Here is a 53,864-nt window from a genome sequence, read left to right on the forward strand (position 1 = left end):
TGTCGTAACGACCGCTGATCACCTGGTCCATTCCCGCGGTGTAGAGTTTACCGTCATAGTGACAGACCGTCACGCTACCGATCATCATGACCGATTCGGTATCCAGCTCGGCCTCTATCTGGTATATCCCGACTTCTCTAACCTTAAACTCGATGGGACAATCCAGGTAACATTGCCATTTCTCTTTTTCCACTCTCTCCGCATTCCAATCATCGGGCCATTCGGGAAGAGTGTTGAAATCCGAATTTGGTGGGCCATAAAGATAAGCCACTTGTCTCCCGTCTCGTAGAAGGTTATACTTTACGCCCGGTTCCGTGCCTGACAAGCGAATAACAACAGGGGTCGTGCCGACCACGACACCACCTCCCGACAGTTGAAACCGTTTCAAGTTACCGTATCGCCCTTTCTGACGGATATGTAAAGAAGTTTTACCCAATTCAAGGCAACATTCTTTAAAAAAATCATTCGTTGATTCGCGGATAGTCAGAGTTATTCTACCCTTGTATTCCCAGTCCGTGTTCTCTTCCACCACGTGTACGTTGGCCGAGGAGAATGGAGTTCCCCTTAACTTTTGCAGTAAGGCTATTTTAATATCATAGCTATCGATTCTCGTGTTCGAGTAATATTCCACGTCCACGGAAGCTCCTCTATCGGGAATGATGATCCGATTCGGCTCTAGTATTTCTATTTTATTCAGAACATTTTGTCCTGAAACGATAAAATGGATACATAACAGACAAAATAATAGATATATTGTTTTCATGATCTTGTTTTTTACGATTAATTACTTGGTTGTACATGGTAATGATACTCTTGAAGAATATTCCCGCTTTTATCTTTTGCCCGGAGCAAACGCCCTTGAGGATCGTATTCCCGGCTCTCGATAATCCCGTCCCTACCGGTACGACAAACGACATTTCCTTTACCGTCAAGACTGGTCAGCCCGAATTCAATACCGTCCGGGCAGAGCGCAGCGGACAACACATCCGATGGAACGGTCATGATAAGGTTGGTCGATAATTGCGACGCGGAGATCGCTATTTCACCTTCCAGACAGTAGAGTCCGGTTCCCCGAGGGACCGTGAACGTGTTGCTCCCCGTGCCGACGACCGTTCCCGAATTGGAAAATGTCCACGACATCGGAATAGAGAGTACTTTTGTCGCAGAACGTTCTACCAGCAACTTGTAACGGTATTTATTGCCCACGACTTTCATCACGATTAATTTACCCGGTATATCCACTCCTAACTTGTTGCGCCCGAGCAAGTAAATCATCATATTGGGTTTTCGCGTATCGGACTGGAAAGCGGGAATTATGCCTGCCATGATATTCAGGTATTCATCCAAGGTAACTCCTATATCCTCTCTATTGCGAAGCCACATCATCTCGTGTTCCATTTCCATTTCACGAATTTTATTTTCTTCCTCGAGGATTTTTTGCTGATGTTCCCTGTCTTGCAGAAGGCAAAGAATAATATTCATAATTTCTCCATGAAGAGGCATTTTGTTAAAAAAAGAGTCTCGTAACACTCGTCTTGGGAGATTTCGATGAAAATCATAATAAATTTTTAATTTTTCTGTCCAATCTTTCTGCGGTAATTCATTTAAATCGATATGCTTTAACTCGCTCTTCCGGTAGCGATCAATTGCGGCCACGGAAGAACGATCGGTCTGCGCGGCCACGAGTATACGATTACCGGTCTCCTCGTCATAGATGTAAGTCTCTTTACCCGCCGCGGATTTTACTTCGGCAACTTTCACTTTTGCACCCACGCCGGAATAATGTAATTGGTTATCCACGGTATAAGCCGACTGCGCCCGCGTGAAGTAATTATTCAAACTACCGCTTGCCACGCTAACAGGATTCACCTGGTTCGACCGGAATAATTTAGAAGGCAGGTAATAATGCTTTCCACCTATCAGGGTATCCATGTAGGTCGTCACCTCTTCACCCGCGAGTAGAAAACTCGTACTTCCCGCCGCCTTCACATACGTACTCGTCCGAACGGGTAAATAGAGCATATTAGCGACACGCATGTCGGTCAACAACGCACTCGTGTTATCGGGAAAGGCATCCATCACCACCTTTGAATCCTGTTTATATTCTGTCCCGTCGGCCGTGGTCGTGACAACACTCGTGGGGGTAGTTCGCCGGGTATTCCCGTAAGTGTAACTTCGGGTGGTCTTGTTATATTTTCCGGTAAACGAGGTTTTTGTAAAATCACTCTCGGAAGGTGTTCCAGCAGATGCCGATTCCTGATCGAAGAAATCGTACTCCACTTCCCCGGTCAAAACGGTAGCCCCACCGTAATATATTTTATAAAACTGATCCGGTATTACCATGTTTTCCCGGGGTTGTATATTGGGGACATAAAAATCTCTATACGGGTTAAAATATACTGTTGCCTCCCCGTTCCAATAAAGTATTTCATTCCTATCGGGTGTGGATTCCCTGAGATGAACCGTGTCCATTGCATATCGATAGGGTTTTAGTTGTTCTAATTGGGAGGAAAAGGCATAAAGGGAAGCCCCCGAGAAAAATTCATTTTTAACGAGAGTGGGAATAGAATATGAATTTCCCATATTATCGATCAAAGCCCGAGAATATCGATTTTTCTTGAGTTTTACCAGCCGTCCCTGCTTGTCATACATGACGGTGCCGAGAGGCAATCCGTGTAACCAGTAAGGATAAGAGGGGCGTTGATTCTGTACTGCCGTTTGGAAAGAACTTGGCACGCAAAAATAGTGGGCTATATAACCGTTACCGACTCGTTCTTCCAATATATACCGGTAGAACAACCCGTTGTTTCCCGTGTTCACTATAGCCATTTCGTCGTCCTGGATAGAAGATAGATAGAGTTTATCCTGAAATGTTCCATAATTTAACGTTTTTAACAAGGTTTGGTATCCCCCGATTAATACTCCGGAGCCCGCATTACCGTTGATAGACAAATCCCGGTAATGATAACGGGTGGTATCCCGGTTACCTTCCCCGTCGTCTAACACGACCTCCTTCAACCGGAGCCCCCCGTACTTGCTCCCGTTGTACTCGTTCAACTCGTAATCCACGTTTAACTTCCAACCTCCGGTTCCCGTGATTTGCCGTAAAGAGTAGGCTTTCGCGTAATCGGGATGACATCTGCGATCGGATACGTCATCCATATTGTCCGGAAATGTAATTCTTCCGTCCATGTGTATATACGGATAGTTTATTTGGATGGAAGCTTCATGAGGAAGCAAATATTTCCTTCGGATTGTGTCCCCGTTATGAAATCCCCATAAATCACTACTTTTTGTTTTTAAAGAATCGTGATAATAAAGAAAATCGTAATATCCCGTTATACCCGAATCTCTGTTTCCGAAAGAGAGGCTACTTAAACATCGATTTTGGTAAGAAAGATTAATCTTTTTAACAATATCTTTTTTATAGTTTTGCCACTCTATTCTTGTAATTCTTCCTTTTTCATTATGTAACACGATGTTATCAGTACCCCAACTAACCCGTACTAATTGTCTTGTATTTACCGAGAAACAAGAAAAGTCTCTGGTGTAACCTGAATCTTTTGTAGTTATTCTTTCAATTGCAAGCCTCATGTATCGCAAAATCTCGTTTAAACATCCTCGAAGGGCACTACTTCCTTGTAATCCGGCGTTAACACATTCGTCTAAAATAGTTATCACGTGGCAAATATCAGTCATCGCCCTCGAACAGTTGGCCGCAGAATAACTCCAATCGGATAAACAACCAATGATTCGATTGATGGCTAATGATTGTTGAATTTGTTGATAATTGGGGTACTCTAATCCCGTTATAGGAAATTGTTGAAGTTGTAATTCCGATACCTTAATCCCGTCTACAGCACCAAGGTATATTTCATTTAAAACCTCGACGTAAACCGGAAGCCTTTTCAATTCGTCAGCTAATTTTTGAAATCGGGCATGACGTATTTCTAACGCAAAAGCTTTGGCGTAATTGAGGTTTTCATTTATTTGTCTTCTGTAATAACTTATATCGTGTTTCCGTTCCCGGAGAATGCGTCCATAGTTGTAAATAATGTCGGTCCAAGAAAGATGATTGACATAGGTTCCGTCCGTGTAGTAAAAATAGATCGTGTCGTCTCCCGGAATATGTATTTCGCTTAAATGCCACGAGGAGATAAAACTACTGTTCCAAATATTATTCCCGGAGTTATTTGCATCTATGTAACGAACTCCACCTGAACTTTCCGAGACTGAAAAAATGTACCTGATGCCTTGTTCATCGGTAATTTGATATCCTTTATCTATTTTTTCAATCAGGAGATTGGATTTTTCCAGTGTTTTGATTGTAATACTACCTCCTTCTTGGCGCATGATAAAAGAGATCTTTCTCCCGTTAAAAATAGCCGTGAAAATATCGGTTTCCCCGTCTTGCCGATGAGCGTTAACCTCGTTACGGGTTGTCATGTTGTGATCCAGGGTGTTATGAAGAAATCCTTTTAGATTCTCGTCATTGATTCCTCCTCGAACAATCCTCGTGATAACTCCTCCGCAAATTAAGTTCCAACCATAACCGAATTCTCCCGAAGACTCTCTTACTTTTACTCCCCTGGCAGAATAGACCAGATTGACGGGTAGCGTGAAACGATCGGAAGATACTTGAAACAAAGGGATGGTATAATTAAAAGTACCGGTACTGTAGTCCACGGATGAACTATTTAGGTTCATGAGCTTTTTCGCCTGTTCTCCCGGTTCGAAATTTTGTGCCGGGGATATTCCCGGTATACCCAGGAGTATTGTTAGGATAAAAAATAGTTTATTCTTCATGATTTTATTATTTTTTAATTTAACACTTGTCCCGGTTGGCTTATTTTATTCCCGATGCGTCGGGTTAAGATTCAGCTGTTTTTTTCCATAGCACGTTTGTTTTTAGGGTTTGACTTTTCGTGTTTTAATATTACATAATGAAAAGAGCACTAAAAAGGCACTAAACATTCTTTTACAATTTTATTGCACCAAAGATAAATTACTTGTATACAGGCTTTTATTCCAACATACAGGATTCAAAGATTCCTATAGTGTAATATATGAGCCAAATTTGGTGTTCGACACGAACACTTCATTATTGAATGAATACCGGAGAATGGATTGTTTTTAACTATAACGACACACGGGAAAGGTTCTATATTTTTTTCTACAACGCTTTTTATAACAAGTCCCCAAAAGTCGTGTCTTGCTTTTGGGGACTTCATCCTGTCTGATTGTTTTTAATCGATTAAAAATAGGAATTAACCAGCTTCTTTTTCTTGTCGTTTTTAAATTTCTCGATGCCGTTTATATAATATAATCGGTACTGTCTTTTACCGGGTAATTGAAAAGCATAATTCCTTCCTCGGGTTCGTCTTTCACGAAGACGACCAAGTACCTGTCTCTTGTCCCAACACCCCTGGGTGGAATAAGGTAAATACCTGCAGAATATTTATTTTTATACTCTTTTCCTTTTCTGTTGTAAGTAAATTCAACTTTCGAAGGTCCTCCCCTGGAGGGTTTGTAGTTTATAACCTCCCCAATGGCGAATTCCGGATTGCGAAAAATTCTTTTTTCTCTCTCTTTATATGGACGGTCTATAATAGATATCATGGCCAAGCATACCATGATAATTAAAAATGCTTTTTTGATCTCTTTGTTTATCTTCATGTTCGATCAAATATGCTTTTATCGTTGATGATCTTAAAAGTTTTTCCACAAAAGTTACCCGGAATCTTTTTCATACACGACAATCTTGTATAAACCTTGTAAACACACACATTCAATATTAAATTTGTTTTACAAGTACTCAAACTCACAATATTGTATGAATAATTCAAATTATTTCGACTGTCATTTAGCACGTTCCCGTTTCGATCACGGGTAATACCCACTTTCTCGTAACTACTCTTAGTTAGTTCTCCATCCAAGAAAGATAACCCACTATACCCACCGTACTACCCGAGAAATACACCTTCATCATCCGAGTAGCCAACGACTCCATCGTGAATGACTTCTGTCTTTACAATCATCATAAAATGACAAATGGAGGACTATCTAAAAAATTAGACAGTCCCCCATTCTTAATTTGGTAACATAATAATAGTCAATAAATATCACAATTTTGTTGCTTAGTTCTATTTATGTCTAAATAATAGTAAATTTTATTACCCTCTATTCTATCCAAATAAATTAAATCTTCCATTTTAGACAAAAATCCTATTTCTCGTGTTAATAAGTTTATTCGACATAAACAAAAACCACGTTTAAAAATCTCTTTTGTAAATAGTGGAACATATATGTAAGTATCCCAATTTAAACATGGTCCTCCAAACAAATATTTTAAAATAGGTTTATCATTTATAGACAATCTACCTATTATCGGACCACCTTGAACTATTTCTTTCAAATCAGAATATCTTATCATGAAGTCATCAATATTTTTTTCTATTAAAAAATCCCATGGAGTTTCAGATATCATCGTTTAATTAATTTTGATGTTTGATTTATTACATTTTTTGAGTCTAATATAAACTGTAATGACCCTCCTGGATATTTTAAACCTTGAGGACCAATTATTCCAAACCGTACGGGAGTGCCTTTAGGGATAGTGCCTATAGTATATTGATTTAAAGGGTTCCAATTTGGTTTTATTGCAGCAAAAGTTCTATTAATAAAAGAATTACTCCCAATTCTTACACCCCAAAAATCAGGCATATTAATATTCATCTGGCCAAATCTCTGAACAGGAATATTAAAAGGAGCCCTAATATTTATCCCACCTATCAAAAAACCGTCACTTGTTGTAATGTTTTTTAATCCATTAGTTATTAAATTCTTTCCTATACCAGACAAAGCCATCATTCCTTCTATCCCTCCAGTTCCCACAAAGAGTAATGAATTAATTGCAGCCTGAGTCATAGGGTGATTCAAAAAATTAGATTGAGCCCTATGCATACTATTTACAAGTATCTCATTTTTGTAAGTATCAGACAAGGGACTATTTACACTCAGCAATTTCGATGACAATGCAGGATCTCGCAAAATTGAAGATAAAGCATTTACAGGTAATGAAGAAGTAGACACAGGTATATTTTGATAATAATTTAAATACATGTCTCCCATATTAATAGACACGTTACTACCTATATTATGATAAGCCTCTCCATTTATCTCTAATTCGCTTGCTTTGCTGTCTCTCCACAAAAGAGCCTTTCCGTCACCATTCTGATACCAATCCGAGGCTTGTCCATCAGGATCAATAAACAAAACCGGACTATTCGCACAATAATTATAAGAACTCAACGAGTAATAACTCTCGGCCATCGGGTCGACACTAAACCAACGTCCCAGCTCGGCGTCGTACATCCGGGCACCGTAGTCGAGGTAACCGAGGTTACCCGTGGTCTGATCTTCCTTGCCGTTGTATTTTAGACGATTGGTGGGATCCACGTTACCGCCCGACTGGCTGTATCTCGTGCCGAAGGGGTAGTAGTCGTTTCGCTCCTTCACAGTTCCCGTTTGGTCAACGATGCTCCTGACGCTACCGAGGTGATCCGTCAGGAAGTAACGAATATCGTTACCCGTGCGGCTTCCCGTTCCGACCAACACCCGGCCACTCGACGTGATTGCGCCTTCCAACTGTATCCCGGCACTGTTTTTAACGTATGTCAAAGAACCCAAGTAATAGAATCCGTTACCGCTCGCATCCACTACCCTTAACTTCGTTTTGGACGGTTCTTAAGTGTCAAAATCAACTAAAGAACCGTCCTTTTAGGCTAATACAAATCTTTTCGTGGTTTTATGAAGTAATCACTTCTTTTTTTTAAACACGACATTTGGATTCTTTTCATACATTTGGGGTATGAATAGTATTCTTACCCCGTCAAAACCACTAATTACCCCGTGGAGTTTTTCTATGGAGTATTTTTCTTGCACAGACAGGGAATCCAATATAAATATACCATTTTCACGAATATCTCCAGTTGCATCAAAATAGCAGCGAACGTAGAATTGATTCGGAATAGTTGTCGTGTCCATGTCTATCCAAGTCCCACCATCTATTCCACCATGCCATATGGCAGATTCCGGGATACCCGGTTCTCTTGGAGGCGCCTCTACTTTTTTGCTATTCCAACAACAAACACATAGTAAGGATATTAAAATAAACAGAATTGCACTACTTTTCTTTACCGTACCACAACCGTTGCCACCAGTTTTGTTCCGAGCTTGTTTTTTTCTCTTTTTCATCATACCGAGTCGTTTGATCGTTATAATTTATTGTAATACCGATACCGTAATTATAAAGGAAGTTGTAATCACTTATTCCCCGGTACTGTTTTGTTAAACTGTACGGGTCAGGCACTTGAAACCACGGAGCCCTTTTTGATATTCGATCGTCCTGCTTTAGCACATCTGTCGCAAAATCTCCGCAATTATTGGTTAATAACGAGTATTTTTTTCTCTCTTTATTCTCGTTTTCTTTTAACCTGCTTTGCGCAAAAGAATTCATCTCGTCAAACTTGTCGCTTTCAAAATAAAATCCGGATGCGTCATATACTTTTCCTTTTTTCTTTCCACTTTGTTCTGAAATAAATTTTATCACTTTATTCAAGGATTCGGCTGTAGGCCTGTTATTTTTGTCCATTATTACATTAGGAACAGAATAATGATTCACGAAACCTAATTGTGCGATATCGTATCTACCGTATTCATAATATTTTGTAACACCTGTCTTGTTATTTATCAATAACACCCCCGCGTGTCCCGTGTACGGTATCCCTCCCGCTGGATAATCTTTCCACACGAGTAAAACTCCATCCATCCCGTTTGGATCAAAAGCATTTATCGGGTTATTATAACAATAAACATAGGGAGTTAATGAAAAATACTTTTCCGTCAGTATATCTACACAGAACCACCGCCCGAGTTCGGCGTCGTACATCCGGGCACCGTAATCGAGGAAACCGAGGTTACCCGTGGTCTGATCTTCCTTGCCGTTGTATTTGTAACGGTTTCCGCCTTGCTGGGCGTAATCAGCCCGGACGTGTCTCGCACCGAAAGGGTAGTAGTCGTTTCGCTCCTTCACGGTTCCCGACTGATCCACGATGCTCCTGACGCTACCGAGGTGATCCGTCAAGAAGTAACGAATCTCGGTACCGACACGGCTACCCGCCGCAACAAGAATACGGCCGCTCGCCGTGGTTGCCCCTTCCAACTGTATCCCGGCGCTGTTTTTAACGTATGTCAAAGAACCCAAGTAATAGAATCCGTTACCGCTCGCGTCAGCTACCCTTAACTTCGTCCCGTCGGCCAAATAAGTGTAAGAAGCTTTTAGCGTGGTTCCGGTCTTTACTGATGATAACAAATTTAAAACATTATATTCATAATTCAAATTTTTTGACTATCCTTATAAATTTTGGTAAAGACCGTCCAAGTTGTTCCCTTTTAGTAGCCTACTGCACCCGTCCCTCTGGATTACCCCACGGCAACAGTCCCCGTGGGGTATTACACGATAAATCCAAATAAAAAATTAGTCCTGCATAACTTTACAATTATTACAGGACTAATCACTTTTTACAACTTGTTTTACGGTAACAAAAAATTAATTCTCGTTTGTAGCATCATTTTTTACCACTCGTACGCGGTAGTATCACTTCCAAGGAATTCAATTTTAACGTCAACATCGTGTTTCACAAGGCAAGTGTCCGATTTTCCCACGTAATATATCACGATATTAGATGTCAAATCACGCAAAAAAGATTGTATATCTGGAAACTTTTCTTGATCTCGATCATCGTAAAGTTTTTGTACATCATCGAGATTAAATTTTCCATAAAAAATATCTTTACTTTTGGGTTTTACTTGAACCGGATACCCAAAAAACACCAGAGTATCTTTATTGTAAATACCGTAAAAAAAAGATTCTGGCCGTTTGTCGGTAGGAAAAAGAGTCTCTTCATTATCAATTAAAATACTCGTGTCCTTGTTGTTCTTCACCTCGAAACGATAAGAGACAAATATTGGTATTTGGTCTAACTCCTCATCCGGGTATTGATTCGTGCCAATATCGATAACAGATATCTCGATATCTTTCGTTTTCTGCTCTTTCTTAAAGTGACATCCCGTGTACGAAATAACGAGAAAAAGTAAAAATACAATTGTTAATGTTTTCATTTTCGTTTATTTTCCATTTGATTATATATCTGCCTATAAAAAGTCCAGTCTAGATTTGACTTTTGTAGGTATCCTGAATAGTTTGTCATCATACCACTTTTAAACTCGTACGTGGTTTTTTTCCAAGATGGATGAAGCATTTGTAATTCATAGGCCTTATGATGAGTTTTAGTCTTGTCCGAGTAATGTTTAATCCCGTGTCCCGTGTATTCGTGAACTCCCAACGTGTTCACTATATTCTCCACGTAAGTAAAATGTCGTTTTACAAATTTATTCATTTGATCTACGGAAATTTTAAACGTTTTTCGATTTTTGTACCTACTCGTCAAAGCTAAACGAACCCCGTCTGACGGGTTATTATAACTATCTTTACCAAGCTTAACCGAAACCGCTTTGTTTTCCAGACGTGACATATCATAGCCCGCCTCGGATAAAACATGCGAATAGATCTTGGAATATGCCTTAGCCGAAAGATTCACGTCTTGCATTCGCTTCATTTTCGAATCCCATTGATCATTTAAAATCACGTTCAAATAAGATTTCAACGTGGTTATATAAATTTGCCCGGAAAATCCTCCCTTGTCAACTCCCAAGAAATTACCTTGTGAATCATAATAAGGACTGTAAAACGCTCCATCGGGATCAATGTTTTTAATACAATTGTTCGCGCAATAATTATAAGAACTTAAAGAATAATACTTTTCGGCCATCGGGTCAACACTGAACCAACGTCCCAGCTCGGCGTCGTACATCCGGGCACCGTAGTCGAGGAAACCGAGATTACCCGTGGTCTGATCTTCCTTGCCGTTGTATTTTAGACGGTTGGTGGGATCCACGTTACCGCCCGACTGGCTGTATCTCGTGCCGAAGGGGTAGTAGTCGTTTCGCTCCTTCACAGTTCCCGTTTGGTCAACGATGCTCCTGACGCTACCGAGGTGATCCGTCAGGAAGTAACGAATATCGTTACCCGTGCGGCTTCCCGTTCCGACCAACACCCGGCCACTCGACGTGATTGCGCCTTCCAACTGTATCCCGGCACTGTTTTTAACGTATGTCAAAGAACCCAAGTAATAGAATCCGTTACCGCTCGCATCCACTACCCTTAACTTCGTTTTGGACGGTTCTTAAGTGTCAAAATCAACTAAAGAACCGTCCTTTTAGGCTAATACAAATCTTTTCGTGGTTTTATGAAGTAATCACTTCTTTTTTTTAAACACGACATTTGGATTCTTTTCATACATTTGGGGTATGAATAGTATTCTTACCCCGTCAAAACCACTAATTACCCCGTGGAGTTTTTCTATGGAGTATTTTTCTTGCACAGACAGGGAATCCAATATAAATATACCATTTTCACGAATATCTCCAGTTGCATCAAAATAGCAGCGAACGTAGAATTGATTCGGAATAGTTGTCGTGTCCATGTCTATCCAAGTCCCACCATCTATTCCACCATGCCATATGGCAGATTCCGGGATACCCGGTTCTCTTGGAGGCGCCTCTACTTTTTTGCTATTCCAACAACAAACACATAGTAAGGATATTAAAATAAACAGAATTGCACTACTTTTCTTTACCGTACCACAACCGTTGCCACCAGTTTTGTTCCGAGCTTGTTTTTTTCTCTTTTTCATCATACCGAGTCGTTTGATCGTTATAATTTATTGTAATACCGATACCGTAATTATAAAGGAAGTTGTAATCACTTATTCCCCGGTACTGTTTTGTTAAACTGTACGGGTCAGGCACTTGAAACCACGGAGCCCTTTTTGATATTCGATCGTCCTGCTTTAGCACATCTGTCGCAAAATCTCCGCAATTATTGGTTAATAACGAGTATTTTTTTCTCTCTTTATTCTCGTTTTCTTTTAACCTGCTTTGCGCAAAAGAATTCATCTCGTCAAACTTGTCGCTTTCAAAATAAAATCCGGATGCGTCATATACTTTTCCTTTTTTCTTTCCACTTTGTTCTGAAATAAATTTTATCACTTTATTCAAGGATTCGGCTGTAGGCCTGTTATTTTTGTCCATTATTACATTAGGAACAGAATAATGATTCACGAAACCTAATTGTGCGATATCGTATCTACCGTATTCATAATATTTTGTAACACCTGTCTTGTTATTTATCAATAACACCCCCGCGTGTCCCGTGTACGGTATCCCTCCCGCTGGATAATCTTTCCACACGAGTAAAACTCCATCCATCCCGTTTGGATCAAAAGCATTTATCGGGTTATTATAACAATAAACATAGGGAGTTAATGAAAAATACTTTTCCGTCAGTATATCTACACAGAACCACCGCCCGAGTTCGGCGTCGTACATCCGGGCACCGTAATCGAGGAAACCGAGGTTACCCGTGGTCTGATCTTCCTTGCCGTTGTATTTGTAACGGTTTCCGCCTTGCTGGGCGTAATCAGCCCGGACGTGTCTCGCACCGAAAGGGTAGTAGTCGTTTCGCTCCTTCACGGTTCCCGACTGATCCACGATGCTCCTGACGCTACCGAGGTGATCCGTCAAGAAGTAACGAATCTCGGTACCGACACGGCTACCCGCCGCAACAAGAATACGGCCGCTCGCCGTGGTTGCCCCTTCCAACTGTATCCCGGCGCTGTTTTTAACGTATGTCAAAGAACCCAAGTAATAGAATCCGTTACCGCTCGCGTCAGCTACCCTTAACTTCGTCCCGTCGGCCAAATAAGTGTAGGAAGCTTTTAGCGTGGTTCCGGCCTTTACTGCTGATAACAAATTTAAAACATTATATTCAAAATTCAAACTTTTTCGACTGTCATTTATCATGTTCCCGTTGGGGTCGTGAGAGTAGGTCCCGGTAACCCCGTTTTTGGTCAGGCCGGTCAATCGATTTCCCGTGTAAGTGTAGGCCAGCGTCGAGGCGGATACTCCCGTCCGGGTTAGGGTCAGGATGTTGCCGTTACGATCGTAGGTCAATCCCTTCTCGTCATAAGCGTTGTTCCCGGAGAGGGCTGTCCATGCCGTTCCGCCCTGGTAATGAACGCTGCCTGACAGACGGTTTAAACTGTCGTAAGAGAGAGCGTACATCACGGGAGCCGTGGTCCCGTTTTTCCATTCCCACTCGCTGATGTCACCGTTGTAGTACTTTTTCCCGGAAGCACCGAGGGCGGTCGTCTCGTAACGCAAGGTCATGGTAAAAGGGGTACTGGTCTTGGAGGTCAGCCATCCCCGAACGTTGTAGGTCATCGTCTCGGAGAGGAAGGTGGCTCCCGTCTTGTACTTGTTCGTCTTTAACCGTCCAACGGCGTCATACTCGTGTTGCACCACGGCGGGAGTTCCACCGTTCAGGGTGCTGCTCGAGGAAAGAAGACGGCCCCGGCGATCGTACGTGTTCACCGTCTCCAGCACGTCGCTTCCCGTGGCGCTATAACCGTGGGCTTCACGGGTTTTCAGGACGTTCCCGGCGAAATTGTAGGTCATGTCGACCCGGCTCTTGTAACCGAGGAGGTTGTCGCTCGCTGTCTGGATAACCCGGCCGAGGTCGTCGTAATAGGTGGTGGAAGTGAGCCAGGTGCCCGTGCCGAGGACACGTGTCTTCACGCTCGTGACCTTGCCCCCGGTTCTCGTGCCCGGGGCGGTGGCGTACCCGGCGGTAGCGACAAAGGGAATCGCTATCACGTTACCGCTGGCAGGATACGTGTCATACACCGTGTATTTCAGGGCCGTTCTCGTCCCCGCCGGGATGTAGCCCGAGCTGGCGGAGGCCGCTGTTTGAAGAGCGGCATGAGTGGTAGCCGCCGACAAGATCACCTCGCCGGATTCCACCTCCCGGTTGAGAGCATCGTAAAGGGAGTAACTCCACCTTTTCGTGTCCTCGGCCCGTTGCTTACCGTCCTGGCTCATCACGAGTCGATCACGCTTGTCATACACCAGGTAGACGGGATCACATCCCGGTAATTTCTTCTCCGTCACGCGGCCCTTACCGTCATAAGCGTAGTAATAACCGTAAAGACCCGTTATGCCTGCTGTCAAAGGACCTCGAGCATTCGCCTCGGGCGATAGCACGTGTCGTAAGCGTCCCAGGTCGTCGTACACGTTGCTGGTGGCCAGGCGTTGCCCGGAGAGATACGCCACGCTCTCGATCACTTCCCCTTTCGCGTTGGTGAAAGTCTCCGTGATGTTGCCGTCCTCGTCGGTGGTTCTCTCCCGCGAGAGGGAGTTAACCGGGTAATATCCCCCGTCGACCAGTGCCCCCGTGGCGTCGACCTTCCAGCGGCGTACCTCGTTGGCCGTGTTGGTACCGTAATAGCGTGTCAGGTATTTCGCGGCCTGGTGCCAGCTTTTTCCCGGTCCAGTCTCGGTCAACACTCGCCCGAGAGGACTTGTCTCGAAGGTCGAGAAGCTAAACGCGAAATTACTCTCGTCCGTCCCGTAAGCGTTTCCCCAGCGGGAGGCGAAAAGGTTCTTATCGAGGTAAGTTCCGGTACCGACCGTGCTCTCGAGCGGCAGAAACTTTTTTTCCTCCCGACCCAGTTTACCGAAACCGAAGGGAGTGACGATGTCCTTCCCGGCAGGAGAGGCAGCCACGGAGACTAATTGTTTGGAGCGTCCGCCGGGTCCGGTGTAAAGCACGTCGTCCACCCGCTTGATCCGGTTGGAGGTGACAGTTTCCGTGTCGTAACGACCGCTGATCACCTGGTCCATTCCCGCGGTGTAGAGTTTACCGTCGTAGTGACAAACCGTCACGCTACCGACCATCGCGATGGTTTCTATATCCAATGTAGCCTTTATCTCGTACACGCCGGCTTCTCTCACCTTAAACTCGATGGGATGATCCAGATAACACTCCCATTTTTCCTTTTCTATCTCTTCGGCCTGAGCGTCATCGGGCCATTCCGGAAATAGACTCAGATCCGGATTGGCAGGCCCGTAAAGATACGCCACTTGTACCCCGTCACGGTAAAGACCGTACTTTACACCCGGTTCGGTGCCCGACAATCGAATAACGACCGAGACCGTGTCGACCACGACACCACCTCCCGATACCCGGAACCGTTGCAGGTTACCGTATCTCCCTTTTTGTCGGAGATACAATGAAGTTTGAGCCAACTTCAATCGATATTCTTTATAATATTCTCCTGTCAATCTCGGTATCGTCAAAGTTATTTCTCCCGAATATCCTGCCTCTTCTCCTTCTACCACCGAGATCGTGGCCGAAGAAAAGGGTGTACCTTGATACTTTTGTCGCAAAGCGGTCTGAATATTAGCGGCACTTGCATAATCCGATGTAAAATAATTGATCTTTACCGTTCCCCCACTCTGAGGAAGAACAATACGTTCCGGGGTGAATTGAACGATTTTATCCAAATGAACCAGAACTCCCTGACCTGCCACGATACAGTGGACGAGCAGCAAGCAAAATAATATGTATATCGTTTTCATGATCTTGTTTTTTACGATTAATTATTACCAGGCTGTACATGATAGTGATACTCCTGGAGAATGTTTCCATCTTTATCCCTCGCCCGAAGCAATCGTCCCTGGTGATCATATTCCCGGCTTTCGAGAATCCCGTTTCTGCCAATGCGATAAACGACATTTCCTTTACTGTCAAGACTGGTCAATTCAAATTCGACTCCATCGGGACAGAGTGCGGCAGACAACACATTTTCAAGAGAGCTTAACGTCAAGCTTGCAGATAATTGTGCTCCCGTAACAGGGATTTCACCTTCCAAGCAATAGAATCCCGTTCCCTGGGGAACCGTTAGCGTGTGTTCTCCGTTCCCGACAACGGTCCCCGATTTAGTGAATGTCCATGGCATGCGCCAGGTAAGAGTTTGAGTAGAAGAACGCTCTACCAGTAATTTATACCGGTACTTAGTACCGACTACTTTATTTACAAGTAAGGTATTAGGTGTGTTTATACCCATTTTATCCACGCTCGGCAAGTAACACATCATATCAGGCTTCCGGGTATCAAACCGGATCGGATCGACAATATCCTGTATCATATTTAAATAATCCGCCCGAGATATTCCAATATTATTTTGTCTGCGATACCAAACCATTTCGTATTCTCCCTGCACCTGCTCCTTTTTACCGGCCTCCTCAAAGATTTTTTGACGATGTTCTTTACCTTGTAAAATATCCTCCACGATCTTCATAATTTCTTTATGAAGTGTCCAGGACTCACTCAAAAAAGAATCCCGTAAAACACTTCCAGGGAGATTTTGATGAAAATTGTAGTAAGTTTCCAGCTTTTCTTTCATACTCTTAGTCGGAAGCTCGCTTACATTAATATGCTTTAATTCGCTCTTCCGGTAGCGATCGAATGCCGCCACGGAAGAACGATCGGCCTGCGCGGCCACGAGTATACGATTACCGGTCTCCTCGTCATAGACGTAAGTCTCTTTACCCGCCGCGGATTTTACTTCGGCAACTTCCACTTTTGCACCCACGCCGGAGTAATGTAATTGGTTATCCACGGTATAGGCCGACTGCGCCTGTGTGAAGTAATTATTCAAACTACCGCTTGCCACGCTGACGGGATTCACCTGGTTCGACCGCAACAATTTAGAAGGCAGGTAATAATGTTTTCCACCGATCAGGGTATCCATGTAGGTCGTCACCTCTTCACCCGCGAGTAGAAAACTCGTGCTGCCGGGAGTTTTCACGTACTGGCTCGAACGAACGGGTAAATAAAGCATATTAGCGGCACGCATATCGGTCAACAACGCACTCGTGTTATCGGGAAAGGCATCCATCACCACCTTTGAATCCTGTTTATATTCTGTCCCGTCGGCCGTGGTCGTGACAACACTCGTGGGGGTAGTTCGCCGGGTATTCCCGTAAGTGTAACTTCGGGTGGTCTTGTTATATTTTCCGGTAAACGAGGTTTTTGTAAAATCACTCTCGGAAGGTGTTCCGGCAGCTGCCGATTCCTGATCGAAGAAATCGTACTCCACCTCCCCGGTCAAAACAGTTGCTCCCCCGTAATATATTTTATAAAATTGGTCCGGTACTACCATATTCTCCCGGGGTTGCACGTTGGGGACATAAAAAGTCGTATAGGGATTAAAATTAACCGTAGTCTCCCCGTTCCAATAAAACGGTATATCACGATTCGGCATATATGCCAAAGCGTTTTCCGTATTTACAAAAAAACGGAACGGCTTCAATTGTTCCAATTGGGAAGAAAAAGCAAAAAGAGAGAGACCGGAGAAGTAGTCATTTTTGACCGTTGCGGCAATCGTGTAAGGTGCTCCCACGTTACTGACCAATGCCTGAGAGTAGCGATTCTTTTTCAATTTCAACAATCGTCCCTGTTTATCGTAAACAGCTGTACCGAGGGGTAGCCCGTGCAGCCAGTATGGATAAAAAGAGCGTTGGTTCAGTGATGTCGTCTGGAAAGATTCGGGTACGCAAAAATAGTGCGCGATGTACCCGTTTCCGACCTGCTCTTCCACCACGTATCGGTAAAATAAACCGTTATTCCCCGTGTTAAGAATGGCCATTTCATCATCTTGCACCAGAGAGTGAAGAATCTTGTCTGAAAAAGTACCATAATTCAGCACTTTTGTCAGCGTCTGGTATCCCACCGCTAACACTCCGGAACCCACGTTACCGGTAGCGGAGAGATTCCGATAATGGTAGCGGGTGGTATCCCGGTTCCCTTCCCCGTCGTCCAGCACGACCTCCTTCACCCGAATTCCCCCGTACTTACTCCCGTTATACTCGTTCAACTCGTAATCCACGTTTAACTTCCAACCTCCGGTTCCGGTAATCTGCCGCAAAGAGTAGGCTTTCGCGTAATCGGCATTACAAGAGCGGCCAGGAAATGTCGTCAGTTCGGGGGGCAGGCTTAAATGTTCCGATTGTACATAAGGGTAATTCGTTTGTATTTCCGCCACTAAAGGAATTAAGTGTTCGATATTCGGAGCCGATCCGTTATAATACCCCCATACATCCCGGGTTTTGGCATGCAACGTATTCAAGTAATAATCAAAATTATAATACCCCAATAATCCGGCTTTTTCATTTCCGATTGTCAATCGACTCAAGGTTCGTCCTTTATAGGAAAAGTTAACCTCCCGGATCACATCTTGTTTATAATTCTGCCATTGAATTCCGGTAATAGAACGTCCTTCTCCCCAAAAGACAATACTATTTGTACCCCAGGAAACCCGGGCCAATTTTTTTTCCTTGACCGACTGACGAGTAAAATCATCTACCTTACTGACCGTCTTCGTGGTGGTTTCTTCGATATCGAGTCTCATGTAACGTAATATTTCGGTCAAACACCCGCGAAGAGCAGAAGCATCGTACAATAAACCATCGTCAATGAATCTATCCAACAGATTCCGTACATAACTGATTCGAGTCATCGCTTCGGAACAGGTTTCGGAAGTAAAAGTCCAATCCGACAGACACCCGATGATTCGATCGGCAGCCATAACCTGACTCATTACATTGTAATCGATTACGGTATGCAAAGTCGGGATACGGATTATATCCAACTTACTACACGTTATCCCGTATTCCTTCGAACGTTGTACTTCTGTCAATACTTCCACGTAAGCAGGAATATTTTCCACGTTCTGAGCCAATTCTCTGAACCGGATATCATTAGGCAATTGCGAAGCATAATATTTAGCATTATTTATATTCGTCGTAATCTGTCTACTATAACGATCGATCTTACAATCGCGTTCCTTCATCCCCTTTCCGTAATTATATACCATCTCGTTCCACGAAGTATAGTCGACAACGGAACCGTCCGTGTAATAAAAACGGATAGGATCATCACCGGGAATTTGAATTTCACTTAAATACCAGGAAGAGACAAAATCTCTATTCCAGATATTGTTTCCCGCATCGTTCGGATCCTGATAACAAGCTCCTAATGTCATTTCCGGAACGGAAAAGACATATTTCACTCCGCTCTCGTCCGTGATCTCATATCCGTCTTCTATTTTTTCGATCAAAAGATTCGACTTTTCCAAGGTTTTTACGACCACCTGACCGACCTCTTTTACCTCGATAAAAGAGACCTTCCGTCCGTTGAAAAAAGCCGTGAAAAGATCGGATTCTCCATCCTGCTCGTGCGTATTTACTTTTTTCTTTGTTGCCGCAGAATGATCCAGCGTCTCCAGTAAAAAACCGCCGTAGTAATCGTCGGCCAAACCTCCGCGAACCGTACGGGTAATCACTCCCCCGCACATCAGATTCCATCCTATCCCCCAAGGCCCTTCGGCCTCGTCCACTTTGACTCCTCTGGCCGAATAAACCAAAGAGACAGGAAGGGTAAAATGCCCGGAAGATAGTTCAAACAGAGGAATCGTGTAATTAAAAGTTCCGGTACTGTAATCGACAGACGAGCTCTTTAAATCGGCAAGTCCTTTTGCCTGTTCACCCGGTTCAAATTTTTGTGCACGGGACATTCCGAAAATACCCCAACATAATATGAATATAAAAAACACTCTCTTTTTCATAATTTTTTAATTTTAGATTTCACTTTTGGTTCCATCGGCCTATTGCCGACAAATCGTTTTTAACTAATGTTCATTTTCCTTTCTCATAAGCACACATTTTAAAAATTCGACATTTGATTTCATTACCCGATGACTCCCCCGAGCTTAAACATCGGCAGGTACATCGAGACTAACACGAGGGCAACAAGTCCCCCGACACACAGTATCAGAACGGGTTCCAACAGATTCCCGAGTTGTTTCAATTCATGTTCCAACTCTCGGGTAAGATCTTCCGCTTGCTTCGAAAGCATATCTCCCAGACGATTGGTCTCCTCACCAACCCGCACCAGAGTCACTAATTTTCGATCGTAAATCAATGGGAATACACTCAACGTATCGGCAAACAGTTCCCCCTTTCGTAACCCATGACTAATCCTATCGAATGAAGTTTGATAAGGAAAAAAGGTAATGATATCCCGTAATAGCTCTATCCCGTTTAACAGGGGAACCCCGGAGCCGTAAAGCAAGTAAAGCAGCTTGCAAAAACGGGCTTCCTGATTTTTTCGAACTAATCCCCCTATCCCGGGAAGTCGCAGTAAAAAAGAGGAGAGGAGGGAACGAACCCGATCGTTTTTACCCTGAAAAAAGAAAAAGAGTCCCCCCGTAATCAGGATACCCAAAAAAGTCAATAAATAAACCGGAAAATTGCCGGATAACGAAATAATCCACCGGGTTATAGCCGGAAGTTCTCCTCCCATGCGAGCATACACCTGTTCGAACATAGGGACAATGACCAAAATCATAAATACCAGTACCAACATTGCCGTCAAGAGGATAATCAACGGGTAACTCACGGCACCCGTTATCATTCGGCGTTGTTCCTCCCGTTTACGGTAGTAATCGGCCAAAAAACGTAACGATTCATCCACTCGTCCCGTCTCTTCTCCGATCCGTAATACCCCGCTATCCAACGGAGAAAATTTTCCACTCGTCACAAAACTTTCCCAAAGCGAATGCCCGATAATCACGGATGCATATAGCTCCTCCAACAAAACTTTTACTCGTTTGTCCGTCTCCCCATCGATGAGTAACCGAAACGAACGCCCGAAATCCAAACCGGAAGTCAAAAGCGAGTGTAATTCGGAAAAAAGTACCTCCTTTTTCCCGTTTTTCAATCTCCAGTTTTTCCGAAATACATCGATATCACTCTTCATACTCGTATATTTTTTCCTGCTCATGCAGTTTATCCGTAATTTCTCCAAGACGGCGATTACCGATACCAAAAGGAAGATCTAAGATTTTTTTCCCCATCCGCAGATATATCCGCAAAGAATCCGGAAAAGAGAGATCTTCCTTAGAGGATATAAATTCCCATCGTTCCACCGAACGAAAAAGCGTATCCGTACTCTCCTCACCAACCCGCACAACAACCGAATCCCTCTTTTCCAACACGGAATAAACCTCACCGTTTCGATAAAGGAATAAACGCTCTCCCCGAAGCTCGGCACGATCGTTCGCCTCGAGTAAACAATCCATTCTCCGGTAGTTATCCGACAAACGATAGGAGGACAACAACCTATCCGTCAGTCCGGCCGTCAACCTTCGAACCAGATCAGCCCCGTCAAAGAGAGCCAGAAAGAGGAGGGCAGAAACCGTTATGACAACTAATATTTCTACCAGGGTCGTTCCTTCCCATTCAAATCGTTTTACATCAAATTTCATTGTTTTCGGATTTAATCAGATAATCGTACCGGCTATCCCTTTTGCCCCGCAAGGGATACACGTGAATACTCAATCGTTGTATTTTACCCCGGTAAGGAATCAACTCGATCTCCAAGATTCCCCCGTCGTAAGTTCTCGTGTAGTTTCCCGAGGGAAAGGCCCCCCTCGAATAGTCCTGAAAACACCGTTTCACGGCTATCCAAGCACATAAGTCCTCTCCCGGGGATTGCTCCTTTAGCATCACGCGTGTCAATATCTCCATCGTGACCATAAAAGCTCCCAACCAGATAACGGAAGCCACGATACACTCCAAAAGAGAAGAGGCTCGCAGTTCATGTCTCAATCTACCCATTTGACCTCCTTTCTCTCGTAATTCTTTCCCATCCAAAAGGGATAAGAGACCAACGAAGTCTCCAGCAGAGCCACATCATAAAGAATCCCGGAATAGAACCCTTCCGGGGCAAAATAGTAACAGGACCGGGCATACAGGCTACCCGAAACAATCCCGTGTACCTCGGCGATACCGTCCACGTACACCAATCCCCGCACCCTGGAACTCTTCGATTGAAAATAGTTGGCCGAAGGAACTTCGCTCTCCTCATCATGCCCGGATACGATAATATAACCATTTACTTCACAACACTTTCCAAAACGAATAAGTCGCCGATCGTTCTCTCCGCTCACCCACAGACCCGAGCCGGGAGACAAGCGGACCTCATCTTCCAGAAGAATGGAATCCCGCGCAAATACCTGCAGACTTCCCTGAAATCCGGCAGCAATTTCGACTTTACGGGCCACGACGATTACGTTCTCCAAGCGATTATCCCGTTCCAGAAAAAGCTCCCCCGGAGTATACAGAATTACCCGCCCCCGCATATCGACTCCGGAAAGGTATTCCCCCGTTTCAAAACAAAGAAGCGAATCGGTAAAAGATCGATGTAGATACTCGTTCCCCGCGAGAAGAGGATACCCATCGAGAGAAAACAGTTTTTGAATCCTGTCGACATACTCCTTTTCAGGAAGGGGAAACTCTTCCGGACTCTGTTTTATATTCCTAACATCGACCTTTTCACCCCCGAAAAAGACCGAACGTACCTGCGTATAAGTAATCCCGTTACGAGGAATCCAAGCTCCCCCCTTCACGTATGTTTTCCCGGCCAAGGAAAGAGTTCGTCCGTCTTCCGGCAGAAAAAGAGTCGTTCCGTATTCACCCTCTCTTCTCTTTCCGAATATCCGGGTTCCCCGTGTTCCGTTACGAACCTTCACGGTGACCGCCTCATACAATCCCCATTCTTCCGGGGTATATTGTACCCGGGAAGAGGAATCTCCCTCGTAAAGCAGATAAGTCCGATCCTCCCGTAACCTCTCTGTCAAAGTACTGTCCAGAGCATAAAGTACAAAAGCAGACTCTATATGTGCCCGGTATCGTTCCCGTTGTTCCGATTGATATCCTAACGTTAATTCAATGTTCCACAACGACATAACAGACAAAACGACCAATAACATAAGCATGCAAACGACCAATACGGTAGCCAGCACCGAAGCCGGTATCGTACAATTTTTCATAATTTCAAAATTTTAACGGACGGACAATAAAACGCCTGTCCTTTTACTCATTTTCCATGATTATCGTGTATCGCTTACCTCTCTTACTCACGATAACAGAGTCCGCAAACACGTTACAAACCAAGAATCCGTCGATTTTGTCGGTGACGGCAACAATCCGTTGCTCCTCTCCCGACACCACCAAAAGAAAATCTTTTTTCCCCTTTTTAATTTTACCCAACAAACGAAATCCGGGAGGAGACTCCACTTGCTGAAGGAGTTCCCGCTTTTTTCCGGGAAGTCTTCCCCGGGAGACAGGCAGAGCCGATCCATGACCTAAAAAAGGGTCCCGGTAATTTAATAGCAATGCGACCTCTGTCCCGACAGGAGACGTTCTCGGTTCCATCACGGGAATCTCCGTTTTTATCCCGGAACCGGTTAACCCGATTACCCGGACCGCAATCGTACCCCAAATCAAAAGAGTCGATGCCAGTAATATCCATTGGGTCCCGTTCTTTTTCAATGCTTTCATCACTCCTCTTTTGAAGGTAAAACAACAATCCTCCGTACGGAATACAATCCTTTATAAGCCGAATTCTCCGGCCTTACCCGCCATTCATAGGTACCTACATCCAAGGTAAAAGAATATTTATTCCCTGTCACAAGCGTATCCAGCAAATAAAACTCAGGCCGTTCAAAACCGGGCTTCGCCACTTCCAATCTATAACCCGAAGCCCCGGAAACTTCCTCCCACACGAAATTTTGTTCCCCATGGGGTGTCCGAATGCTATCGGCCGGAGCTATCAAACACACTCTTTTCTCCGAAATATCTTTCTCGAACAAATCTTCACATCCTCCCAACAAAAGCAAGAGAACCATACAACCGGCCACCCTTTTCTTCCGTTTCACTCCCGATGATGTACGCTTAATTGTTGTATCCATAACGTCATTTTTAATTGTTTCTTTTTCTTCACCCTGTCTACGGTCGTACCAAAAGCGACCGAAACCACTTTTCCCAATGATTTATCCCGTTCGATAAAATCCAATAATTTCACTAAAGAGATAAAATCTCCCGAAAGAGTTAATTCCCCGATATCTATTCTTACACTCCCTTCCGTTCGAAGCAGATAAGGAGTATATTTAGACACGACGGTCTCTCCTTCCGTAAGCATGGGTGACAATTTTTTCAACCACAGCCCGTCCTGTAACACGGCTTGTGAAGAAAAAACCTCTTTTACCCGCGGTAGACTACTTTCGTCCGATTCCATCCTCAATTTTTCCAACACGCCCAGTTTCTCTCTATACTCCTGCCAGGAAGCAACCGTTCCCCGAAAACCTAAAAACCAGGCTATCAAAGGCAGGGCACACAACAAGCCGGCCAGTTTTATAAAACTCTTATAGGCTCTCCATCCGTTCATAACCGAATCTCTATTTTAAAGAGCGACTGTCCCGTATCCCGTTCCCGTTCCAACGAAATCAACTTAACCTCCCGGGCGAAATCCGTTTTCGTCAATTCTCCGATAAACCGCGTTATCTTTTCCGTTATCGCACATCTCCCTTTGCAACGAAGCAAACCGTCACGAATCGACAAGGGTTTTCCCTCTTCGTAAACTTTGAGAAGCGGGCCGATCTCCAAAGATTCCAGCACGACTTCAGGAGGAATAACGGCAGCCATCCGGTCGACGATAAAAGCATTCCTTCGATTTCCGGTTCGCCGGTATTCATTCACGACACGTTCCACTTCTCTCGAATGTTTATCCCGTGCCGAAACATTACGTTCCATCCGAGTCAATTCGGTCTGTAGCAAAGAATGACGTTTCCTCAACGTGTCGTTCCACAGGAAATTGACCAACAATAAAGAGAGCAGACAGACCAAAACGGGTAATCTCAATTTACGCCTCAGAAGAGTACACAAACAACTTCCTCTTTCCGTCGGCTCCATCAATACCTTCCATGTCAGTTCTTCCTGAAAAAAGCGGAAGAGATACGACTCGTATTCCCGTTCGTCGACAGAAGAACTCAAATGAATGCCTGCCACGGGAACCTTCTGCTTTTCCAAAACAGCCGACAAAGCCTCTATTCTCTCTTTCCGGGTAAAAACGATCTTCATCCCATCCCCGGGAAAAGACTCCCTTTCCCATAAAAATTCACCTCCGACAGTTATTCGTTCCATTCCACCTCCGGTCTCATCGAATAACTTCGTAATAATCCCCTCTCCCGTGAACCATATAACAACAGGGTAATCAGGAGATTTTCTGAAAAACGACTCCGGTTCCACGCTTCGTTCCTCTCTTACTATCGTCACTCTTTTTCCGCGACAAATCCCTTCCAGGTAATCCACAACCGGATCACCCTCTCTCCTCATTCGCACAACCAGGAGTCCCACTCTCTTCAATATTACACTCAATCCTCTCATTTTCAATAGATCACCATAGGTTTAATAAACACGTTTAACTTCTCATCCACCTTACTGTTTTTCGTCGACCCGAATAACCATTTCAAAACCGGAACCCGGGCTAAGAAAGGTAATCCGCTGGACGTTTTTTCCCGGCTATTGCGATCTATCCCGCCAAGCAATACCATCTCTTCGTTTCGCACCTGAAGCAAAGACTTAAAACTCCGGGTGGCAGTACCGGGAGGAGCATCCTTCTCCTCCCGGGTTGTAAACTCACTCTGTTCGATCTCGATCGAAAGAGTTATCTTCCCGTCCTGACTCACGAAAGGCACGATCTTCAGCGTCAAATTAGCCTCTATATTTTTCCAGGTATAAGACTCTGTCGGAACCGGGATCTGCGACCCGTAGTAATTATTTTGGACCTCTTTATAATACTTTGTCTCCCCGCTCTTAAGCGTTGCTTCATGGCCGTTTAAAGTAGAAAGTTTCGGAGTTGAACGCAATTCGATATTCCCGGCATCCTCCAAGGCTCTCAGGTTAAGGTAAAAATCAGGCGTCACTTTTCCCAAATTAATCGATCCGAAACCGTTAAAACTATTGATCAATTTATTGATCGAGGAAGCCGAGAGCGACACGGCCACACCCGGACTTAACGTACCGCCTGTTTTTACCGGTTTATCTCCGAGTCCGGCCGTTACACCCACTTCCCGGATGACGCTTTTTCTGGAATCCACGATCAATACCTCTATCGTAATCAAGGGTACACTGCGATCAATCGACTCCAGGAATCGTTCCACCTCCCGTACCTGACGAGTTGAACCGGTCGCAATAATACTATTTTGATCCGGAAACAACTGTACCTGCATTCCGGTCTTCATGGCCGTGGGTATCAACTCCACGATTTTATCTGCCGAACGATAACGCATCGGTATCACCCGGGTTAAAACCAATTCGTTATTTTTAGTCGTCGAACCGAATAGAAATATTCCATTCTCTTCCCGGTAAGTAAAAGGCGTACCGGCAAAAAGCACCGAAAAAAGAGCATGTAAATCAACATTCTTCACGTGTAGCGCCGTCTCCTGATTCAACGGAACCAGAAACACCCGGTCGATTCCGAGCAACGCACACACGTCCGCCACGATGTCCTGAATATTTCCCCGGTTGATCGAAGCCGTTATCCTTTTCAAACTATCGACCGTTATCTGATCGGCAGAAAAACCGCGCCTCCTGTTATAAAGGGGAGCCGAATCGCTTTTATCCCCGGCAGTTGCCAGCGGAGCATACAACATCCATGTTCCGCTTTTCTCCCGGCCAATCTCCAATTTATTTCCGGAAGCTAAAACCGTAATAGCCTCCTTCACCGGCATCTCCCGTACATATCCGGATACCTGGTAGCGGTATAAATCAGTAGGAACAACGATCTGCTGTCCGGTCAAAACACTCACTATTTTAACGACGGAAATCAGATCGTCATCCCGAAGATCGTAAGACAAAACACCCTTTACACTATCAAATTCTATTCGGGGTTCCCGCACAACGGGAGCAGACTGTTCCGGGGAAGTAATCGAAATAATATTCCCCACAACTTCCAAATCCAAACGATACTCTTTGCACAGAAAAAAAAGCAGATCATTGACACGAATCCGTTTAAAGTTACAGGTAACCATCTGCTCCTCGTCCACCTTGTAACAAAGATTCACCCCGTTTACCCGGGCTATGGTTCGAAAAAATTCTCCAAGCGACAACTTCCCGACAGAAATATCGATCTCGGAAAGGTAAACACTATCCCGGGCAACAACCCGTTCCAACCTCACCCGGACAGAATCCAGCCGCTCTTCTTCTCCTTTCACCTTTCCGACGAATACCTGTAAAACAACAAACAGTAGAATCATTTTTATGCTCATCATCATATCTCTTTTTACGAGTTTATTAAAGTCAACACTTCCTCCAGAGAGGTCTGTCCCGTCTCCAGTAATTCCAGAGCCGAATCCGACAAGGTGCGAATATTTCGTTCCCGAAGATACTTCCCGATGTCGGACTCCTCCCTCCGGATCGCCCCGGATAACTCTTCATCCACCGGAATGACCTCGTATATAGCCTTACGTCCCCGGTAGCCGGTATAATAACATTGCTCACACCCTACAGGTTTAAACAGAGATTTCAAACGATGAACGGTTGAAATTCGACCTGAAACCGCCCCGGCCTCTATCTCTTGTTTGCAGCAAGGACAAAGCAAACGTACCAACCGCTGGGCCACACAGAGAATAAGCGTATCCGCTATCAAATAGGGATGCACTCCCATATCTACCAAGCGGGAGACACTTCCCCAGGCACTATTCGTGTGGATCGTCGAAAAAATCAAGTGTCCCGTGAGTGAACTTCGAATAGCCATTTGCGCCGTATCCGTATCCCGGATTTCACCCAACATGATAATATCCGGATCTTGTCGCAAAAATGTACGCAAGGCCGCCGTGAACGTCAACCCGATCTCCTCTTTCAACTGTACTTGATTTATTCCTTGCAGAGTGTATTCAACCGGATCTTCTATGGTCAATATATTACTAGTCACCTCGTTCAACAAACGAAGAGTGGCATACAAAGTCGTACTTTTACCAGATCCCGTGGGTCCGCTAATCAGAACCAACCCATGCGGCTTCCGTACAGACACAAGGTAATCCTCCAGTTGCTTCCGGGAAAAACCCAAGTTTTCCAACTCCAATAGCTCCACATGGCGGGTTAATAGACGCATCACTACTTTTTCCCCGTGAATCGTCGGTAAAGAGGAGACCCGGACATCAAATTTATCTTCTCCCTGTTCGTAAAGAATACGACCGTCTTGAGGCAACCGTTTTTCAGATATATCCAAATTGGCCAAAATCTTTACCTGATTGACCAAGGCCGCGTAATTCCCTTTCTCGATCACGTAACGCTCCACCAATTTTCCATCCAACCGAAAACGCACCCGACAACGCTCCTTATCCGGTTCCAGATGAATATCACTGGCATACTCCCGGTAAGCCTCTTCTATCAATCCTTGCAGAAACCCCGGATTTCCCGAAGCCGGTTTACGTTTTAAGCGTTCTCTCTCGACCGCCTTTCCCTCGTTACGATACGATTGTTTTATCAACCGGGAAAAGAGTTCTCTATCCAAAGAGTTTACAACGATTTTCTTTCCGGTCAATACCTCCAATTCGGTTACAACCGATTCATAATTCCGACCGGACTCCCCGTAACAACATAACGTATCCCCTTTCGTTTCACAAGGCACTAATTGGTACTCCCACGCTTCCCGGGCAGAAAAAAGTTGAAGCATCTCGGTAGATACATGAATTTCTTTCATAACATTGAATATTGAACAGTACACATCGGAAACAAGAAGCGGATTAAAATCCGAATCAGGTAACAAATACCGACCGTCGCCACTAACGGAATCGTCAGCTCTCTTTTTCGTTTACAACAAACGCCCCATCCTACCAATGTCAACAAAAACGAGATTACCAAAAACTTCGGGAACTCCAATCCCGCGAATGCCGGGGTCAGGAAAAAAAGAAAGACGATATCTCCGCTACCGATAAAACGGCGGGTCGCAAACGCCACCCGACCGTATTTCAGTAATAAATACAAAGCCACACCCAGACCTAAAAATAAGAGGACTACACTATTTACCCCGGTCCGTACAACAGTTTCATATATCCCTTCTTTCATGAAAACAACGATAAACTGTAAGCTTCCGAAGACCAATAAGGTGTATACACTTATTACCCGCCTTTTAAAATCGGAACGGATTAATAGCATCAAAGGTATGGTCAACAAAAATTCCATCGTTTAATCTTTCGTGATTTCTTTCAGTTCCTTGTCTTGATTGATCTCCCAAACATTATACACCCCGTCGCCGTCAAAATCCACAACCGCCGTAGCTATTGCCCGGAAACCTTTCTCGTTGGCCTCCACGATCTCAATCCGGTAATTGGCATTTCCCCCGTCCGTCGTAAGCTTTGCCTGTTCGAACCCCAACTCTTCCAGCGAGGTGGAATAACGTGAGTGAGTGTAAAAATTACTCTTCTGCAGGGTATGCAAAAAAACCAATTGCTGTTGCGCCTCCGTACTCTTCGCTTTTGAAATCAACGGCATCAGATTAGGTAAAGCGATCAACACCAGAATGCCGATAATCACCAAAACAACCAATAATTCAGGCAGGGAAAAAGCCTTTAAACAAAAACTCCTTTTTTTATTCATACTATTTTTCATTTAATACATTCATATTGATACTCATTTTCATCGAATACATTTGCCTCTTCCTCGTCCTGTACTTTTAACATATACCCCATCTGCCAATAGGTCACAATCTCGACATAAGGTATCGGTTTCAATAATTTACGACAACAGGATATGATCTTTCTTAATCCCTGAACATTGGATTCGTCATCGCATCCCCATCCCTCTAACAATAGGCTTCGACGCCGGACGACACAAGAGCAATTTTCGACCAGCAGTCTCAATATCGCATATTGTTTTACCGTTAACCTCGTGGCCGAACGTCCAACAATCAATTCGGATACATTCCTTTTCAAATAAACATCCTTGGCCACTTTCAGAACTCCACCCCGCCTTGCATTCAAACGATCCTCTCTTTCTATCGCCTGCGCATAAGCCAAAATACCTTCTGCTCCGCACTCTTGACTTATGTATTGGTTAGCGAAACCATTCAATCCGTTTACAACCTGTTCAGCAATGATTTTCTCCCCGACTAAAATGACATAAATATTACAATTTTGACGTTTTATCATTTTAGCATAGGTTGTACACGAATACCTCTCGGGATAATCCCTAAGAAACACGATATCCGGAGTCCGCTTTTTACAGTAATCACAAGCTTCCCCATTACTTTTAACAACAATCAAATGATGTCCATTACTTGTAAATAAATCGACTACCTTTTGAGTCATATCAGACCGTTGTTCTACATAAAGCACTAAATTCATAATTAATATATTAATTAATTTCTGATAAATTTAAACACACAAACATGCACTAAAAAGGCAGTAAACATTACTTTTTCATTCCTTTTATTACACACATTTACACTATTATTATCATATATTCACCACAATATTTCCCAACAAAAATATCACACTACCAATAATCAGTTATTAATAAGGATATTAATAAAACAAGCAATAAGATCATCATATCAAAACAGTATAAATATTTACATCAGTTAATATTTTGATGTTTTTTAATAGAATCCATATTCATCAAAATTTAGTGAAAGAAAAATAAAGAGATCAATGTCTCCAATCAGATTATGTAGGGTACATTATATTTTGATTCCTTCTATTTCTCATACCAATATCGTTAAAGATTCTCAAGCAATTTATCTTCCTACACTCATTCAATAATAACACAAAACATCCGCTCAACATTCAAAATTTACACCCACATATTACAACATAAGAACATTTAAATCCATTTTACCAACACAACATACTGTATACAAGTGATTTATCTTTATTACAACAAAATAATAAAAGAATGTTTACTCCCTTTTTACTGCTCTTTCTTTGATATAACATCAAGGCACGAAAAGTCAAACCTTAAAAACAGACGTGCCTATGAAAAAAAACAGCTGAATCTCAACCCGACACATTGGGAGTAAAATAAGCCAACGGGACAAATGTTAAATCAAAAACGACAAAAATATGAAGAAAAATGTAGTATTTTTAAAGAGAACAAACGGTTTAAAATGGTTATGTTGTATAAGCATTTTAATAGGTTTAGTACAAATCGGTAATGGACAGGAATTTTATGTGGGAGCTTTTTCAATACCTCCCTCTACCGAGAAAATAACGGAAACTGGAGCAACAAAAAGCTTTGTTTATGACGAAAATGGTAATATGACCACTGATGGACGTCGTGGAGTAAATATTTCGTACAATAAGATTAATTTACCACATTGAATTTCGAAAAATTCAGAAAAAATTTCGTATATTTACAATGCTGATGGAAAAAATTAGCGATACAAGTAGGAAGTTCTTTGACATACTACCGTAACGTGATGATATATGACGGGAATAATCTATCGAGTATTCTTCAACCGGAAGGAATAATAAGAAAAAGCGGCAATAGTTATGTTTACACGTACGCGTTACAGGATCAGCGATGGTACGAAATGCAGGCAAATACATTTGCATCTCGTTATTTTAAAAAACATTATAATATAAACTGGTTTAGTTTATGGAAATCAGAAAATTATCCTACAAAATAATGCTTACGAACTTTAAAATTATATTATATGAAAAATGTTTTATTTATATGCATATTAATGGGAATGATACTATCTTGTGAGCCATATTAGAATACGGACTTTGGGTTAAATGCGACAAATGATACCATCGTGATAACTTTAGGAAAGGAGGAAATTGGAAAGTTTGCCGATAAAGTCTCTTCTAAATTTCCTGTAAAACCCAGTTACGCGGAGCTTTCACCCATGAGCAGAGCATTATGTAATTATGGTCACGAAAAAATACATCCATATGATACCCTTTCCATTTTTATTATCCATCCTGACACGCTACAAAAATACGAGTGGATGGAGATTGGAGAACAGAAAAATACATGCGAAAATACACGAAAACGATTGAAGAATTTGAAGACGAGTACCCTGATGAATATATTTTCATTTATTCTGGACAAGAAGAATAATCAATGTTTGTTGAATAAATATCTCCAATTCGGTGAAGGCGTCATCGTGATGCCTTCATCTTATAACCCGCGGAAATAGTTCTCGAGGGCAATTAACAATAAAAGCAGTTTTAATATTGACGTCACGTTTAGCATTTTTATCAATCGTAAAATATCTATATAATAAGAATAAAATTACAATGAACAAAATACTTTTGATCATCTTATTAATATTAAATAGTCCGATATTAGTTGCTCAGGATATTAATTTAACATCTGTAGATGAATTCTTTAGAATAACATCAACTTTAAGGCAAGGGAAGAAGATAAACAAAGAACAATGGCAACAATTTGATAACTCCAGTGGTTATGCTATTTTCTCCCGCAACCAAAACAAATTTATCATTAATACTATAAAATCTTCTATTTATATGGTGTTCGGTAATGAGAATAAAGCGACAAAAGACAGTATTCTTAATATTCCAGAAGAAGAAATATCCAAGGACAAAATAAAGATGTTAAAGAAGCTCATTTTAACAAATTTCCAAGATATTAACGAACATTATTCATCAATCAAATCATTTCGTGATAATTATGATTTTGATTCTTTACTAACGAAAACAGTTCAAAGATTGAGTTTGTTCCTCTGTTGTGATACGCTTAATTCAGCTATTAAATTAAAACCCATATATTTCTTCTTCTTTAGTTCAGATGGTAAAGACATGGAAGATGCTCTCTATATCGATTTCAATCTAATATATAACATGACAGAGCAACAAAGAATAAATTTTCTCGCACATGAGTTTTTTCATAATTACAGGAGTCATTTTGAAAATCACGAATTTAATTATAAAGAAGATTTAAACTTCATGCTTGATATGATACAGAATGAAGGAATAGCTGATCAGATAGACAAGTATATGGGTTATAAAAAATACTACTCCGACATCTTTAAATCTCCTGAACTGGCAAAGATATTTACAACGTTATATGATAAAGCAGAAGATGATATAAAACAGTTACAAACAATAATCGTTCAATATTCTAAAAACAACATAGATAAAAAAACTATGATAGATAAGCTTCTTGAAGTTTACAAATATAACGGACATGCCATTGGCTTCTATATGTCGAACCAAATTATCAAAGCCGGATTTAAGAATGAAATGATAAAATCATTTTATAATCCATACGAGTTTTATCGATTGTATAATTTAGCTGCCTATAAAAATAAAACCTTCATACTCAGTGACGATTTTATGTTTTTCTTAAAAAGCATAACAAAAGACCACTACACGCAAAATCAATAAACAGCAGTATAGAATGACATTTTCAACAAGGTTCTCGTCGGGAATGCCCTGTATTTACCCCAGGACGGGTGTAGTAGGCTATACCTGCACGGGCAACCGATTATATAAACAGAATCGAAAAATTTAAAAACAATAAAAAAAGGAACTGGTTAAATCCTATCTCTAATCAATTATAATATGATGAAACACCCCCAAAGGTTAACTTTGAGGGTGATCTTCATATTAACTTATAAAAATGAAACGTTAAGAATCGGCCAAGGATTGTTTGATTTTAAACAAGAGGTATTCGTAATGTTTTCGGGTTTCTCCCGAACTTCGGGTTACTTTATCTTTTAGCATGGATTGTATATCCAGCAACATCTCGTAATAAATCGAAGAGACAGGGGTGTTGTTTTGCCGAATTCCCGGAGCAGGATAAAAACCGGCACGTTCAGGCATCATTGCTCTACGTGTCAATTTTTCCATAATCCCATTGCCGTATTGCATTGCTAAAGGCGTCTGGAGCGGTATTGCCAGAGCATTTTTTGACAGGTAGAGAGTGGCTGGAGCCGCACTCACGGTAGAGGTATTGATCACGCTGTTTAAGAACGACCGTTGCAAATCGATCTCTTCAGGTCGTAGTGCCCGGTTTTGTAATGTTCCGTCCCATACCCACCGGTACAGATCGTCCATATATTCCCGAATCGTATAAGTACGGGAAGGTTTTTCCGAACAAAAAGAAACAGCAATCATTCGACTGAAGAGGGTGGAAACGATCAACGACCGCAGCCCCTCTTTCTTGCTTTCCATGATTTCAAGCTCCTTCATGATTTCCGCATCATCCCACCAGGAAAGATCCTTGGCCAAATCGATCAAGAACTTTACAGCCGCCTGTTGTTGCTTTTTGGGAACCATCTCGTAGGGCATAGTTCCGTCTCCCATCTTAACATCCCGGAGATAACATCCCCCGATCGTGTTGGCTACTTCCCGGACCTTATTCGTCAACAAATACTCCATATATTGTAACAGTTCTTTACGCTCATTCATATCGGTATCGCTCTCGGCATACCATTCATGCAAGTGCGGAAGAGCGGCTTTCAGGTTCCTCACCAAATAACCTACAGCTTTAACCTGATCGTCACCCAAATCCCCGGAAACCACCGAGGGATCGAACGTCGGATAAGAAATCTGTTTTCTACTGAATCTGCAATAAGAATCTTTCAATCCCTCCCGTATCCAATTGTCCAAAATAGAAACTTCATCCTGAAAATTCTTTTCAGGTATCGGTTGATACAACCATTTAATCACGTAAAAATCATAAGGCCCCAAGCCTTTGGGAATCATACGTACCCCTTTTTTCACATCTTCCGGTTGCGCTATATAATTACAGGCAATTCCGTCCATGATAGAAGGAGAGAGTCCGTACTCGTTCGTGAAGGTTACAGAACGCAAAGAATCGACGGGATAAGCATAGGATGCCCCCAAATTATTCGTCAATCCCAAACAGTTGCCGACGGCTTGCATGACATGCATCTTCAACATCTCCCCCGTCATCCGCGAGGAAAAACCCACTCTCCTCACGGAAGGGTCTGCCCCCATCGTCTCTGCAGAGCGATTATTGAACATGGAACCGATAATATTGTTATGTATATAAAGAGAGGCATTTAAAATCTCTCCGCTTCTGGGATCCTCGTGTAAAGAGGTTTGGATGGCCGTCATCCACAAAACCGAAGGCGAATACCGAATGGTGGAATTATGAATATCATTGGCATCGAAATCGGGGTCATTACCGGGGAAATCGACCACCCGAATCACATTTTTAAATCCGATTTTCTCAAAAGCCTGATTCCACTCCTCCGCTCCGGCTTTTATATAAGGCCTCCAGAATTCCGGCATCAGAGAATCCAGATAGAACACGATGGGTTTCCGGGGTTCCACCAACTCTCCGGAACGGTATTTTACCTCGTCAACCGGCTCCAACTTCCAACGTTTTGCAAAATAAATCGGTTTCACACCTTTGTTGGTTTGGGAATAATCGACTTTTCCTATCGGCATCACACCGATTCGAGCATCGGCCAAACGAGGGCGCATCGGCTCCTCCGGCAGAAGCAACAGCATTTTATTTACGGTAACACTCACGGGAACTCCCAAGGCCACCGGATATTTACCGAAAACAAAACGATCCACGTCGAATCCCAACTCGCACGTTACACGGATCTCCCTGTCCTTAACCTGAATATCTTTTAAAAAAGAGCGATCCAGCTGAAATTTATGTATCCGAACCACAAAACCGAACATGGAGTTTCCTCCAAAAGAGGTAAAAGGATTCGTGTCATGCGAACTTTCCAGAAACAGAGGGGTCACATCTATCAGAACGGCACTTTTATCCGGTGCCTGAGCCTCTATTTTAAAGCTCTTGAATACACCTCCGACATTCGCTTCCTTCAATGCCCGGGTCAGACCTTCATCATTTCCGGGATCATAAACCGAACCGGAAATTAAACGAGCCTGTAACAACGAATCCTCCCGGGTAAAACGGAGATGTACCCCTTTCCCCGCAAATTGTCCGACAACTCCCTCCCCGTTATCACTGATATCTTCAATGGAAGAGGTCAACAGAACATCCTTGTTTAATAATGCTATCGGGAATTCCATGTATACCTTTCCATCCATCTGATGAAGTTTCACAAACCCTTCTCGGGTCGTATATTTTTTCCCTTTAAAAAATTTCTGATAGGGAGTTTCGACCTTTTTAGGGGTCTCTTCTTTTTTCTTTCGTTTGGCTGAAACCTGCAAACAGAGGCCTAAAACAAAGAAAGAAAGAATACTGATATAGATTATTTTTCTCATACTTAACTTTCCATTTTAATTTCAGAAATACTTACATTCCATAATAAATATGATCCGAAAATCATTTTAAAGCCTTATCCACCTTGTACAATAACAAACGATAGTGTTTGCGGGTATCCTCCGATCCGGTGTTTACCTTCGCTTTCAGCAAATTTTGCGTGCGTTTCAATATATTAAAATAGACATGTTCCATCGGTTTTCCTTTTCGTTGAACGGAAACATACAAGCTAAATCCGGCTTTATCCTGATCGGTATTATCGTCCGGACAAAGTTTCACGGGCACTAACCCTTCATTGGTAAATCTTCCCAGCACCGATTCCGGCAATTCGCCATAAATCTCACGACTCCGTTGTTTGATCTCTTCCGGAAGAGCGATCATATGTTTTTCTCCCGTTAACGCTAAAACACCCACAGAAGAACCTTTTTCACCTTTATTGACCCCGGAACCCATCATTAACATCGATACGAACCGAAGTTGGTATTTTTTCTCCGTATCGCTCAACGACTTGCCTTTTATGGTCGGTTCCCAGATAAAACGATAAAAATCATCCATAAATTCGGCTTCCCCGTAAGGATTCGTTTTGGTCTTGGCAGCACAAAGATTCAAAGCGAACGGACTACCCATCATCGATTTGAATAATTCATCCTCGACGAGACCGGAAACATCCCCGCGCAAAGGCAATCCTTCGTCAAACTGCATCCCGTTCAACCAGGAGAGATCTCTCATCTGCTCGAACATAAAAGCAACGGCCTTCTTCTGTCTTTCTTTGGGAACCGGGGTATAGCTCGGACGAGCGTCACCGTCGTAACGTTCATTCAAATAGATCCCGCCGATATTGGCAAACACATGATTGATATACCGAAAATATTGATAAATGATCTCATTATACATCGTGGAACGAAAAGAATAGTCAATATCTTTCTCCCCGATCCATTCATTCATATGATTCAACACGTATTTCAAATTTTTTATCCCGTATGTCGCTGATTTTATCGGATCGTCTCCCAAATCCTCTTCCATTGAACTGGGATCGATATGTACCTGCAATTGTTGTTTCCCGTAACGATATACCGGATCACCCGATTTTTCAGAAATCCAACGATTCAAGGTAGGAACCTCTTCTTCCGGAGTCCCGGCATCGAGCAAAGGGGTATACAACCATTTGATGGAAAAATAATCACTCACACCCAAATCCGGGGGTAACAAACGAACTCCCCTCTCTTTATCTCCCGGTTGTGCCACGTAATTATTCCGGGCATAATCCATGATTGAATAGGTCGTTCCGTATTTTTGAGTAAACGACGGAGAACGCAGCGAATCCGTGGGAATTGCCGACGAACCGGCCATATTATGCATCAATGCCAAACAATGTCCCACTTCATGACTGACCACGTATTGAATACATTCACCCAACATCCTATCATTCAATGCTATGACACGAACATCGGGATCGGCAGGAGCCGTCTGCATAAAACGCCAATCCTGCACCAGCTTTATCAAATTATGGTACAAATACACGGAAGCATTTAAAATTTCACCCGTCCGGGGATCTGTCCAGGAAGGTCCCATGGCATTGGCCACCCGTGAAGGAGAATAACGGACACAGGAGTATTTCAAATTATCCGGATCAAATTCGGGATCATCTTTGGGAAAGTCCTTTGTAACCACCGCATTTTTAAACCCGATCTTTTCAAAGGCCAGATTCCATTTTTCAACTCCTTCCTTTATGTAGGGTTTCCAACTTTCGGGAAAGGTGTTGTCGATATAGAATACGATCGGCTTCCGGGGTTCTACCAACTCTCCGCGACGAAATGCAACCTCGTCCTTGGGTTCCAACCTCCAACGATTCGTGAAATAGACTCGTTTCACACCGTTCTCTTCGTTACCGAATGCGGATTTCTCCATTACAAAAATATTGATCCGTGGATCTGCCATACGGGGACGCATCGGTTGCTCGGGCAACAGCACAAAGCTACGAGTCATCACAGCCGTAAACGGTCTTTTGTAGACGTAATAAAAACGTTGATCCCGTACACTGACAATATAAGTCAACGCGGATTGTACGCTGATATTATCGGAAAAAGCTTTTATTTTAGCAATCTGAGAATCAGCAGATTTATACTCTTTTTCAATCCAGGCCCGTCCGTATCCGGTTGCCGGGGCATAAGGATTAAAAGGCCCTAACTTATCGTTATCCTCCAAAAGGAAATTAGTCATATCCACAACCACACCCGTACTATCCGGATTGTAGGCCATGATCTTAAAATTCCGCAAAACAGCCGGGACCGTACTTTCTTTAATTCTCTGGCTGATATTGGCATCCTTAGAGATAAAATTCGAGGTAACACGCCTCAGCTGGATCAAAGAATCCACACGGGTAAATACAATATGCAAAGGCTCATGAGGTTTCTCTCCCACGATGGCAAAACTATTATCTGTTATCTCGCTTACCGTCGAACCCAATAACATCTCTTTACCTAAAACGTTCAATGGTAACTCGAAGTAAACTTTTCCGTCCATTTTATGTATGGTTATCATACCCCGGACCGTCTCACAAGCCTTATCCTTAAACAATTTCTGATACTTTGTCTCCTTCGGCCCTTGTTTCGAGGCGCCGACGGTTTTCTTTCTTTTCCGGGCATCGACCGTCATGGTAAAACTAAGCATTACCACAAAAAGAAATAAGATTTTTAATTTCATACAACCGTGATTTTTATAATTCATAGACAACAAGTGCGGGACGGGACAAGACTTTCGCCCCATTCCGCACCTTAAATTTTAGATTTTGATTTTTAATTTTGTTTGTAGAAATGATCCACAATCTTTCCCGGAACATTCGTACGGTATATCGGTTCTGGAAGTGTCGGTGCCATAAAAGCCTTTTCCGAAACATCCAGCAAATAAAAATCTCCGTTATCCAGTCCTACTGCTAACACGTTATCTTTTTGCGAGTAATCGGATTCGATCGAAGTAATATTCCCGGTAAATCCCGTACTCAAACGACAAGGATAAGATGTCGAGGTATTCAGATCGTAATAATACAACTCCTTTCCTTTCCCGATAAACAGATAAGGCCTCGTTCTCAGTCGATGCAAAACAGTTGATTCCGATAACAAGGAAGCAGCTTTAAACTCTTTCATTGTCAGTTCCTTACACTCAGACAACAAAACTCCGGCAAAAGAATAAGCGAACACTTTCCCATTTTCGTCTTTCAGCAATGAAAAAACAGACGCCACTCCATTGTAACCAGTATTATACAATTGAGAATACAGATTCTCGTAAGCAGACAATTTGTCCGGTGAAGGAACTTCCGCCGGAAGGTTGGCAGGTACCGGAACGACAGAGACATTCCCCGCACTCGATAAAGACCCTCCTTTTATTCTCATAAAGCGACCTCCGCTTCTATCATAAATAACGAAATCGTACAATTCTCTTTTAGGATGATCTACCAGAAGATATTGAGCATCCACTTTCTGAGTTTTATACTCCATCGGAATATTGACGAAAGAACTATAATTCAATTTATTATTGTTGTATCTTCTCGTATACACGCTCCCGTCCTGTCCGATCACCACACCACAACATTCTGCAAAAGCCATGTACTCGGCTTTAAATCCTGTAGGTTCATCCCCTCCGACAAACTCGGATCGTAACGTTTTCGTCAACTTCAAATCTTTCGGATCGAGGGAAACCGATCCCTCGGGACCGTTTTGCAGGATCCGAAGTTCATAGGGCTCTCCCCATTTTATACCATTTCTATTCAATAGTATTCGATAGGGTTGAGTACCCAGATCTTTTCCCCATAATGTAGCATACAATCTCTGGTTCGTGATGTATTCGTCATCGCGTTTACGTACCATATTGACCCGGGATTTTCCTCCCTCGTCAGACAAGATAACCCATCCCGTACCGTAAGGACTTTGATAATCAACACTAATATTCGAGGACCACATCATTCCGGTTGTGGTGTCCGTCACAATCAATATTCCTCCTACACTACCCGTCTCTCCTTCGAACACGTAACTCATATCCCTCTCGGAACAAACACAACCATATTTGCCGAAATAATAATTGAATTTAAGTACTGTCGTATCCGCATTCGGGTTATCCAGCCTCAGCTTCGGGGTAAAAATCGCCGGTTCCCCGTAATAAGGTTTTGCCGTGTAGGATTTAAAAATCACCGTAACCTTATTTTTCTCCATATCTTTATAATCGTAGTTTCCCTTATCCTCATAACAAGCGGAGAGAAACAACATGGCTAACAAAGCTCCGTATAATAGTCTATTCCATTTCATAATTTTCTATTTTAGTTATTAACCTTTAACCGGTACCGTCATCAGGGAACCGTCTTTTTCCGTTACCGGTCCTTCCGGAGACTCGGCTCTTTTCTCCAAATGATATTTCAATTTTAAGGCCCAGGTACGAATCAATCCTTCATCGACCTTGCTTAAGTCCGGTTTAGCTGCCGTCATCAACTCCCTGAATTTCTCATCGGAATAAGTTCCCAAGTAATAACGTTCCGTGTTACGATCCCACCAATTCGGTTTTGCGACATTATCATTGATTTTTATGAAAATTCGACGATAATTACGGTCTCCCAATTGAAAGGCATCGTTCTCTTTCAATTCGACACATAACATATCCGTTTTCTTTTGTAATCCGGGATAGTTTTTCAGGTGAATCTTAAACGTATCCAAATGGCTCATCGCGCTCATTTCCGGTTCCGGCAAAACATAATACTGGGCGGCTACTGTTGTTTTTTTCTCGTTGACACTTATCGTAATAGCCTTTTTTTCTTTATACGGATCCCCCGTGAAACGCACGGAGACAGGCAAATCGTACTCCTGCAGATTCCCCAACATGAAAAATGAAACGACTACCGTATCCGACTCTTTATTTACAAACGAAATATATCCGTTGGAATCGTATAACTCTATATCATCCGTACTGCAACCGACCACGGCCATCAAACCTATCAATAAATACAAATATTTTCTCATAACTTTTTTAATTAGAATACATTTTGACTATCCGGAATAGGAAACACAAATTTTTTCGGACTGGGGGCGATTTCAGCTCCTACCGTCAGAATGGGACTATTCAAACGTTTATACATAAAGAAAAGCTGTCCCTCCCCGATAAACTCCCGCCGGGCATCGTTTAACAATATATCGTAAAAATTCTTTTCCGAAGTAAAAGAGGATAACTTCCGTTTACATCCCCGGGCATTTCTTAATTGCTTCAATATTTCCGTGGCTTCGTCTTTCTTCCCCTGATGAAAGAGACACTCTGCCAGAATATAATAAATCTCGCTCATCCGCAAATTCGGTAAGGCCCTCCCCTCATCCTGATTTATATTCGCATCCCCTGAAACACGTTGGTATTTGATAGACCAATAGATATCGTCTTTATGATCCAACAGATAATTCAAACGATAATCATCTGCATCCTCTTCAAAGATTTTGTCTATACCTTGAATTTGCATCGGCTCATCACCCGACCAAAGTTTATAGTCGGCATAGTTATCCAATAAATCGAAATTATAGAAAGAGAAAAGACAATCCGACAAATGCTTTTTATATCTGTATTTCAAATCACCCGTAAAATCATAAGATTCGTTCCACTTGAACCACTTCTTTTTCACCACGAAGGTATTGTAAAATTCAAAGGCATATTTATAAGCATTATCCCGATCTCCCTTGTAAAGATATACCCGAGCCAACATCCCAAGCACTGCACAATAATTAAGACGATACCCCCTATTATCCATAAATTCTCCACCTTGCACAGTATACAATCCAAGAAAACGCCCGTTATAACTGCTCATGGCCGATCTATTAAGAGAAGTGTCATTAAAAGCCAATAAATCCTTAGCCTGCAACAAATCTTTAATCACCTCGTCTATTACCTCCGAAGCCGTCAATTTTTTCTTAATCACGGAAGGCCATTCCGCCTGATAAGGAATCAGATGCTTCGGAGCCTCCTTTTCCGTTACCGGAGCCGGGGCAAACAAGCGGACAACGTCAAAATGGAAAAAAGCCCGTAATGCTAAAGCTTCACCCGTAATCACATTTTTAGAAACCGTATCTAAAGTAAAAACGGAGGGAGAAGCCTTAACCACCTCGTTTAGCAACAGGTTACAATTGGCTATCAGATTATATAATTTTTCCCATATTGCAGATACAATAGGTTTAGTCGTTTTATTATCATAGATAAACTCAGCAAAATTCTCTTCTTCCTCCAACAAAGATTCCGGGTCATAAGTCTGGGACATGGCATTTAGCATACCCCAACTCATATTTTTACCATACAATACTCCCAAGGAAGCCCCCTGATAAATGCCGTTTAACGCATTTTGAAATCCGGTTTCATCCGAAAACAATTTGTCTTTATCGATCTGACTTTTAGGAGTTATATCCAACCAATCATTACAGGAAACGGTTAGAAATACCAACAGCAATAAAATAATATCTTTTTTCATAATCGTTCTTTTTAGATTTAGAAGCTTATATTTAAAGAGAGATCATACACTCTTGCATAAGGATAAGAGGTTCCCCGCTCCTGTTTTACCGTTGAGAAATGGGCCAATCCCGTTGTATTAAATTGCAATTTCAACACGTTCAATCCCAATTTTCTTACCCAATCGTTATCAAACGTCCAAGCAATACTCAAAGAGTTAAAATCAAGCGTATTGTATTTTTGTACAAAACGGGAGGTCGGACGGGCAATAGCCGAACGATCCTTAATATCTTTCAAGGGTGTTTTATCTCCTATATGCATCCATCGATCGGAAAATACCCGTTTATCCGCATTGTATTTCCACAAATCCACACTTTCGATATGCGTCGGATAAGTATTATTATACCGTTCACCTCCGAATTCGTACATAAAGGAAGCATAGACGGAAAGCGATTTCCAAACGAAGTTAAAACCGAAAGATCCTTTGGCTGCCGGTTCCGTATCGCCGATAATCTGCTGCTCATTGGCTTCCCAATCATAGGTGATGGTTCCGTCCCGTCTCACGTAAACCTCTTGTCCGCTGGCCGGATCGATCCCTAAGGATTTCATCCCGAATATGGAGGTCAATGTGCCCCCCTCCTCGTATTTCAAAAAAGGCTTGGCGTATTTTTCATCAGCAGATTCAAATTCACTCTTGTTATAATCCTCGTAATAATCGTTTACTTTATTGTTATAATTACTCAACGAATTGGATACTTTTAAAATCTCGTTTTTGTTGTGAGAAAGATTGGCAAAAACAGATACAAACCAGTCCTTTTTATTCAATATATCCGAACGCAATTGGAACTCGTACCCCCGGTTTTCAACCTCTCCCAAATTGTCATAATACTTGGTAAAACCGAAAGAGGAAGGAATATCGATCTGCGTGATCATATCTTTCGTCTTTTCGTAATAGTAGGTTCCTTTCAGATAAAATAAACCCTCTTTCAAGGTAAGTTCCACTCCCACGTTCGCACTATTCTTCACCTCCCAACCGAGAGAGGTATTTCCCAAGGCCATCAACTGAACTCCCATACCGGTAATATACCAGTTCTTATCATAAATCTCGTAAATATCTTTAGCTGCATAAGGTTGGAAATTAACCTTACCGGTTTGTCCGTAGGTCAACGTCAATTTCAACTGAGAAATCCAAGAATTATCGGTCAAAAATCGATAGCGATGCAAATTCAAGCCGGTTCCCAAGGACCAGAAAGGAGCCCATTTCCTGTCGGAACCGAATTCGGACGAACCATCCAAACGACAAGAGGCATCAAACAAATAGATATCTTTATAAGAGTAATTCAAGGTTAAAAATGTTCCAAAAAGCCGGGTATGATTATCCGTTTCGTTGGTTTTCCCTACCTGCTCCTGGGCATACATAATCGAACTCAGGTTTCCGGAAGGAAATCCGCGATAAAAAGCGGAAGTACCGGAAGTAACGGACTCCGTCGTATTCAATCCTAAAGTTCCGGTCAGATAATGGTGTCCGAATGTCTGATTATACATCAACAACAAGTTCGTCGTCCAACGGAATTGGTTTCCGTCTGAAACCGCCAAAGAACCCTTTTTCTCCCCGTTATACTCTTTTACCCCACTAAAAGTCCCCGATTTCGGATCCAAAAAGTTTTTAGAACCGTCTATCCGTTTGGTCAAAGCGATTTGCCCTTTAAAACGAAATGCCTCCGTGATATACCAATCCAAACTAAAGTTATTGGTGAACTCCTCGTAATAGTTTTTACTGAAATTTTTGGTTTCCATTCCTTCATACATCGGATTCACGGGGAAATTGCCACTCCCGTAAAGAGGTAATTCCGGTGTATAATGCCCTGTTTCGTCCTTCATCTCGTTGTAAGGCAGTTGTTTCACGAAATCGGCAAAACTTCCGAAAGGCGAATGTTTGGCATTTACCCGATCGTAGGAAACATGATTCCGTATTTGCAAATCTTTCAACCGGTAATCGATATAAAAACCGGCCCCGATCCTATTCCGGTACGATTTTTTCATCACCCCGTTCTCGTTGTCATATCGCAACTCGAAGCCATATCGTACGGCATCGTTACCCCCGTCCACGTATACGCTATGTTTATGATTGAATCCCGTACGCAAAGGCTGACTTAACCAATAGGTATCCACTCCCTTATTGATGGCATTCAATTTTTCCATATAATTACCATAAATAGTTATGATATTATTACCGGTTTCGTTCAATTTATAATACCCGGCAGCCACTTCCGCTGCTAATTTCTCTCTGGCATCAAAATAATCGTAACTGGACAAATCCGGAGCAGTCAAACTACCCACAAAATTGTAATTCACGTTCAATTTTCCGGCTTTAGGAGCTTTTGTCTCCACCACGATCACCCCGTTAGAAGCCCGGGAACCGTATATGGCCGTTGCGGCAGCATCTTTCAAGATCGTGATACTATGGATACGGGTCGGATCCATATCGTATATTTTCTCGGCACTCACGTCAAAACCATCCAAAATAAAGATCGGTAAATTCGGATTATTTTTCAACTTCGCTTCGGAAACATCAGCCACGTCCAACTCTCTCACCCCCACTCCCGACTGTCCTCTGACGTAAAATTCGGGAATCGCATTCGGATTAGATCCCATCAGATTATTTTCCATAATGCGAAACGAGGGATCGAACACCTGTAAGGCCGAAATTACATTTCGATTGGCCACTTTCATTAAATCTTTTCCCTCTATTCGAACCGAAGTTCCGGTATAAGACTCTTTACGTACATTGGCATACCCCGTAACGACCACATCGTCCAAACTCTCGGCCTGTTCTACCAGAACAATATCCAACTCTTTTTTCCCATCGAGAATTTCCTTATCCTTAATATCTTTCAACTTGATGACTTTCGTTTCCATCCCGATAAAGCTAACTTCCAAAACAATATCCTTTATATCCGGAAGCACTAATTGAAAACGTCCTGCCGTATCCGTGGCACAACCCAAGGTTGTCCCTTTTATGATAACGGTTACGCCCGGCAACGGGATCTTCTCCAAATCGACCACCCGTCCTTTAATAGTTTTCTTATCTACTTTTTGAGTTTGCGGGACAACTTTTGTATTCCGAATAACAATTGTCTGATCAACAATTCTATACTGCAACTTCGTTCCTTTCAAACACTTCTCCAGTATAGCCTGAACAGTTGCATTTTTAAAATCCAAGTCAAGGTTTGTTACCTTCGACACCTCCTCGTAACTATACAAACAGGTATAATCACTTTGAGATTCTATCGACTTTAGTACCTCGATTAACGAAACGTTACTCATCTTTAAATTAAACAACGCTTCCTGCGATTTCACTTCCGCCCTCAATTGGAGGATAGAAATAAACATAAATAAAATGGTGAATTTCATTGTGACATAGCATTTTCGAAGGCCATAATCACGACCTTGATAATTGAACTTTTTTTTCATACATTTGTGAATTAGATGAATAATTATTTCCGGATACCCTCCGGGAAGGTTTTAGGTCGGAAGATATGGGCGTATCTTCCGACTTTTTATTTCCGATCTTTTATCATAACACGATTACCGTCAACTTCTATATCTATTTTATTGATTAACGTCAACATATCCAGTATGGGAGCCAACTCCCCGTATCTTTTCAGATTTCCGGTAAACAAAACATCCTTTAAAGATTGATTTTCATAAGACACATGTATGTCATACCAACGGGAAAGTGTATTCATGATATCTTCCAGACGCTGTTTTTCAAAAACGAACCTTCCCTCTGTCCAAGAACAATACAGACGGGTATCCACGGGCATAACGGCCGTCTGACCGCTCCGTTTATCCAATCTCAATTGTTCCCCAGGCAGTAAAGTATATTGTTCCCCGGCTCTCTCGAAAGCAACTTTTCCATTTACCAACGTGGTTTCAAGGAAATTTTCATCACCGTAATCCCTCACGTTAAAAGAGGTTCCCAACACACGTATTTCCCCTTGCTCCGAATGAATAACAAAGGGAGCCGTCGTATCCCGTGCAACCTGAAAAAAAACCTCCCCCTTCATAAAAACCTCCCGGGTTCCGCTCCGGAAAGAAGCCGGATAACGGATCTCTGATTCCGAATTCATCTGCAAAACACTTCCGTCGCTTAACGTCAGCGTATACTCTCCTCCCCGGGGAATGGATATCGTATGATATTGCTCTTCCATAACGGAAGTATCGGATGTAGCATACCGGATAGCTCCTGACATGATCCGCATATGAGCTCCCTCCTTATCTAATTTTCGATCGGTCTTAATTTCGGAAAGATCCACCTGACTCCCGTCTGCTAACGTCAGTATAGCCTTATATGTTCCGGGAATAATTCGTGCAACCTTTTCAGGCTTGGACAAAACAATATTTTCTTTTCCGAGATACAATATTCCCCCAAGCAGTATGAAAAAAGCAACCACGCCGGCATAACGATAAAAACGAACTTTTCTTTTCTGTTCCGCTCGTTTCACTTTTAACATCAACTCCTGATAAGAAGCCGAAATATCGTGTTCGGCAATAAAACGAAATTTATCGACAATAAACTCTTCCGATGTATACCGTTCATACAAACGAGCGTTTTCCGGCGAAGCAAGAATCCAGTCTTCCAATTTCATTCTTCCCGCTTCATCGATCGTTCCGGTTATCCGGGCTGTAATCAAATCCGCAATTTCGTCTATTTCATTATAATTCTCTATCATTCTTGACCGATTTTTATTGTAAAACACTCCACCCGTCAAAAAGTGACAAAAAATCAAATTAAATTTACAAGAAAAATTAAGAATGTATGGTCAAGTCCCGTTCTTAACAACTCTTTTCCTCTCTTCCTCTGCGTTTTAACAGCATCGACAGATATGCCGAGTTGTTCCGCAATATCTTTATCTTTGAACCCTTCCAAGGTCAAATTGATAACAATCCGGTATTTTTCCGGCAAGCACTCTATCGCCTGTCTCAATCGAATAAAAACCTCTTCTTCCAACACCGCATTACAAAAATAATCTTCAGATTCCACCTCGTAATGGCTCAGGCATTTCTCTTTTATACTCTTTCCTCGAATATGATTCAGGCATTTATTTTTTACAACGGTATAAAGGTAATACTGAAGTTCATTTCCATCAATAAACAGATGAGGTGAATACCAGAGTTTATAAAAAGTGTCCTGAACGATATCTTCCGCTTCGCTATGATCCACATATTTACAGGCAATAGCCAATAAACTATGAAATAATTTTTCATACAAATCTTTGAACTTTACACTATTAGCTCTTTTACTTAACACCATACACCTACAAAAAGCTCATCCGAAACCTATATTAATTAAACGATCGTTTAATAATACGCAAAAATAAATAATTATATAGACGATACAAAAAAACTATATAAAAATTAATCGCTAATATTCAACTAATTACACAACAAAAACATGTTCGAAAATAAATAAAAGAGAATGTTATAAAACGATCGTTTATAGAGTCTTATGGGTAATATTTAGCTCACAAAGTGTACCAGAGAAGAAGTGTACTCCGTTAAAAAATAAAATAAATACTATTTCTTGGTTCCTATTTGACAAAAAATTCTTATTTTTATAGTCTTTACTAACTAAAAAACAGTGCAAATGGGAATGATCGCGTCTTACAAGATGGTCGATCCGGATGTTATTGACCGTCTGCTTCAGCTGGATCATGAAGATTTATCTGAAGAGCTATCCGAAATCAATGAAGACCCTCGATACGAAACAATCGATATAGACAAAAGTTGGGACGGACTTCATTTTTTACTTACCGGAAAATCGGCCGTGGTTCCGATGAAAGAGAATCTCCTGAGTGAATCTATCGTAGGTTCACACTTGTTCAGCGAGAACGAAGATAATGATTTTGTTGCTTATACCTGTTTTGAAGAATTGGAAGCCATCATTTCTGCCTTCAAAAATGTAAACAAAAGAACTCTTTATAAAAGATTCTCCCCGGATCTTTTCACCAAAAGCAGAATCTATCCGGATATATGGAACACCAAAAACAAAGCCGAACTATTCGAATTTTTATATGAAACCGGTTATAAAAAACTATTAAAATTTTATCGGAGCGCACTCAAACACAAAAAGTGCGTTATCGTAACGATTCAATAACGGATAGTTCTTCTATACTTGGAAAAAATATAATTGTCTCATCCCGGATTCTATATCATTGCAGATGCCGTTAAATGGAAGAAATTGTAAAAATAAAGCGGTATATCCTTAATTTTTTTGATTACCTTGCGCCCGCAACAATAAAAAAAATTATCCGCTATGATTAGAAAGTTTTTACTGATGGCCGTGATTGTTTTCACGGGTGCAACAATGCTTTTAGCACAAAAACAGGGAGGTCCCCGTTCCGGTTACCAATTCGAAACGATTGCCGATCTTAAAACCACGCCGGTAAAGGATCAACAAAGTGTAGGTACCTGCTGGGATTATGCCGCCCTCTCCTTTTTGGAATCCGAACTATTAAGAATGGGAAAACCGGAATACGATCTTTCCGAATTATTCGTTGCCAAAAATACTTACTACGAAAAAGGAATCCGTTATATCCAGTTTCACGGTTCAAATAACTTCGGAGAAGGAGGACAGGCACACGATGTCATCCTCATGATAAAAAAATACGGTATTGTTCCGGAAGAAGTATACACGGGACTCCAATACGGCAGAGATTTTCACATCCACGGAGAATTAGTCGAAGCTCTAAAAGGGATGTTGGACGGTATCAATAAAAACCCGAACCGCCGTCTTACCCCGGTTTGGCCAAAAGCTTACGAAAGCATTATCGATACCTACTTAGGAGCTACTCCGGAAAAATTCACCTACAAAGGGAAAGAATATACTCCCAAAACGTTCGAGGCTTCTTTAGGACTCAATCTGGACGATTACGTGGAAATCACCTCCTTTCAGGAGTTTCCTTTCTATACTCAGGTCGTACTTCCTATCCCCGACAACTGGGCTCATGGAATTTACTATAACCTTCCGATCGATGAATTGATCGAGATCATGAACAACTCTTTGAAAAAAGGATATACCGTATGTTGGGATGGAGACGTCAGCCACAACAGCTTTAACCACGGAGCTGGTTTAGCCATCTTGCCGACCGACGAACCTTCCGAAATGATCAATGCCGAAATCGACAAATGGCAAACATTAAGCGAAAAAGAAAGAAAATCTAAAATGTCCTCTTTCGAAGAACCCGTACCAGAGATGAGAATCGACGATTCAAAGCGTCAATTCAGGTTCGACAACCGTCAGACGACCGACGACCATTTGATGCACATCACGGGTTTATTGAAAGACCAAAACGGTACGCTCTACTATAAAACCAAAAATTCGTGGAATGCAGACAGCAACCCCTTCGGTGGCTACCTCTACATGTCGGAACCTTATTGCCGCTTACAAACGGTGGCTATTATGGTTCATAAAGACGCCATTCCCAAAGCGATCCGAAAAAAATTAGGACTTTAATCCAATAAAAAAACAGCATCGGGAAGATGCTGTTTTTTTATACTAATTCAATTCATTTAAAAAGAGTTGGCATCCGCAATAGAAGAAAACTTTCTACGAATCCATTGAGATATTTTGGTTGTAATTTCGACCCCGGAGAAAGGAATAAACTCATCGTACATATCCGCCTGATCAAAATTATCGATGCCGACAGAGAGTACCTCGATACCCCGCCTGCGTCCTTCCCGGACGACTTCCCACACGTGTTCCCGGGCATTCTCCCCGTCATAGCCGGTGGCAGAAGGCGCTCCATCGGAAATCATAAAAAACAATTTGTTTTTTGTATCCGACTTAAATTTATCAAAGCAATAAAGCATAGCGTAACCGTCGGCATTGGCATTTAAAGCCGATTGTGAAAACAATTTTCCCCACTGCAATTTTTCACCGTTCTCGTAAAAACGAGTAATCTCTATTCTCTCCGTATCACAACGATGACCATAAATAGAGAAACGAATGAGATTGGGATACTTACTGAAAGCCAAAGCGAGAGCCAACGAAATTACCGTTTGCATTTCGATCTTATCTCCCGTTACCATAGAACCGGATAAATCGAGTAGAATGACGACTTCCAAAATCACCGAAGAAGTATATTCTTCTTCCTGAAAAATATAACGATTATAACGAACCTGGTATAATTCATCCTCATCCAATTCACCGGAATCCTGCTCGTAAACGGTCCGGACTCTATCCATTTTAGCCGAGAACATGGAAAGAGTCAGTTGTATCCGGGCCGCAAGTTCTTTAGCCCGATTGAGCAAAGCATCCGAGATTTTAGCACACTCCGCCTCGACTTCCTCGATCCGGTCACAACAACCCAAATTTCCTTTCCACTCCAACCTGGAACGCTCGGAAGAAACAAAAGACTGATGGCAATATACCGGTTCGGGATTTAAGGTCTTTCGCATGTCTTTAATGACAGACTCCGCCATTTTGATTTTCTGATCCGTTTTAAAATCCTCTATTCCCCTGAGTGCGTTTTTCATCTCCTGCAGGCAAAAATTATCAGGACAAAAATCAGCATGTCGAAACAACCGGGCTAATACCTCCGCGTATTTCTCGACATCCGAGTAAGTCAAATCTGCATATCTCTTTATTCCCTCCAATATAGAATCGACCTCTATTACCTTTTGTCTGTTCATCGGAAAAGACAATACTTCACGCCGGTATGAACCGTACTCCAGAATATTAGGATACAATATTTTGGAACAAATATAATCCAAAAGGGCTTCAGACCCGTCCGATCCGTTACTTTCATTATTCTCTCCCGGACCGCCGTAAAAACCGATCCGCTCCTCAACGGCATTTATTCCCATAGCCATATCCAAACGCCGGGCAGCGTAAAGATAAAAATGATATCCCGGGAAATCCATGACCAATTTGGACTCCACCCGGCGATCTTCCAGCATATGAATCAACTCATACTGTAAATGAGTATATCTCAAATCTTTCGAATCTAAATGATTGATCTCCTTCCCGGTATACACCATATGTGCCATTTCATGCACAAAATGACCAAAAAACGAATATACTCTTATTTCGTCAGAAAAAGCCAAACGCAACAATTTCAGGTTTAATGCAATCTGTCTGGGATTCATCGCCAAACTCGGTGCTTTATTGGACAATACCATCTTAGGAATCTCCCCGGTAACATGGTAAGCAATCCGGGCACAGACAGGAACCAGGGCCAAGATATCGGTCGTACCCAAATTCCGGTCGACCAGATTCCGGGCCCGCGGGAAATCTCCCCACCAATCCCGATCCATGAATTGCTCCTCGTATATTTCCTCTATCTTTCGAAAGTCCATCGGAAACCGTTATAAAGTTTGAACCAAGGAGCGGGCCAACGTCTCTTCCCCGGTAATGACATAATTCGTCAATATGACTTTTTCAATGATTTCATTTAACCGATATCCTAAAGGTAAATAAGCTGCCGCATCCAGTACCTGACGAGTAGAAAGCGAAACGGAGAGGGTCTCCCTCTGTTCTGCCAACCGCAATATTTCAGCCACCTTAGTCAATTCTCTGGCCGCCTCTTTGGATACCTGGGGATAACGATCCAAAATCAGATCCGCTTCCTCGGACGGAGTCAAATAAGCAAGTCGTACCTTGATAAACCGATCTTCAAAAGCCGTATCCAAACGTTGGGTCGATACATAAGCGAATCCCACGTTTCCGGCAGCTACAAACAACACATCTTCTCCTTTATTATAACGTATCCCGGAGTCCTCATCGTAAATATAAGACTGCTGCCTATCCAGTATCGTCATTAAAAAATTAGCAGCCACCATGGGGATCCGGGTCAACTCATCCAAAAACATCAACGTAGGCCGGGAGGAGGTGAAAGCTTTAAAAAATTCGGAACGAACAGCCTTTGTCTTCCCGTCATCTCCGATAATCAATCCCCCGACAAACATCTTTTTGGGTTTAAAAGCCTGTCCCATGTCGAAGGCAAAAAAATCCATTCCGATAGCCTCGGCCAACTCTTTAGCAACGGACGACTTTCCACACCCTTTGGGACCTAATAAAAAAGGATATTTCTTCAGATACAAAGTATGGCACAGAAATTCCCATGTCTCCGCGGGAATATACAAATCCTCCGAATGTTTCGGAGGAGAAAATAATATCATATTGGTTTGCCTCGGTGCACGTGTTTTTTCCGTCATTTATCCCCTATTTTCATTGTTATTTTACCTTACAAATCTAACCATAAAAAACGAGGCTACCAGAAAAAAGCAGCCTCGTTCTCCATTAAATTTTATTTTTTATTTTGCCCAAAGTTGAATCAAATTCAAAATGGTCTGCATGGCTTTATGCATTGTATCCAAAGAACAGTACTCAAATTTTCCGTGGAAATTCATACCTCCGGTAAACAGATTCGGACAAGGCAATCCCATGTAAGAAAGGCGTGCTCCATCAGTTCCCCCCCGTATCGGACGCACAATAGGAGTTACTCCGGCCTGCTTCATCGCCTGAAAAGCTTTGTCAATCACTTCCGGATGCGGCTCTACCATCTCACGCATATTATAGTATTGATCTTTTAATGTCAATGTAATCACCCCTTCTCCGTACTTCCGGGTTAACAAGTCAACCACTTTGGTCATATACTGTTTTTTCAACTCGAATTTTTCCCGGTCATGATCCCGGATGATATAATCGATGGTAGCACTTTCCACCGAACCACCTAAACCTACCAGATGATAAAAACCTTCATATCCGTCCGTATGTTCCGGACGTTCCCAAGCCGGAAGTAAACTGTTTATATCGGCTGCCACCTGCAAGGCATTGATCATCTTGTCTTTCGCGTATCCCGGGTGAACATTACGTCCCTGAATAACCATCTTAGCGCTGGCCGCGTTGAAATTTTCATATTCCAACTCGCCCTCAAATCCCCCGTCAATCGTATAGGCAAACTTAGCCCCGAATTTCCCGACATTAAAGAAATCGACCCCACGACCAACCTCCTCATCCGGAGTGAACCCGATGCGAATCTTTCCGTGTGCCACTTCAGGATGATTAATCAAATATTCGGCAGCCGTCATGATTTCAGCCACTCCGGCCTTATCATCGGCACCCAACAAAGTCGTTCCATCCGTCGTTATTAAAGTATGACCTTTAAAATAAGCCAATTCCGGAAAATCGACCACCTTCATTACCAGGTTTGCATTTAACCTTATATCTTCTCCATCGTAATTCTCGATGATCTGCGGCTTTATATTAGCGCCACTCATATCCGGGC

At 42.4% G+C, this 53,864-nt stretch carries 41 protein-coding genes; 5 read left to right on the top strand and 36 right to left on the bottom strand.

The annotated features are described in order from the left end of the window. The 25 genes from QZR76_RS11270 to QZR76_RS11390 form a co-directional block, all read right to left on the bottom strand. Positions 1-763, bottom strand: a 763-nt coding sequence (locus QZR76_RS11270; protein WP_294142921.1) for a hypothetical protein, incomplete at its 3' end; no start/stop codon positions are given. 17 nt (positions 764-780) lie between these two features. Then, positions 781-4,806 (bottom strand): hypothetical protein, encoded by a 4,026-nt coding sequence (locus QZR76_RS11275; RefSeq protein WP_294142922.1) that lies wholly within the window; start codon positions 4,804-4,806, stop codon positions 781-783. A 507-nt stretch (positions 4,807-5,313) separates the two neighbouring features. Then, complete coding sequence (locus tag QZR76_RS11280) at positions 5,314-5,676, bottom strand: hypothetical protein (protein WP_294142923.1); 363 nt, start codon at positions 5,674-5,676, stop codon at positions 5,314-5,316. A 436-nt stretch (positions 5,677-6,112) separates the two neighbouring features. Continuing rightward, entirely contained in the window at positions 6,113-6,487 is a 375-nt protein-coding gene (locus QZR76_RS11285) for a hypothetical protein (RefSeq protein ID WP_294142924.1), read from the bottom strand. Further along, entirely contained in the window at positions 6,484-7,719 is a 1,236-nt protein-coding gene (locus tag QZR76_RS11290) for an RHS repeat-associated core domain-containing protein (protein WP_294142925.1), read from the bottom strand. Before QZR76_RS11290 ends, QZR76_RS11285 begins: the two co-directional genes overlap by 4 nt. Positions 7,720-7,818: 99 nt before the next feature. Next, positions 7,819-8,259 carry a hypothetical protein gene (locus QZR76_RS11295; RefSeq protein ID WP_294142926.1) on the bottom strand — a complete coding sequence of 147 codons (441 nt, stop codon included), beginning with the start codon at positions 8,257-8,259 and terminating at the stop codon, positions 7,819-7,821. After that, positions 8,186-9,373, bottom strand: a complete 1,188-nt coding sequence (locus tag QZR76_RS11300; RefSeq protein ID WP_294142927.1) for an RHS repeat-associated core domain-containing protein — start codon at positions 9,371-9,373, stop codon at positions 8,186-8,188. Before QZR76_RS11300 ends, QZR76_RS11295 begins: the two co-directional genes overlap by 74 nt. 263 nt (positions 9,374-9,636) lie before the next feature. Further along, positions 9,637-10,182 carry a hypothetical protein gene (locus QZR76_RS11305; protein ID WP_294142928.1) on the bottom strand — a complete coding sequence of 182 codons (546 nt, stop codon included), beginning with the start codon at positions 10,180-10,182 and terminating at the stop codon, positions 9,637-9,639. Next, positions 10,179-11,279 (bottom strand): RHS repeat-associated core domain-containing protein, encoded by a 1,101-nt coding sequence (locus tag QZR76_RS11310; RefSeq protein ID WP_294142929.1) that lies wholly within the window; start codon positions 11,277-11,279, stop codon positions 10,179-10,181. The genes QZR76_RS11305 and QZR76_RS11310 overlap by 4 nt, the downstream gene beginning before the upstream one ends. Before the next feature lie 99 nt (positions 11,280-11,378). Then, positions 11,379-11,819 carry a hypothetical protein gene (locus QZR76_RS11315; protein ID WP_294142926.1) on the bottom strand — a complete coding sequence of 147 codons (441 nt, stop codon included), beginning with the start codon at positions 11,817-11,819 and terminating at the stop codon, positions 11,379-11,381. Further along, on the bottom strand, positions 11,746-15,600 hold the full coding sequence (locus tag QZR76_RS11320; RefSeq protein ID WP_294142930.1) for a DUF6443 domain-containing protein: 3,855 nt from the start codon (positions 15,598-15,600) through the stop codon (positions 11,746-11,748). Before QZR76_RS11320 ends, QZR76_RS11315 begins: the two co-directional genes overlap by 74 nt. Before the next feature lie 17 nt (positions 15,601-15,617). Continuing rightward, positions 15,618-19,649: a hypothetical protein gene (locus QZR76_RS11325; protein ID WP_294142931.1), complete on the bottom strand. Its 4,032-nt coding sequence runs from the start codon at positions 19,647-19,649 to the stop codon at positions 15,618-15,620. A gap of 122 nt (positions 19,650-19,771) precedes the next feature. Beyond that, positions 19,772-20,842 carry a type II secretion system F family protein gene (locus QZR76_RS11330; protein WP_294142932.1) on the bottom strand — a complete coding sequence of 357 codons (1,071 nt, stop codon included), beginning with the start codon at positions 20,840-20,842 and terminating at the stop codon, positions 19,772-19,774. After that, positions 20,832-21,350, bottom strand: coding sequence for a hypothetical protein (locus QZR76_RS11335; protein ID WP_294142933.1), 519 nt, complete (start codon positions 21,348-21,350; stop codon positions 20,832-20,834). The genes QZR76_RS11330 and QZR76_RS11335 overlap by 11 nt, the downstream gene beginning before the upstream one ends. Beyond that, complete coding sequence (locus QZR76_RS11340; RefSeq protein ID WP_294142934.1) at positions 21,340-21,702, bottom strand: hypothetical protein; 363 nt, start codon at positions 21,700-21,702, stop codon at positions 21,340-21,342. Before QZR76_RS11340 ends, QZR76_RS11335 begins: the two co-directional genes overlap by 11 nt. Beyond that, positions 21,690-22,916 carry a hypothetical protein gene (locus tag QZR76_RS11345; RefSeq protein WP_294142935.1) on the bottom strand — a complete coding sequence of 409 codons (1,227 nt, stop codon included), beginning with the start codon at positions 22,914-22,916 and terminating at the stop codon, positions 21,690-21,692. Before QZR76_RS11345 ends, QZR76_RS11340 begins: the two co-directional genes overlap by 13 nt. 43 nt (positions 22,917-22,959) lie before the next feature. Further along, on the bottom strand, positions 22,960-23,427 hold the full coding sequence (locus QZR76_RS11350; protein ID WP_294142936.1) for a hypothetical protein: 468 nt from the start codon (positions 23,425-23,427) through the stop codon (positions 22,960-22,962). Further along, on the bottom strand, positions 23,427-23,837 hold the full coding sequence (locus tag QZR76_RS11355) for a hypothetical protein (RefSeq protein ID WP_294142937.1): 411 nt from the start codon (positions 23,835-23,837) through the stop codon (positions 23,427-23,429). The genes QZR76_RS11350 and QZR76_RS11355 overlap by 1 nt, the downstream gene beginning before the upstream one ends. Next, a complete protein-coding gene (locus QZR76_RS11360) occupies positions 23,801-24,313 on the bottom strand; it encodes a hypothetical protein (protein ID WP_294142938.1) in 513 nt (170 codons plus the stop codon). The genes QZR76_RS11355 and QZR76_RS11360 overlap by 37 nt, the downstream gene beginning before the upstream one ends. After that, positions 24,310-25,302 (bottom strand): hypothetical protein, encoded by a 993-nt coding sequence (locus QZR76_RS11365; protein WP_294142939.1) that lies wholly within the window; start codon positions 25,300-25,302, stop codon positions 24,310-24,312. The genes QZR76_RS11360 and QZR76_RS11365 overlap by 4 nt, the downstream gene beginning before the upstream one ends. Before the next feature lie 11 nt (positions 25,303-25,313). Beyond that, complete coding sequence (locus QZR76_RS11370; protein ID WP_294142940.1) at positions 25,314-27,197, bottom strand: secretin N-terminal domain-containing protein; 1,884 nt, start codon at positions 27,195-27,197, stop codon at positions 25,314-25,316. Positions 27,198-27,208: 11 nt separating this feature from the next. Beyond that, positions 27,209-28,630: a GspE/PulE family protein gene (locus QZR76_RS11375; protein WP_294142941.1), complete on the bottom strand. Its 1,422-nt coding sequence runs from the start codon at positions 28,628-28,630 to the stop codon at positions 27,209-27,211. After that, entirely contained in the window at positions 28,627-29,112 is a 486-nt protein-coding gene (locus QZR76_RS11380; RefSeq protein ID WP_294142942.1) for a hypothetical protein, read from the bottom strand. The genes QZR76_RS11375 and QZR76_RS11380 overlap by 4 nt, the downstream gene beginning before the upstream one ends. Positions 29,113-29,115: 3 nt before the next feature. Then, positions 29,116-29,526 (bottom strand): type II secretion system protein, encoded by a 411-nt coding sequence (locus QZR76_RS11385; protein WP_294142943.1) that lies wholly within the window; start codon positions 29,524-29,526, stop codon positions 29,116-29,118. Positions 29,527-29,534: 8 nt separating this feature from the next. Further along, a complete protein-coding gene (locus QZR76_RS11390; RefSeq protein ID WP_294142944.1) occupies positions 29,535-30,272 on the bottom strand; it encodes a winged helix-turn-helix domain-containing protein in 738 nt (245 codons plus the stop codon). A gap of 717 nt (positions 30,273-30,989) precedes the next feature. Here QZR76_RS11390 and QZR76_RS11395 point away from each other — a divergent pair. From QZR76_RS11395 to QZR76_RS11405, 3 genes are all read left to right on the top strand, one after another. Beyond that, the gene (locus QZR76_RS11395) at positions 30,990-31,247 is read left to right on the top strand and encodes a hypothetical protein (protein ID WP_294142945.1); all 258 of its coding nucleotides are present in this window, start codon (positions 30,990-30,992) and stop codon (positions 31,245-31,247) included. Positions 31,248-31,684: 437 nt separating this feature from the next. Further along, positions 31,685-32,071, top strand: coding sequence for a hypothetical protein (locus tag QZR76_RS11400; RefSeq protein ID WP_294142946.1), 387 nt, complete (start codon positions 31,685-31,687; stop codon positions 32,069-32,071). A gap of 100 nt (positions 32,072-32,171) precedes the next feature. After that, a complete protein-coding gene (locus QZR76_RS11405) occupies positions 32,172-33,281 on the top strand; it encodes a DUF5700 domain-containing putative Zn-dependent protease (protein WP_294142947.1) in 1,110 nt (369 codons plus the stop codon). 243 nt (positions 33,282-33,524) lie between these two features. On the opposite strand, the gene QZR76_RS11410 is transcribed toward QZR76_RS11405, so the two are convergent. From QZR76_RS11410 to QZR76_RS11445, 8 genes are all read right to left on the bottom strand, one after another. Then, on the bottom strand, positions 33,525-36,110 hold the full coding sequence (locus tag QZR76_RS11410) for a zinc-dependent metalloprotease (protein WP_294142948.1): 2,586 nt from the start codon (positions 36,108-36,110) through the stop codon (positions 33,525-33,527). Positions 36,111-36,171: 61 nt separating this feature from the next. Next, positions 36,172-38,811 carry a zinc-dependent metalloprotease gene (locus QZR76_RS11415; RefSeq protein ID WP_294142949.1) on the bottom strand — a complete coding sequence of 880 codons (2,640 nt, stop codon included), beginning with the start codon at positions 38,809-38,811 and terminating at the stop codon, positions 36,172-36,174. A gap of 92 nt (positions 38,812-38,903) precedes the next feature. Further along, complete coding sequence (locus QZR76_RS11420) at positions 38,904-40,406, bottom strand: PKD-like family lipoprotein (RefSeq protein ID WP_294142950.1); 1,503 nt, start codon at positions 40,404-40,406, stop codon at positions 38,904-38,906. Between the two features lie 18 nt (positions 40,407-40,424). Further along, on the bottom strand, positions 40,425-41,111 hold the full coding sequence (locus QZR76_RS11425; protein WP_294142951.1) for a DUF4843 domain-containing protein: 687 nt from the start codon (positions 41,109-41,111) through the stop codon (positions 40,425-40,427). Positions 41,112-41,122: 11 nt separating this feature from the next. Continuing rightward, entirely contained in the window at positions 41,123-42,592 is a 1,470-nt protein-coding gene (locus tag QZR76_RS11430; RefSeq protein ID WP_294142952.1) for a RagB/SusD family nutrient uptake outer membrane protein, read from the bottom strand. A gap of 17 nt (positions 42,593-42,609) precedes the next feature. After that, positions 42,610-46,044 (bottom strand): SusC/RagA family TonB-linked outer membrane protein, encoded by a 3,435-nt coding sequence (locus tag QZR76_RS11435; RefSeq protein ID WP_294142953.1) that lies wholly within the window; start codon positions 46,042-46,044, stop codon positions 42,610-42,612. An 86-nt stretch (positions 46,045-46,130) separates the two neighbouring features. Further along, positions 46,131-47,306: a FecR family protein gene (locus QZR76_RS11440; protein ID WP_294142954.1), complete on the bottom strand. Its 1,176-nt coding sequence runs from the start codon at positions 47,304-47,306 to the stop codon at positions 46,131-46,133. Between the two features lie 53 nt (positions 47,307-47,359). Further along, the gene (locus tag QZR76_RS11445; protein WP_294142955.1) at positions 47,360-47,887 is read right to left on the bottom strand and encodes a sigma-70 family RNA polymerase sigma factor; all 528 of its coding nucleotides are present in this window, start codon (positions 47,885-47,887) and stop codon (positions 47,360-47,362) included. A 333-nt stretch (positions 47,888-48,220) separates the two neighbouring features. Here QZR76_RS11445 and QZR76_RS11450 point away from each other — a divergent pair, with 333 nt between their 5' ends. Next, a complete protein-coding gene (locus QZR76_RS11450) occupies positions 48,221-48,730 on the top strand; it encodes a YfbM family protein (RefSeq protein WP_294142956.1) in 510 nt (169 codons plus the stop codon). 159 nt (positions 48,731-48,889) lie between these two features. Next, the gene (locus QZR76_RS11455; RefSeq protein ID WP_294142957.1) at positions 48,890-50,089 is read left to right on the top strand and encodes a C1 family peptidase; all 1,200 of its coding nucleotides are present in this window, start codon (positions 48,890-48,892) and stop codon (positions 50,087-50,089) included. 56 nt (positions 50,090-50,145) lie between these two features. On the opposite strand, the gene QZR76_RS11460 is transcribed toward QZR76_RS11455, so the two are convergent. The 3 genes from QZR76_RS11460 to pepT all read right to left on the bottom strand — a co-directional run. After that, positions 50,146-51,933, bottom strand: a complete 1,788-nt coding sequence (locus QZR76_RS11460) for a hypothetical protein (RefSeq protein ID WP_294142958.1) — start codon at positions 51,931-51,933, stop codon at positions 50,146-50,148. Between the two features lie 9 nt (positions 51,934-51,942). Next, on the bottom strand, positions 51,943-52,791 hold the full coding sequence (locus tag QZR76_RS11465) for an AAA family ATPase (protein WP_294142959.1): 849 nt from the start codon (positions 52,789-52,791) through the stop codon (positions 51,943-51,945). Positions 52,792-52,890: 99 nt separating this feature from the next. Continuing rightward, a partial coding sequence (gene pepT, locus QZR76_RS11470; RefSeq protein ID WP_294142960.1) for a peptidase T occupies positions 52,891-53,864 on the bottom strand: 974 nt, incomplete at its 5' end.

The sequence above is a fragment of the uncultured Sanguibacteroides sp. genome (assembly GCF_900543425.1).
Classification (GTDB): Bacteria; Bacteroidota; Bacteroidia; order Bacteroidales; family Marinifilaceae; genus Gabonibacter.

Excerpts from the sequence above, each read along its gene's own strand:
- QZR76_RS11430 (WP_294142952.1), bottom strand. The coding sequence starts at position 42,592 with ATGAAAAAAGATATTATTTTATTGCTGTTGGTATTTCTAACCGTTTCC.
- QZR76_RS11330 (WP_294142932.1), bottom strand. The coding sequence starts at position 20,842 with ATGAAGAGTGATATCGATGTATTTCGGAAAAACTGGAGATTGAAAAAC.
- QZR76_RS11335 (WP_294142933.1), bottom strand. The coding sequence starts at position 21,350 with ATGAAATTTGATGTAAAACGATTTGAATGGGAAGGAACGACCCTGGTA.
- QZR76_RS11395 (WP_294142945.1), top strand. The coding sequence starts at position 30,990 with ATGAAGAAAAATGTAGTATTTTTAAAGAGAACAAACGGTTTAAAATGG.
- QZR76_RS11340 (WP_294142934.1), bottom strand. The coding sequence starts at position 21,702 with ATGGGTAGATTGAGACATGAACTGCGAGCCTCTTCTCTTTTGGAGTGT.
- QZR76_RS11375 (WP_294142941.1), bottom strand. The coding sequence starts at position 28,630 with ATGAAAGAAATTCATGTATCTACCGAGATGCTTCAACTTTTTTCTGCC.
- QZR76_RS11425 (WP_294142951.1), bottom strand. The coding sequence starts at position 41,111 with ATGAGAAAATATTTGTATTTATTGATAGGTTTGATGGCCGTGGTCGGT.
- QZR76_RS11320 (WP_294142930.1), bottom strand. The coding sequence starts at position 15,600 with ATGAAAACGATATACATATTATTTTGCTTGCTGCTCGTCCACTGTATC.
- QZR76_RS11285 (WP_294142924.1), bottom strand. The coding sequence starts at position 6,487 with ATGATATCTGAAACTCCATGGGATTTTTTAATAGAAAAAAATATTGAT.
- QZR76_RS11280 (WP_294142923.1), bottom strand. The coding sequence starts at position 5,676 with ATGAAGATAAACAAAGAGATCAAAAAAGCATTTTTAATTATCATGGTA.
- QZR76_RS11275 (WP_294142922.1), bottom strand. The coding sequence starts at position 4,806 with ATGAAGAATAAACTATTTTTTATCCTAACAATACTCCTGGGTATACCG.
- QZR76_RS11350 (WP_294142936.1), bottom strand. The coding sequence starts at position 23,427 with ATGAAAGCATTGAAAAAGAACGGGACCCAATGGATATTACTGGCATCG.
- QZR76_RS11460 (WP_294142958.1), bottom strand. The coding sequence starts at position 51,933 with ATGGACTTTCGAAAGATAGAGGAAATATACGAGGAGCAATTCATGGAT.
- QZR76_RS11305 (WP_294142928.1), bottom strand. The coding sequence starts at position 10,182 with ATGAAAACATTAACAATTGTATTTTTACTTTTTCTCGTTATTTCGTAC.
- QZR76_RS11465 (WP_294142959.1), bottom strand. The coding sequence starts at position 52,791 with ATGACGGAAAAAACACGTGCACCGAGGCAAACCAATATGATATTATTT.
- QZR76_RS11315 (WP_294142926.1), bottom strand. The coding sequence starts at position 11,819 with ATGATGAAAAAGAGAAAAAAACAAGCTCGGAACAAAACTGGTGGCAAC.
- QZR76_RS11385 (WP_294142943.1), bottom strand. The coding sequence starts at position 29,526 with ATGAATAAAAAAAGGAGTTTTTGTTTAAAGGCTTTTTCCCTGCCTGAA.
- QZR76_RS11355 (WP_294142937.1), bottom strand. The coding sequence starts at position 23,837 with ATGGATACAACAATTAAGCGTACATCATCGGGAGTGAAACGGAAGAAA.
- QZR76_RS11325 (WP_294142931.1), bottom strand. The coding sequence starts at position 19,649 with ATGAAAAAGAGAGTGTTTTTTATATTCATATTATGTTGGGGTATTTTC.
- QZR76_RS11440 (WP_294142954.1), bottom strand. The coding sequence starts at position 47,306 with ATGATAGAGAATTATAATGAAATAGACGAAATTGCGGATTTGATTACA.
- QZR76_RS11415 (WP_294142949.1), bottom strand. The coding sequence starts at position 38,811 with ATGAAATTAAAAATCTTATTTCTTTTTGTGGTAATGCTTAGTTTTACC.
- QZR76_RS11450 (WP_294142956.1), top strand. The coding sequence starts at position 48,221 with ATGGGAATGATCGCGTCTTACAAGATGGTCGATCCGGATGTTATTGAC.
- QZR76_RS11405 (WP_294142947.1), top strand. The coding sequence starts at position 32,172 with ATGAACAAAATACTTTTGATCATCTTATTAATATTAAATAGTCCGATA.
- QZR76_RS11390 (WP_294142944.1), bottom strand. The coding sequence starts at position 30,272 with ATGAATTTAGTGCTTTATGTAGAACAACGGTCTGATATGACTCAAAAG.
- QZR76_RS11295 (WP_294142926.1), bottom strand. The coding sequence starts at position 8,259 with ATGATGAAAAAGAGAAAAAAACAAGCTCGGAACAAAACTGGTGGCAAC.
- QZR76_RS11360 (WP_294142938.1), bottom strand. The coding sequence starts at position 24,313 with ATGAACGGATGGAGAGCCTATAAGAGTTTTATAAAACTGGCCGGCTTG.
- QZR76_RS11410 (WP_294142948.1), bottom strand. The coding sequence starts at position 36,110 with ATGAGAAAAATAATCTATATCAGTATTCTTTCTTTCTTTGTTTTAGGC.
- QZR76_RS11455 (WP_294142957.1), top strand. The coding sequence starts at position 48,890 with ATGATTAGAAAGTTTTTACTGATGGCCGTGATTGTTTTCACGGGTGCA.
- QZR76_RS11370 (WP_294142940.1), bottom strand. The coding sequence starts at position 27,197 with ATGATGAGCATAAAAATGATTCTACTGTTTGTTGTTTTACAGGTATTC.
- QZR76_RS11345 (WP_294142935.1), bottom strand. The coding sequence starts at position 22,916 with ATGAAAAATTGTACGATACCGGCTTCGGTGCTGGCTACCGTATTGGTC.
- QZR76_RS11380 (WP_294142942.1), bottom strand. The coding sequence starts at position 29,112 with ATGGAATTTTTGTTGACCATACCTTTGATGCTATTAATCCGTTCCGAT.
- QZR76_RS11435 (WP_294142953.1), bottom strand. The coding sequence starts at position 46,044 with ATGAAAAAAAAGTTCAATTATCAAGGTCGTGATTATGGCCTTCGAAAA.
- QZR76_RS11420 (WP_294142950.1), bottom strand. The coding sequence starts at position 40,406 with ATGAAATGGAATAGACTATTATACGGAGCTTTGTTAGCCATGTTGTTT.
- QZR76_RS11445 (WP_294142955.1), bottom strand. The coding sequence starts at position 47,887 with ATGGTGTTAAGTAAAAGAGCTAATAGTGTAAAGTTCAAAGATTTGTAT.